This is a genomic window from Serratia sp. SSNIH1, assembly GCF_002935055.1.
In the GTDB taxonomy this organism is placed as follows: domain Bacteria; phylum Pseudomonadota; class Gammaproteobacteria; order Enterobacterales; family Enterobacteriaceae; genus Serratia; species Serratia nevei.
Window position 1 is genome coordinate 1,876,499 of record NZ_CP026383.1, and the last position, 53,879, is coordinate 1,930,377.

Below are 53,879 nucleotides of genomic sequence, written 5' to 3' on the forward strand. Positions count from 1 at the left end.
GCGACGCCTGGCGGCTTTCCCACCACTCGAACAGGTAGTTGTAAATGAAGTTCCAGCTGACCGCGAGGGTGGTGATCACCACCGCCAGCGGCCCGGTGCTGCTCGGCGCGTGGCCCGACAGCAGCGCCAGCCCCAGCGCCGAGATCGTCATGCCGATAAGTTCATAAGCGGTGACATACACCAGTTTGCGTTTGACGCCTTGCATTGTTTTCTCCCGATCTGTTTTTAGTTGCCTCTGTGGCGGCGGCGGCTAAGATAGCGTCAATCACATTGATAGAAAAAGTCAGGAGCTGTCAGTTTTACTGACAGGTTAAACGATGAACTTTTCCAGCGACAATATCGAACTGTTTCTGGCGGTGCTCGATCGCGGTTCGTTTTCCGCCGCCGCCCGCGCGCTGCGGCGCGTACCGTCCGCCGTCAGCATGGGTATCGCCAACATGGAGGCGGAACTCGGTTTCGCATTGTTCGATCGCTCGCACCGCGAACCGACGCCGACCGCGCTGGCGTTGGCCCTGGCGCCGCACGCCCGCCTGATCGCCGGGCAGCTCAAGCAGCTGCAGGTGCACGCCATCGAACTTTCACAGGGGCTGGAAAGCACGCTTTCGATCGGCGTGGCGTCTGACATCAACGGCGCCGGCCTGCTGGTGGCGGTGAAAACGCTGTCGCAACGTTATCCGCTGCTGAACATCGAAGTGCTCAGCGCGCCGCAGGACGACGTGCTGCATATGCTGCATCAGGGGCGCATTGGCGTCTGCCTCGCGTTCGGCGGGCTGAACATCAACAGTGCGGAGCAGTTCCACTCCGTCGGCGCGGAGTCGCTGGTGGCGATGGTGTCGCCGCAGCATCCGGCGCTGGAGGGCGCGGCGGGCGAGCTGTTTCTCGAGGATCTGATCAACGTGCGGCAGATCATGGTGGCCAGCCGCGATCTGCCGATCGGCGATCTGCGCCCGCAGGTGGCGGAGGCCTACTGGCGCACCGACAGCCTGCCGATGGCGCTGAACATGGTGGAAGCGGGCCTGGGGTGGGGCAATTTCCCGCTGTCGCTGGCCGAGCCGCTGCTGGCGCAGGGGCGGCTGATGCGGCTGAAATTCAAAAACACCAAGAACGAGCTGCGCTTGCCGATGCATCTGATCTGGCTGAAGAGCCGCCCGCTGGACAAGGCGGCGCGCGAGCTGGTCGAGCTGATGCGCGCGGCGCCGCAGGAAAGCTGACGCCAGGCGCGCTGGCTTATTCCGCGTGGCGTTTGCGCCACCAGAAGCGCACCAGCAGGATGGCGGCGATCGCCAGCGCAACAAACAGCAGGCTGGAGAGTTTTTTATTGAAGCCGGTAAAGAAGCTTTCGATCGCCTGGCCGCCAAAATAGCCGAGCATGACGAAGATCGTCGCCCAGAGAATGGCGCCGAGGATGTTGAGCGGCACAAAGCGCGACGGCGGCAGCCGGCTGGCGCCGATCAGCACCGGGCCGATGATGCGGAAGCCGTACATAAAGCGCACCCCGATAACGAACAGCATCGGGTGGCGGGCGATCAGCCTTCTGGCGCGCGCGATGCGCTTTTCCTGCCCTTTGAGCCGCGAGATGACCCGGCCTTCGAACCGGCGGCCGATGAAGTACAGCAGCTGATCCCCCAGCGTGCCGCCGAGCGCCACCACGGCTATCACCCACGGCCAGTGCAGCAGCCCTTCGTGGGCGGCGATGCCGCCCAGCAGCGTGATGGTTTCTCCCTCAGCCAGGCAGCCGATAAACAACGCCCAGTAGCCGTAGTCCGTAATGTAGTGGGCCAAATCGGTCATTCCTTACTCCTTATGTGACTGACGCATAAGGGCAAGTATACGCGCGATCGCTAGCTTTGGGCGATCTGGGCCACCAAGGCTCTGCGCCGCGCCAGACTTTCCGCCATTTGTGCCTGCACCTTGGCGTAAATGTGCGGCGGGGCCAGTTCCGGTGTGCCGCCCGTGAACGGCGGAGCCGGGGCGTACTCCAGATAGAGTTGGATCGTTTGGGCGGTGTCTTCGCCGTGCAGTTCGGCGATCAGCGCCAGCGCAAAGTCGATGCCGGCGGTGACGCCGCCGCCGCTGATCACGTTGCCGTCGCGCTCTACGCGTGCAGCGCTGGGTATGGCGCCGAACAGCTTCAGGCTGTCGCGCATCGACCAGTGGCAGGCGGCGCGTTTGCCCGGCAGCAAGCCGGCGGCGGCCAGGATCAGCGAACCGGTGCACACCGAGGTCAGGTAGCGGGCATCGGCGCCCAGCCGCCGGATTTGCCGCATGAACGCTTCATCCTGCAGCGCCTGGGTGCAGCCGCTGCCGCCCGGCACGCACAGCACGTCGCAGCGCGCGATCTCCGGCAGCGGGCGCAGCTGGGTGAAGTGCAGGCCTTCCGATTCGACATCCGCGCCGTCTACCGAAGCGACGATGATTTCCGCGCCCGGCATGTGGCGCAGAAACTGCAGTGGGCCGGTGAAGTCGAGCTGGGTGACGCCTTGATAGATGGGAAATACAATCACGAGTGGTTCAGACATGACATTCGCCTCATTTTTATCGTTGGACCTGGGCCATAATAGCCGCCCTGTTTTTGGCTGATATGACAGATAACCCTCAAAAAGCGCCATCATGAAAACGATCGGTTTTGTGGTTTTTCCCGGTTTCAACCTGCTGGACTTTGCCGGCCCGCTGGCGGCGTTCGATAACGTCAGCCAATTTACCGACCCGCCGGCCTACCGCTGCGTGGCGATCTCGCCGCAGGGCGGGATGGTCGCCAGCTCGGCCGGGGTGGAGATCGCCACGCAGCCGTGCGGCGACGAGCGTTTCGATACGCTGGTGGTGGCCGGCGGCAGCGGCAACGTGATGGCGGCGCAGTCGCCGGCGCTGGTGGCGTTTCTGACGAGCCACAGCCGGCGAGCGCGGCGCATCGCCAGCGTGTGCACCGGCGCGTTTATTCTGGCGGCCTGCGGTTTGCTGGACGGCAAGCGCGCCACCACCCACTGGTATCATGCGGCGCGGCTGCAGCAGAGTTATCCGCGCATCCGCGTCGACAGCAACCGTATCTTCATTCGCGACGGCGATATCTGGACCTCGGCCGGCATCAGCGCCGGTATCGATCTGGCGCTGGCGTTGATAGAAGACGACCTTGGCGCCACGATGGCGGCGGGCGTGGCGCGGCAGCTGGTGGTCTACCACCGGCGCCCCGGCGGGCAGTCGCAGTACTCGCTGCTGCTGGCGTTGAACCCGTCGTCGGATCGCATGCGCGCCGCGCTGTCGTTCGCGCGCGAGCACTTGCACCTGCCGCTGTCGGTGGCGGATCTGGCCGACGCCGCCTGCCTGAGCGAGCGCCAGTTCGGTCGGCTGTTCCGCGCCGAAACCGGGCAGACGCCGGCCAAGGTGATCGAACAGCTGCGGGTGGAGGCGGCCAGGGGGCGCATCGAAGAGAGCACCGAGCCGCTGGAGGCGATCGCCCGTTCGGTGGGATTCAGCGATCCGGAGCGCATGAGGCGGGCGTTTATCCGGGTATTTGGCCTGTCGCCGCAGGCGATCCGCCGGCTCGGCCGCGCGGGGTAACTTTTTTGCCACGCCTGGCGGCGGGGCACACCAGAGGAGCAACGGATGTATCAGGATTTCGAGAGCGAATTGAACTGGGCGATGCGCCATATGCCGCGCACCCGGGCGGCGGTGGCGGCGTTGCCGGACCTGCACGGGGTGCGGCTGGCGTGCAATATGCACCTGGATCTGAAAATGGCGCCGCTGGTAGCCGGTTTGCTGGACAAGGGCGCGGCGATCTTTCTGACCACCTGCAATCCCACCACGGTGCAGAACGACGTGGTGGCCTGGCTGGAACGACGGGGCGCGCAGGCTTACGCCTGGCGTGACATGAGCGCCGGCGAGTGGTCGGAATCTTTCGACCGCGCGTTGGCCTGGCAGCCGACTCACCTGTGCGAAATGGGGGCGGATTTGACCACCCGCTTGCACCAATCGCCGAACGGCCCGCAGATCGTCGCCGGGCTGGAAGCCACCGGATCGGGCATCAGCCGTTTGAACGGCGTGGCGCCGCGCTACCCGATCTTCAACTGGGACGATCTGCCGGTGAAAGAGGGGCTGCACAATCGGCATATGGTTGGGCTGACCGCCTGGCACACCTTCTTCCAGACCACCCATCTGACGCTGCACGAAAAGCGCGTGCTGGTGATCGGCTACGGCCTGGTCGGGCAGGGGACGGCGGCGGCGGCCAGGGCTTACGGCGGCCAGGTGATGGTGGCGGAAATCGATCCGGCGCGTGCGCTGCAGGCGCGTTATGACGGCTGGCAGGTGGTGGATCTGGCGAGCGCCGTCGCGCAGGCGGACGTGATCGCTACCGCGACCGGCGCGAAAAACGTGCTCTCGGCGCAGCATCTGCAACAGGCGCAGGACGGCGTGTTTATCCTCAACGTCGGCCACGTGGCGGAAGAGATCGACGTCGGCTTCCTCAAGGGCCTGTCGCACCACGAGCCGATGCCTTATGTGAACGCTTACCAACTCAATGAGAAGACGGTCTATTTGCTGGCCAACGGTTCGATGTTCAACCTGACCGCCGGCTACGGTGACAGCCTCAATGCCTTCGACGTGACGCTGGCGGTGATGGCGGCCGGCATCGGCCATATCGTCGGCGCGGGGGCGCGGCAAACGCCGGGGTTGTACCTGCTGCCGCAGTCGGCCTGGCAGCCGGCGCTGTAACTTTTTCTACGCGGGCGTTCATCCCAGAGCGCCCGCGGGCTGCGTCGTTTTTCGGCCGACAGAATTTGTCACAAATCCGCCCTATAATCCCAGTGCCAAGCGCCGAACCCTCACATATAATTCGCTGAGTTCAAGCCCCCATTTCAGAGTAATGCCTGTGAAAATACGTGTTTTGGTTCTGACCCTGCTCGCTTTGCAGGCGGGCGCAGGCTTTGCGCCGCGTGCGCTGGCCAGCGACAACGCCGCCGCCCTGCACGCCACCCAGCCGGAGCTGGCCTCCGGCAGTGCGATGGTCGTCGATATGCAAACCCATAAGGTGATGTACGCGCGCAACCCGGATGAGGTGGTGCCGATCGCCTCGATCACCAAGTTGATGACCGCCATGGTCACGCTGGACGCGCACCTGCCGCTCGACGAGATGCTGGCGGTGGATATCCACCAGACGCCGGAGATGAAAGGGGTGTATTCGCGGGTGCGGCTGAACAGCGAAATCAGCCGCAAGGATATGTTGCTGCTGGCGCTGATGTCGTCGGAAAACCGCGCCGCCGCCAGCCTGGCGCACCACTATCCGGGGGGCTACAACGCCTTCATCAAAGCGATGAACGCCAAGGCCAAGGCGCTGGGCATGACCAATACCCATTATGTGGAACCGACCGGGCTCTCTATCCATAACGTGTCGACGGCGCGCGATCTGACCAAGCTGTTGATCGCCACCAAGCAATACCCGTTGATTGGCCAGCTCAGCACCACCACCGAGCGCATGGCCAGCTTCAAAGATCCGAACTATACGCTGCCGTTCCGCAATACCAACCATCTGGTGTATAACCCGAAATGGAACATCCAGCTGACCAAGACCGGCTTCACCAACCAGGCGGGCCACTGCCTGGCGATGCGTACGGTGATCGGTAACCGCTCGGTGTCGCTGGTGGTGCTGGACGCCTTCGGCAAATATACCCACTTCGCCGATGCCAACCGGCTGCGCAGCTGGATTGAAACCGGCAAGGTGACGCCGATCCCGGCCGCCGCCCGTGACTATCGTCGGCAAAAAGACGCCAGCCTGGCGAAAAACGCCACCGAATGACCCGCCTGGCGGCCTGCTCGTTTGCAGCAGGCCGCTATCGGCCCTCGGGCCGCCTGATGACAAATCCCCGCTCGCGATCGCCGTCGAAACCCGCTTTGAGGTAAAGCTGGTGCGCGCCGGTGCGTTGCTGCCCCGACAGCAGCATCACCTTGTAACAGCCCTTGCGCCAGGCCAGCTGCAGCGCGTATTCGATCATCGCGAGCGCCACGCCGTGGCCGCGATAGGGCTCTGCCGTCACCACGTGTTCGATGACGCCGAACGGCTGTGCCTGGTGCGCCAGCCCCGGGATCAGCGCCAGCATGCAGGTGGCGATCGGCTGTTCCTCGTCCGCCGCCACCACCAGACGGATCGCCGGATCGTCCAGCAGGCGCTGCAGGGTGCGGCGTGCGTCGTCGGTGCGCAGCGGCGCATCCTGTGGGCGCAGCTCGCGATACAGAGCCAACAGGCCGTTGAGATCGTCCGGCTGCGCCAGGCGATGAATGATGCTCATGGTTGCTCCTTTCCGCCGCTTCAACGGTAATCCGCTATCCTCCATTAATACTACAACGATTGCCGGAGAGGATGTTATGAGTCAGGTTTCGACCTTTGTCATGTTCCAGGGGGAGGCGCAGCAGGCGATCGACCTCTACAGCCAGGTGTTTGCGCGCTTTCGTCTCATGCAGGTGCAGCATTACGACCCGACGCCGGACGGCCGGCGATTGATCAAGCATGCCGCCATCGATTTCGACCGGCAGAACCTGGTGTTTATCGACAGCCCGATCAGCCATGATTTCAGCTTCACCCCGGCGGTGTCGCTGTTCATCAACCTGCCTAACGAAGAGGCGCTGGAGCAGGCTTTCCACCGCCTGGCGGAAGGCGGCAAGGTGCTGATGCCGCTCGACGACTACGGCTTCAGCGCCCGCTTCGGCTGGCTCAACGATCGCTTTGGGCTCTCCTGGCAGCTCAATGTGCCGGCGGGGGATCTGCCCTGAGGCTAAGGGGGAGCGCGCAAAAGGCATGGCAGTTCCTGCTGTTGTTTCATATGCTTATCGCCGGGGCAGCGGCTCTGCCGTGGGGAATTCCGACAACATCATGGAAAGGTGCGAATTGATTGATTTTGACCGCTATGTTGAGCAAGCGAAGTCTTACGGTGAGTGGCCGGGGGCACAGGTGGGCACGTCGTCCGGCCGCATTGAGGGATTGAGCTACCGTCTGTATCGGCAAACTGTCGAGAGTGAAGACGTGATCGTGGTTTATCACGGCGGCGGGGTTAACAGCGCCGCCGGGTATGACATTCTTGCGCGCCAGCTGGCCGCCGAGCCAACGCTCGCGGTGTGCCTGGTCGATATTCGCGGGCATGGCGATTCCACGGGAGAGCGGGGGACGGTTGAGCGGCCTGAGCGTATTTGGCGCGATGTCGATGTCATCCTGGCGGAAATGCGCCTGCGTTTTCCGTTGGCGCGCAGGCACCTGCTTGGCCATTCCAGCGGTGCCGGGATGTTGCTCAACTACCTGACCCGTTATCCTTGCGAACAGCAGGTGGACAGCCTGACCCTGCTGGCGCCCGAGCTGGGGCCATTTTCCGGGATGGCCCGCGATCTGCCGGCGGCGGCCCGTTTTGCCCAGGTGCGGCAATGGCCTTTTGTGGCCAATGCGCTCAGCGGCGGGCGGTGGTTTGGGCAATCTCGGGCGGTCAGCCTGAATTTTCCCCCGGCCGTGCTGGCCGCCGCCCCCGATGTTGTCTGCCAATACAGCGTTAATATGGCTAACGCCTTGACACCACGTACCCCGGCAAAGCAACTGGCGGCGCTGCGATTGCCGACCTTGCTGCTGGCGGCGGCGCAGGATGAGTTGTTCAGCGCGCAATCCTTGCAGCGTTTCGTCGAACAGCATGGCAGCGTGCATGTTGCCTTTGGCTTGCTTGAGGGCAGTACGCATTTATCGTGCGTCTTTGAGGCCCACGATCATGTTCTGCGCTACCTCTCGCGCGTATTCGCTGGTGCGTCTGATAGAGACGTAACTGCGTAGCTGTTTGTTTTTTAATCACTTCTTCTCCGCCATTAACTGGACGGAGGAGTGGTGATTAAGATCACGAAATTAGTTAATAAATCTTTATGAATTTGATTGCAAAGTGTTAACATCCTGCCGCTTTCATTAGGCTTGCTAATGATATTCTTATTGTCAAGGAATGCTCAGGATGGATTACCAAAACGTCTTTCAATTGACGGATCAGGAACGAAACGAGTTATTTTCGGCATTAGATAAAATTGCTTACGATCCCGCCGGCGGTGATGCGTATATTCACGCTATACGATCGGCCATGATTACCCATTTGCCCCACAGATTAAGCGCCGCATTAAGCCAGCAAAAGGCGTCAATCAAACCACGGCCTTATCTTATTTAAAAAAATGTGCCGGTGGATAAAGAAGTTTTCTTTTCCCCTTGTCCGAACCAATACACGCCTTCGGCCAAATCCGGGAATATCAGTGAAAACCTGTTGGTGGGTATTTCTTCGTTAATCGGCGAGCCCTATTCGATGTATTTCGAGGGGAAGGAGCTGATTAATAATCTGATCCCCAAACGCGAAGCCAAAAAAGAGTATACCGGTCTGGGGTTCGATGTTGAACTGGACTTCCATATTGAAAATGCGGCGCTGAAACACCTGGAGCAGTTCAACGTCTCGCCGATGGGCCTGCTGCTGGCCGGCGTGCGCCGCGATCCGCACAGCCCGATGACGCGCATCTCCGATTCGCGTCTGGCGATCGCTCAGCTGAGCCGCGAGGACGTCGAAACGCTCGCCAGCCCGCTGTACAGCATCAAACTGCCTTACCGTTGGCGCCAATCCACGCAGGCCGGGCGGGAAGAAACCGCGCTGGTGCCGCTGATTTCGCAAAATCACGTATTGCCGGATGTGAGCGCCGTCTTCTATCCCGGCATGATTGCGGCCAGCACGCCGCGAGCGGAAGCCGCGCTGGAGCGTTTCTACGGGCTGGTGAAAGAAAACGCCATCGGTATCGATATTTGCCCAGGCGATTTGGTGTATATCGATAACCGCTTTGCGCTGCATTCGCGCGATAAATTCACGCCTTCTTTCGATGAAAGAGATACGCCGTTGCGCTGGGTGCAACGCGTCTTCATTTCGGCAAGCTTATGGAATCACCGCAACCTCAATCAGGTTGAAGAGCGCATTTTCTCGATTTAAGGTTATTATTCATGCTGAACGTTTTTCTTTCTATATTGCCGATTTTTTTGTTAATCGTGCTGGGCTATTTGTCAAAACTCTATGTTAAAGATGTCGCCGTATTTTGGGGCTTCTCAGACAAATTCGTTTATTACCTTTTTTTTCCGGCACTGTTGATATTGGATATCAGTGAGGCGGATTTTAGCGGCGCTGACAGCTTTTATCCCGTAGTGGCGACGATTGTTTCCACGCTGGCCATCGCGTTGATTATTTTCGTTGGCAAACTGTTCTTCAATACGTCGGCCGATCTGTTTACCTCCATTTTTCAGGGCGGAGTCAGATACAACTCTTATGTATTCATCGCGCTGTCGCAATCGCTGTTTGGCAGCGAGGGGGTGGCGCTGTCCGGTTTCTTCGTGGCGTACATGATCATTCTGACCAACATCATGAGCGTGTTGGTGATGAACCACTACGGCACCGGCAGCAAGAAAAGCCTGAGCGGCGCGCTGCTGGCGCTGACGAAAAACCCGCTGATCATCGGCGCGTTGTTCGGGGTGCTGATGAACCTGTGCAACCTGCACATCACCGGCGCGCTTAAACAGCTGTTCGTTTATCTCTCCAACGCCGCCACGCCGCTGAGCCTGATGTCGGTCGGCGCAGGGTTGATCGTCAGCATGCATATCCGCAAGCTGGTTTCCATCTCTTATGCGACCGTGCTGAAGCTGGTGGCCATGCCGCTGATTACCATTGCGCTGGTGCACTATTTCGGCGCCACCGGCGTGCCGGCCAGCATCGCCATTCTCTACTCCGCCGTGCCTTGTGCCGGCAACGCCTATATTCTGGCGCGGCAAATGGGGGGCGATCATGAAGCGATGGCCTCCATTATCACCTGGACGACGCTGCTGTCGGTGATTACCGTGACGTTCATCCTGGGCAGCGTAGCGCTCTAACGCCGGCGCCGGGCGGCATTCGCCCGCCCGGCGTTTTCCGCGATCCTCCCATATCCTTTCATGACGCTTTACCGCTATGCTAAACATAGAATGGCCCGTGAATATGAAAAGGATGAATCATTTTGGCAGGAAGTAGCTTACTTACCCTCATCGACGACATCGCCTCGTTGTTGGACGACGTCTCGTTAATGAGCAAAATGGCGGCAAAAAAAACCGCCGGGGTGCTGGGGGACGATCTGGCGCTCAACGCGCAGCAGGTCACCGGCGTTAAAGCCGATCGCGAACTGCCGGTGGTGTGGAGCGTCGCCAAAGGTTCGTTGATCAACAAGGCGATCCTGGTGCCGCTGGCGCTGCTGATCAGCGCTTTTGCACCCTGGGCGATTACGCCGCTGCTGATGGTGGGCGGCGCCTACCTGTGTTACGAAGGGTTCGAAAAGGTGTTTCACAGTCTGAGCCACGGCAAGGCGGCGCAGGTGGAAAGATCGGACGGGCCCGGCACCAATGAGGACGCTGCGGCCTATGAGAAGCGCAAGGTGAAAGGCGCAATACGCACCGATTTCGTGCTCTCCGCCGAGATTATCGCCATCACGCTGGGCACCGTTGCCGGCGCCACCTTCAGCCAGCAGGTGATCGTCTTGTGCGGCATCGCCGTCGTGATGACGCTCGGTGTGTATGGCATCGTCGCCGGCATCGTCCGGCTGGACGATCTGGGGCTGTATCTGAGCCGCAAAAGCAGCGCGTTAGCGCGCTCCCTCGGCGGCGGCATCGTGCGTGCCGCGCCTTATTTGATGAAAACGCTGTCGATCGTCGGCACGGTCGCCATGTTTATGGTCGGCGGTGGCATCCTGACCCACGGTCTGCCGCCGGTGCATCACCTTTTCGAAGACTGGGCCTCGTACACCACGGTGGTGCCGACGTTTGGCCATATCTTGCAGGGGGTGGTTCCGGCTCTGCTGAACGTGGCGTTCGGGCTGGTGGCCGGCGGCGTGGTGCTGGCGGTGGTGTCGGCGCTGGGCGCGGTACGCGCGCGTTTCAAGGCATGATGAAAAATCTCGCCCCGAGAGGGGCGGGACGGTGCAGACGCTTTAAAATATCAGTTTGAGAACGCCGGTAATCGTCAACAAACCCACGATAAAGATGATGGCGACAATCCACAGAATAATTTTCATTTGATTCTCCCTTACCCGTTAAATGTGGTGCACAACTGGCGCTAACTCAATGAAATCACTCTTCACTATAGACGCTAACTTCCTATCGTGCGTCGCCATGCATTCAGGGATGCCGATTGTCGCCCGCGCCCAGCGCGCGCTGCATGATGTGGGTGTCGCGCCATTCCCCCAGTTTGAACCCCACTGCCTTTAACGTCCCGACGCTGGTAAAACCGAGCGACTGGTGCAGCGCCAGCGAACCGCGGTTGGCGGCGGAATCGCCGACGATCGCCAGCATCTGGCGCCAGGGGCCTTGCTCACAGCGGGCGATCAGCGCGCTCAGCAGAGCCTTGCCGACGCCTTTGCCCTGTTGCCCCTCGGCGATATACACCGAGTCCTCCACGGTAAAACGATAGGCCGGCCGGGGGCGATACGGCGTGGCATAGCAGTAGCCCACAATACGGCCTTCGCTTTTCGCCACCAGCCAGGGCAGCCCGGCTTCCCGCACCTTACCCAGCCGCAGCTGCATTTCCGCCAAGGTCGGCGGCTGTTCTTCAAAAGAGGCGGCACCGTACAGCACGTGGTGGGTGTAAATGCGCAGCACGGCGGCCATATCGTCCGGCGTGGCATCGAGGAGGCTGAGTACGGGAGCGGAGAGCGTCATGGTAATGCCTGTTTACCTTGGAAATCAGCGGATAAACGCCATTATGCGCGCCGCTCGCCGCCGGGGTAAATCGGGTTTTCTTATGGTGAGATAAGAAAACCCTATGGGGTTGTCAGCCGCACAATGCGGCGCTCTGTGCCAACTGCGGGTCCAACATGGCGAGCTGCTGCTCAATCACCGCCGGAAGCGCCGGCCCTGAACGCGCCAGAATTGCCCCGGCTTCCGCCAGTGAAATGCCCATCCGGCGCGCCAGTTCGCCGACTTTCAATAACCGATCTAGCGCCTCCCTTGTGCGTGACGGGATACTACAGCCTGACGCCACGTAAGGGACAAGAGCGGGAAGAAAAGATGACGTTTTAAAAATCGGTGGGCGCCAGAGAGGCAAAAGCCCAGCTGGATGGCTGGGCTTCGCAGGTCCCTGAAAGGGAGGGTATAGCATAAGGGCCTGTATCGGCTACGGCGACAATTTCACCTGATTTGTCTGTTTTGTCAACAACAGCGTACTGGTCAGAACAGCATATTTTTGGCATTGATCGACTTAATGACGGCGCGTTGTATGTCAGCAACAAGCTCGCGCGACAGACACTGGGTAAGAAAGCCTCTCTCTTTACGGGCTCTGTTCAGCCGTTGGCGGCTGACTTGCTGCACCAGATCGCCCTTTGCCCAGCGCGTTTGCGGATGAAAGAATCTCATATCTTCGATGAGTTCACGCGTAATTTCGATGTGCAATCCCCGTTCGATCTTGTTCGAATCTCTGGTGGTCGACAGCGGTACGATAATGCAGGCGTTGCCGTTAATTTTGCCGTTTAACACAACAACTAAACGGTTCTTCACCATTTCTGGTGGAATGTGGCCATCATAAAAGCCGGTTTCATGCGGTTGGCAGACTGATAGGGGATAGTTGCCATAGTTGCACTCGAGAATTTCCCCGACCTTGGGGGCAAATTTGATCGGCATCGAGACACTCCTTTGTTGTGAACAATCCGTGTTATGGAGGAATGAGCATGCGGGCGTTTTGCTTATAGAGAAAGGTGTGGCGTAAGGAAACGGGGAATGAAAGTGAAATATTGCGGATTCGTACGCAGAATCCGCCTTGATGGTGGCCGAATTTACCAGCCTTTCACCGCGCCGCCGTTGAAGATTTTCTCGGCGGCCTTGGCCACTTCGTCAGACTCATAGGCCTTGATGAAGTTCTGCACGTTCGGCGCGTCCTTGTTGTCTTCGCGGGTGACGATGATGTTGGTGTACGGCGAGTCCTTATCCTCGATGAAGATGCCGTCTTTGGTCGGCGTCAGACCGGTCTGGTTGATGTAGGTGGTGCTGATGACGGCAACGGTGACCTTTGGATCGTCCAGCACGTGCGGCAGCTGCGCGCCTTCCAGCTCCATGATTTGGTAATGGTGCGGGTTGGCGCTGATGTCCAGGGCGGTGGGCAACAACCCCTTGCCTTGTTTCAGCGTAATCAATCCGGTTTTTTCCAGCAGCAGCAGGGCGCGCCCCAGGTTGGTCGGATCGAGCGGGATGGCGATCACCGCGCCGTCCGGCAGCTCTTTGAGCGATTTTATCTTTTTGGAGTAGCCGGCCATCGGGAAGACAAAGGTATTGCCGACCGCCACCAGCTTATAGCCGTGATCTTTGTTTTGCTGTTCGAGGAACGGGCGGTGCTGGAATACGTTGGCGTCCAGTTCGCCCTTGTCGGTAGCGTCGTTCGGCAGCAGTGAACCGCTAAAGCCGACCAGCTCGACGTCCAGCCCGTATTTCTCTTTCGCCACCTGTCTGGCGACTTCTGCCACGTCCTGTTCCGCGCCGTTGATGACGCCGACCTTGATATGATTCTGATCGGTTTTTTGATCGCAGCCCTGAAGCGCCAATACGGCGGCGAAGGCCGCCGCCAGAGGGGTGATACGCCAGCGTAAGGTCATCGAAGTCTCCCTGAAAAGAACAATAAAATCAGTTGTTTTTTGTCCTTACAGCTAAGCCTGAACCGCCGATGAAGTCAAACGCTCGTTCAGCATAAACGGCTATAGCTTATAGCCGTTATGCGGCGGGGGGTTATCGGCTGAGCGAACGCAGCACCACGATGCCCGGCGTAGCCATCACGTAATCCATAAAGGGCGAATCGACCACCCGCATGTTGGCCTTGCGTGAAGAGGCGTTGCGCAGCACCGGGCCGCTGTCGGTCATCACGAAGATGCCGGTGTGGGTCACGTCCAGCCCGTCCAGGTTGGTGTAAATACCGATGTAATCGCCCGTGCGCAGCTGGGCCAGCACCTTGTTGTCGACGTTGTCGCTGGGGATATAGGTCACGCTGCGCTGCACGACGGGCAAGCCGGGCAGGTAGCTGCTGCCGTCCGCCTTGCGGTTGAGGGTTTTCACGAGGGTAACGGCGTGCGGGCTGAGCTGCGCGGTGATGTCTTCGGCCACCTGGTGCGGCCGCTGCGCCCAGTCGGTGAAGAAGTGTTTGCGCTGCGGGAAGGCGATTTTGCCGTCGACGTAGCGAATGTCTACCAGATGTTGTACAAACTCGCCTTCGCTGTGGGCAGTGCTGAGCGCTTCCACATAATCGATGTAGGTGAAGCAATCCAGCCCGCGGAAGTCGATCACCAACTGCTCGGGCGTGCTCTGCGAGCCGATCAGGCGGTTGGCGAGATAGGGCGTGCCGAGAAACTCGCGCGAAATCAAATCGACGGTGCGGCCATGCGGCTGTGCGGCGGGCCAACCGGCGCGCAGCGCGAGGATCTCACGCAGCTTGCTGCGGGTGCTGGCGTCCATCTCCGGCTGCACGCCCGGCGGAGAAACGGCGGCGTCGGTCGGCGGCGTTGCGGGGGTGACGGCGGTGGGGCGATCGGCGCATCCGCTCATGGCGATAGCTAACATCAGTAAAACAGCCTTGTTCTTGTTCATACGGCCCTCCATGGGTGTCGCTGGTTTATCAGAGTAAGTGATAACAGTTCTCATCCGATGGTAGGGGTTAAAAAGTAAACATAACCTCAATGGCAATCGATAAATCAGTAACCGATTTCGCTATTGAACGGCAAATACCAGAACAGCGCGATTTCATGATCGGCGATCTCCGGTTCGGCGCGATACAGCAAGCGATCGATGCCGCCGAGGATAAACCCATAGTGCTGGTAGCAGCGGCAGGCCGCCAGGTTGTTGTTCTGCGTTTCGAGCATCATACCTGAGGTTTCCTGCTGCCGCGCCCACTGTTTGGCGCAGTCCAGCAGCGCCCCGGCGATGCCTTGGCGGCGCGCGTCAGCGCTGACGGCGATCTCGTCGATCAGGGTGTAGCCGTTCCAGTTTTTGCTCAGCGTGATGTGGCCAACGGCGTCGTTCTGGCGATAAGCCAGGAAGGTCACGCTGTCTTCGTTGGCGAACGGCGCCAGGGGATAGCGTTTGCGAAACGGCGCCACCGGGCGAGTTGGCCAGCTGTCCACCGGGCTGTCGAACTGCGGCAGGGCGTAACAGGCGATGGTGAAGCTGAAATCGCCGCGGGCCAGATAATCGTCGGGCAACGTCTCAATGGCCGCGATGCGGATGGCCGGGTTCATTACGGCAGCTCCCGCAGCAGACGCGCCGGGTTGCCGGCGTAGATCCCCTTGCGGGTGATGTCGCGGGTCACGACCGCCCCGGCGCCGATCACCGCGTCGCTGCAGATCTCCACCGCCAGGATCGTGGCGCCGGAACCGATGGACACCCGATCGCCGATGCAGGTGCGCCCCCAGCTGGCCGGATCGGCATTGGGCGCGCCGTCTTTGAACAGATCGTTGGCGAAGGTGACGCCGTGGCCGACAAAACACGCTTCCCCGAGGGTGACGTATTCGCAGATAAAGCTGTGCGACTGAATTTTACTGCGCGCGCCGATGCTGACGTGGCGCTGGATCTCCACGAACGGGCCGACGAAGACATCGTCGCCGAGCCGGCAGCCGTAAAGATTGCAGGGTTCTACCACGGTGACGTTGCGCCCGGCGTCGACGTCGACGATCCCCGCCTGGCGGGTGATGATAGCGGATGACATAACCTTCCTCACAGCCTGGGTTTAATGGGGGAGTATAAGACAAAGCGCCGCGCCTTTCGCTTTCCGCACGTTTTTTCGCCGAAAGACTATAATTAGTACAGGGGAGAGAGCCCCGTGGCCGCAATCCTCGCACGGGTAGCTGTCCGTCAGAGGTGTGAAATTCGTTCGCCGATCGCGGCCTACGGCGAGATAGGAGGTGTCTCATGGTCAGTCATGTTTGGGGACTTCTGGCGCATCCCAGCGCCGAGTTCGAACAGATCAAAAGCGAGAATGAAAGCGTCTCGCACCTATACACCCATCACGTGTTGCTCTTGGCAGCAATCCCGGTGGTCTGCGCCTTTATCGGCACCACCCAGTTGGGCTGGCTCTCCGGCGAGGGACATGCCATCAGGCTCGACATGTTTACCGCGCTTTATACCGCCGTGGCGTTTTACCTGCTCATGCTGGCGGGCGTAGCGGCCATGGGGAAAGTCATTCACTGGATGGCGCGGCGCTATGAATCGCGCCCCAGCCTGCACCGCTGCATGGTGTTCGCCGGCTACGTGGCGACCCCGATGTTCCTCAGCGGGATTGTGGCGCTCTATCCGGTCGTCTGGCTGTGTCTGTTTGTCGGCATTATCGGCCTGTGCTATTCGGGCTATCTGCTGAATCTGGGGATCCCGCACTTCCTGAATATCGACAGTAAGGAAGGGTTCATCTTCTCCAGCTCGACCTTCGCTATCGGTATCCTGTTGCTCGAGCTGCTGCTTGGGGTGACGGTGCTGCTGTGGGGGTACGGTTCCTGGTTGTTCTGAGTTAACGGCTGTTGTTATCGCCCCCGCGCCGGTGGAACGGCGCGGGGGCTTTTGCTTTATACGCGGCGGAAAACCAGCATCACGCCGAGCACGATGCCCGCCATGCCCAGCAGGCTCAGCGCCGCCAGCGCGTGGCCGAGCAACAGGTAGTCCAGCAGGGTGGTCACCGCCGGGATCAGATAGAACAGGCTGGTGACCTGCACCAGGTTACCGCGCTGGATCAGGCGATACAGCAAGAAGGTCGCCAGCACCGAGATCACCACCGCCATCCACAGCAGCGGCAGCACGAACGCCGGCCCCCATTCGACCCGCAGCGGCTCAAACGGCAGCGCCAGCGTACACATCAGCAACCCGACGGCATACTGCAGCGGCAAGACCGCCAGCGGCGGCTGCGTCATGCCTTTTTGCAGCAGGGTGCCGGCGGTCATGCAGCCCAGCGCGATAAAGGCGAACAGCATGCCGCTCAGCGAGAAGTGGGCCACCATCAGGCTTTGGTACACTACCAGCGTCAGCCCGACCATTGCCAGCGCCAGGCCGAGCGCCCGCAGCCCGGTGCAGCGCCGTTCGGTGATGAACTGGGTGAGGATCGGCTGTACGCCGAGCAGCGTCGCCAGCACGCCGGGCGTAATACCCTGTTCCAGCGCCAGCAGATAGCAGATTTGATAGCTGCCGATCATCAACACGCCAATCAGCGCGACGCGCCGGCGGGTGCCGGGAGCGGGCAGGCACTGGCGCTGCCACAGGCCGATGGCCAACAGCACCGCCAGTGCGATGGCGCAGCGGAAGAACAGGAAAGCGAAGGCGGAAGCGTGCTCCAACCCCCAACGGGAGAAGATCGCGCCGCTGCTCCAAAGCAGGACGAACAGCGTAGCCAGGCCGGCATTGGCCCAGAGAGAAGGTAATCGCATATCAATTTCACCTGTCGTGAAAATTACAGGCTCCGGCGCGCGCGGCGGTCTACGCCTGAACGCAACAGATCAATAAGCCGGAGGTAAAAAGTCGGTTTGGCTTAGCGCACAACCACAATGCGTGGTGGGTAAGCGGCAACCGCTGAAACGACAGAGGAAACGGCGGGTGGGGCGGAGGAAGCACACAGCAAAACGACGGCCGGAACGGTCGCGTCTGTCGGATCTGTACTGTGCGCCAGGTAGGTCATGTGAGTTCCTGAAAACAGGGAATGAAACCAATCGCTTCAAACATAACCAAGTTCAGCGGGGCGTGCAATCGGAAATCATCATGATTTTAATGATAATGAAAATCATTATCATTAATTGAAGGGTGTGCTATGTTGTTTTGGCCGCGCAGTGTTGATGCAGGGGCGCGGCTTGGTCCCTCCTCGGTTCACGCAACGCGTGCGGCAAAAGACGTTGCGATTCGCTTTTGCAGAAGGCGCGTAATCGTGGTAAAAATATTGATATGTTATAATATAACAATTGATGCGTGATGAATTCAGTTCGCAACATCCTCCACGTTGATGGAGTTAGCCTGACCGGCCACGGCGGGGCATTGATACTCGACAACATCCATTTCGCGCTGCGCGCCGGTGAGAAGCTGGCGGTGATCGGTCCTAACGGCAGCGGCAAGTCCAGCCTGCTGCGTGCCCTGATCGGCGAAACGCGGCCGGACAGCGGCGGCATTCACTGGCGAGGGCGGGCCTTGTCCGAGTGGCCGGCGGCGGAACGCGCCAAAAGCATCGCCTTTCTGGCGCAAAACGATTCGCCGGATTTGCGGCTGTCGGTTGAGGACTACGTGGCGTTGGGCCGTTTACCGCATGGCGCACGCTCTGCGGCGGGAAAACGCATCGTTGACGAAGCCATCGGGGAAACCGAGCTGGCGCCGCTCAGGCACCATCCGCTAGGGCGGCTCTCGGGCGGCCAGCGTCAGCGCGCCGCGCTGGCCCGGGCGTTGGCGCAGTCTCCCGATCTGTTGTTGCTGGATGAACCGACCAATCACCTCGATCCGCCTGGGCGCGCGGCGCTGCTGTCGTTAGTGAAAAATAAAGACATTGCCGTGATTGCGGTGCTGCACGATTTGCCCGTGGCAGAGGCGTTTGCCGATCGGATCCTGGTGCTGAACGAAAGCCGCCAGGTAGCCTGTGGTACGCCCGAGGCGGTGTTACAGACTTCGGTGATTTTGCCGGTGTTCGGCATGAACAGTTTCAAGGTGGCGCATCCCGTCAGCGGGAAAACGCTGCGCATTTTTGACGTTCCCCATTGCGCTTGATCAACCAGAGAGAAACATGAACGCACGCGTATTCATCCTGCTTCTGTTGCTGGCCGCCAGGTCGGCGGCGGCCGAACATTTTCCCGTCACCGTAGAAAGCTGCGGTGTGCCGGTCACCTTCAACCAGGCGCCGCAGCGCGCCGTCATCAACGACATCAACATGGCCGAGATGGCCTTTGCACTGCATTTGCAGGATCGCATTGTCGGGCTGACCGGCATCACCGGCTGGTACAAACCGACGCCCGACTTCAAGGCCGCGATGGGCGCCATTCCCGAACTGGCGCCGAAATATCCCGCTTTGGAAACGCTGCTGGCGGTCCAGCCGGATTTCTTTTTCGCCGGCTGGAATTACGGCATGAAGATCGGCGGCGACGTCACGCCGGAGAAGCTCGCCCCGTTCGGCATCAAAACGCTGGTGCTGAGCGAGAGCTGCGTACAGGCCGGCGGGCGGCCGCAGAAGGCCGATATGAATCTGCTGTATGACGATGAGCTGAAGCTCGGCAAGATTTTCGGCAAGCGGCAAGAGGCCACCGCGCTGGTTGAGGGCTGGAAGCGCCGGTTGGCTGCGCTGCCCGCCAGGCCGGCGGGCCAGGCGCCGCTCAAGGTGTTCGTCTATGACTCGGGGGAGGAGAAGCCCTTCACCAGCGGCAAATACGCTATGCCGACGGCGATCGTCGAAGCGGCGGGCGGCCGCAACGTGATGGACGGCTTGCCGGCGAGCTGGACGACGGCGTCCTGGGAGGCGGTAGCGGCGGCCGAGCCCGACTTCATTATTCTGCTGGATTACCAGACCGGATCGGGTGCCGATGCGCTGCGGCGCTTCCTCGAGTCCCACCCGTTGATGAAATTAACGCCTGCCGTACGGCACCACCGCTATCTGAAACTGCAGTATGCGGAGCTGACGCCGGGGCCGGCCAACATCGGCGCGGTGGAAAAGCTGGCGCGGGCGCTGTACGCGCCGGAGGCTGAATGAACTCGCCGACCCGGCGGTTTATGCTGCTCGCGCCGTTGGCGCTGTCGGTATTGTGCGGGTTAATGGTCTGGAGCCTGCAGTTGGGCAGCGTCGTGCTGTCATGGCGGCAGACGATGGCGGCATTGGGGCTTTCATCGGCGCCCCTCTCCGGCATGCTGGACACTATTGTCGTGCAACTGCGTGTGCCCAGAGCCTTGCTGGCGGCCTTGACCGGCGCCGGGCTGGCGATGACCGGCGCGCTGCTGCAGACCACCACGCGCAATGAGCTGGCCGATCCTTTTTTGTTTGGTCTCTCCTCCGGCGCCTCCGCCGGCGCGGTGCTGGTCATCACGCGCTTCGGCGACGCGTTGGGCGCGCTGACGTTGCCGCTGTCCGCCTTCGCCGGCGGCGTTTTGTCTGCCTTGGCGGTGATGATCCTGTTTCGCGTCGGCCGGGTCAGGCGCGCCGAGCAGCTGATCGTCTGCGGCCTGGCGGTCTCGTTTTTGTTCAGCGCGCTCACCAGCTACCTGGTGTTTTCCGGCGATCAGCGGGCGGCCGGTTCGGTGTTGTTCTGGTCGCTCGGCGGGCTGGGGCTGGCGCGTTGGGATAATCTGTCCATTCCGCTGGCGAGTTTCGTGCTGCTGGCCGGGTTTACGGCGCTGCGTTGGCGGGCGCTGGACGCGCTGCTGGCGGGCGAGCAAACCGCCCATTCGATGGGGGTCAACGTGGCGCGCCTGCGCACCGAGACCTTTCTGTGCTGCGCACTGTCCACGGCGTTTCTCGTTTCGCTGACGGGCGTGATCGGCTTTGTCGGGCTGATGGTGCCCTATCTGGCCCGGCGCCTGGTGGGCGTGCGCCACCGTTTGGCCGTGCCGATGTGCGGCCTGCTGGGGGCGACGCTGCTGACCGGCGGCGACATGCTCAGCCGCAGTCTGATCCCCAATCAGGAGCTGCCCATCGGCATCATTACGGCGGGGCTGGGGGGCGCGTTCATCGTCTCCTTGCTGCTGCGCGCGGAACGATGAACGCGCACCCTGCGAAGATAAAGTCGTCTATCAAAAGCCCGCGCCGGGTGCGGCGGCGGGCCTATCGGGCGGTCTTAGCGGGGGCCTTCGGCCCAGCCTTTACGTTTGCTGGTTTTGCCGATGCCGGGGTTGAAGCTGTTGGTCGGATCGGCGGTGCGGTAGAACGCCTGCAGATCCGCCTTGGCGTGGTACAGGTGGCCGACGTTATGCTCCGCGGGGTACTCGGCGCCGCGCCGGTTAAGGATCTCGAGCATCTTTTCCTTTAGCGCGTGGCTGTCGACGCCCTTTTTCACCACGTAGTCCTGATGGAAGACGTGGCACATAAAGTGGCCGTAATACAGCTTATGCACCAGCTGGCTGTCAATCTCCGGCGGCAGGGTTTCGAACCAGTCGGTGTCGTTGCGGCGCAGGGCGATATCCAGCGCCAGAATATCCTCCACCTTGTCGGCGTGCACCGCATGGTAGCGCACGGCGGCGCCGGCGGCGGCGAAGCGGTGCAGGAAGGCCTTTTTGCCTTCGTCAGGCGTGCAGGCGAAGAAAGCGCCTTCGGCCTGGGCGAAGTACTCGGTCAGGTAGCGCTGCGCTTCGTCTACGCCGGGGCCGGCCATCTTCAGCAGCAGGTGATGTTCGAAACGTTCGCGGTATTCCTTCATGCGCTTCGGCAGGTGGCTCGGCGCCAGATGGCTCAGGCCCTGCATCAGCCGATCGGTCAGGTTGTGTGGCAGCAGCGGCAGCTTGTTGAGGCTGGCGTCCATACGGCCTTTCAGGGTGAAGAAGCGCGGCATCTGATCGGTGCCGAGCTTGTCGATCATCATGAAGGTGTCTTTGCCGTACACCTCGGCGATGTCGAAGATATCGCGGTGCATGTACTCACCGGCCACCGGCAGGTTTTCGAACTGGCTCAGCATGTGGCGGCGCAGTTCGGTCAGCACCGCGGTGTCGTTGGTGCCGATATAGAACACCTGCTCTTTGCCTTCTTTCTCGAAGGTGTCGAGCCGCACCGCGAACACCGCCAGCTTGCCGGCGCAGCCGGAGGCCTCGTACAGGCGGCGTTTGTCGGCGTTGAAGCGGGAAGGGGTGTCGGCATCGACGTCGCGCACCCGGCTGGCGTACTCGTTATCCGAGGCGCGCAGCTCGCCGTATTCGACGTCTGTCGGGCGATAGTCGCCTTTTTCCAGCCGGGTGAGGATCTCTTCCGGCGTGTCGCCGAGGCGGATGCCCAAATGGTTCACCAGGCGCAGCTGGCCGTCTTCCCCTAGCTGGGCGTACAGCGCCATTTCGGTGTAGGCCGGGCCGCGTTTCACCAGCGAGCCGCCGGAGTTGTTGCACACGCCGCCGATCACCGAGGCGCCGATGCAGGAGGAACCGATCACCGAATGCGGTTCGCGGCCGTAGGGCTTGAGCAATTTCTCGAGGTGGTGCAGGGTGCTGCCGGGGAAGCCGACCACCTGCTTGCCGTTGTCCAGCACCTGAATATGGTCGAGGCGCAGGGTGCTGACGATGACGATGTCGCGGTCATAGTCGTTGCCGCTGGGGGTCGATCCTTCGGTCAGGCCGGTATTGGCGGCCTGCATGATGACGATTTTGTCGGCGGCCACGCAGGCCTGCAAAATGCGCCACAGCTGCAGCAGGCTGGTGGGAAACGCCACCGCCAGCGCCTGGCCTTCGCCGGAGCGGAACCCCTTGCGATACCGCTCGGTGTTGCGATCGCCGGTCAACAGCTGCGGGCCGCCGACGATGTCTTTAAGCTGGTTGATAAATGCCTGATTGCTTGACTGCATGCTGCCTGTCTCCCTGTCATCCCCGTTGCTTTAACCGCGGCGCCGGAGTGCCACATATAAGCTAAGAGGCTATCAATTAAATAACTTATTAAGCTATCAGCTTGCCAGGCTAATGGCTTGCGGGTTTAGTAGCGTTCGGCGTAGCCGGCCCGGCGCTCTTCGTCGCGCAGCGTCAGGATCTCTACGCCGTCGGCGGTGACCGCCACGGTGTGTTCCCACTGTGCCGACAGTTTTTTGTCGCGCGTCACCACCGTCCAGCCGTCTTTCTTCTGCTTGATGCGGCGGTCGCCCTGGTTGATCATCGGCTCGATGGTGAACACCATGCCTTCCTGCAGCACCATACCGCTGCCGGGTTGACCGTAGTGCAATACCGCCGGCTCTTCATGCATATCGCGGCCGATGCCGTGGCCGCAATACTCCCGCACGATGCTGTAGCCGGCCTGCTCGGCGTGCCGCTGGACGGCATGGCCGATATCGCCCAGGGTGGCACCCGGTTTTACCGCGCGAATGCCCTGCCACATCGATTCATAGACGTTGTTCACCAGCCGTTTGGCCAGCGGCGTCACCTGGCCGACGCAGTACATCTTGCTGGAGTCGGCGATATAGCCGCCGTTTTCCAGCGTGATGTCTACGTTGATAATCATGCCGGAACGCAGGATTTTGCTGGCCGACGGCACCCCGTGGCACACCACATCGTCGATTGAGGTGTTGAGCACATAGGGGAAATCATACTGCCCTTTGCTGGCCGGGCGCGACTTCAGCTCTTCGACGATAAACGCCTCGGCGCGGTCGTTGATCTCCATGGTGGAGATGCCTTCGACGATGACCTCATCGAGCATAGCAAACACTTTCGCCAGCAGGGCGCCGGAATGGCGCATTTTGGCAATCTCTTCCGGCGTTTTAATCACAATCTGTTTCACCCGACAATCTCCTTCAGCGTCAGCGCGTTATCTTTCATCATCTTTTTTACCAGCTGCGGGTAGGTCAGTTCCGGATGGAACTCCGCCAGCATACCGATCTTGATCCAGTATTCGGCCTGCGCGTTGATCGAACGCGTCATGGTCAGGCTGGCGAGGCGCAGATCGTCATGCAGCGCGTCTGAAATTTTTACGATGCCCATCGGCGTCTCCCTAAGTGAACGATATACGAAGTGTATACGTTTAGGATGGTGGCGATGTGGCATTCTGTGGCGTAAGAAGATTCTGGCAACAACGATTGCCGCCGCCAGACAATGCGTTTATTGTGATGAACGACTTTTTTGCCATGATTTTTCAGAAGGATTTAAGGCGTGACTAAACTACGTGTTGGGGTGATTTTTGGCGGTAAATCGGCGGAGCATGAGGTGTCGCTGCAGTCGGCCAAAAACATTGTGGATGCAATCGACAAAGAGAAGTTTGACGTCACGCTGCTGGGGATCGACAAACAGGGGCAGTGGCACATCAACGACGCCTCCAACTACCTGCTCAACGCCGAGAACCCGGCGCTGATCGCGCTGAACCGCTCGAACAAGAACGTGGCGCTGATCCCGGGCCAGGAAAAACAGCAGCTGATCGAAGCGGGCAGCGCCGGCGCGCTGGGCCAACTGGACGTTATTTTCCCGATCGTGCACGGCACGCTGGGGGAGGACGGCTCGCTGCAGGGGCTGCTGCGCATGGCCAATATGCCGTTCGTCGGCGCAGGCGTGCTCGGCTCGGCGGTCAGCATGGATAAAGACGTGACCAAGCGCCTGCTGCGCGATGCCGGGCTTGCGGTGGCGCCGTTCGTCACCCTGACGCGCGCCAACCGCGCCGGATTTACGTTTGAGCAATTGAGCGAGCGCCTCGGCCTGCCGCTGTTCGTCAAGCCGGCCAACCAGGGCTCCTCGGTCGGGGTCAGCAAGGTGGAAAACCGCGCCGAGTTCGACGCGGCGGTATCGCTGGCCTTCAGCTTCGATCACAAGGTGCTGGTGGAGTCAGCGATCGTTGGCCGCGAGATCGAGTGCGCGGTGCTGGGCAACGACGATCCGCAGGCCAGCGTGTGCGGCGAGATCGTGCTGAGCGACGCCTTCTATTCTTACGACACCAAATACATCAATGAGCAGGGCGCTCAGGTGGTGGTGCCGGCGGCAATCGCGCCGGAAGTGAGTGACCACATCCGTGAGGTGGCGCTGAAGGCGTTCCGCGCGCTGGAGTGCTTCGGGCTGGCGCGGGTGGATGTGTTCCTGACGCCGGACAACCAGGTGGTGATCAACGAAATTAACACGCTGCCGGGCTTCACCAATATCAGCATGTATCCCAAGCTGTGGGCCGCCAGCGGCGTCAGCTATCAGGCGCTGATCACGCGCCTGATCGAATTGGCGCTGGAACGCCACCAGCAGGATCGTGCGCTGAACAGTTCGGTATTCGATCGCTAAACGCGGGAGGGGGCGGCGGTGCCGCCCCCGTCCATCACTTCACCGTCACGTCGATATCGCCGAAATACTTCTTCGACAGCGCCGTCACTGTGCCTTGCTGTTTCACTTTGGCGATGGCGGCATCCAGTTTCTTCTTCAGCGCCTCATCCCCTTTGCGCAGGCCGAAGGCGATGCCTTCACCGAGGATCTTGTCGTCGCGCACCGCCTCGCCGACGAAGGCGAAGCCTTTGCCGTCCGGCTGCGACAGGAAGCCGCTTTGCCCCGACGGCGCCATCACCAGCGTGGCGTCGAGCCGACCGGCCGCCAGATCCAGATAAACCTGATTCTGATCCTGGTAAGACACCACGTCCACGCCCGCCGGCGCCCAATGGGTTTTGGCGTAAATCTCCTGAATCGATCCTTGCAGCACGCCCACGTGTTTGCCCGCCAGCGATTTGGCGTCCGGCAGCAGGCCGCTGTCGGCCTTGGCGATCAGGCGGTTCGGCACCTGATAGATGGCGTCGGTAAAGGCGATCGCCTGACGCCGCTGTTCGGTCACGTTCATCGCCGAGTTGATGGCGTCGAACTTGCGCGCCTGCAGCGCCGGGATCAGGCTGTCAAACGAGGTTTCCACCCAGCTGCATTTCAACTGCGCGGCGGCGCACACCGCGTCGCCCAGTTCGATGTCGAACCCTTCCAGTTTGCCGCTGGCGGATTTGGATTCGAACGGCGGATACAGCGCTTCCAGGCCGAAGCGCAGGCTGTTTTCCGCCGCCAGCGAAGTGCCGGCGGCCAGCAGGCATCCGGCGGCGAACAGCGTTTTCAGTGCTTTCATAGGCAGTGCCCCTTTCCCATGGTCGGACAAAAAATTACGCCTGGCTCAGGCGGCGCGCGCCTTCCAGCAGGGTCTCGTTATCTTTGGAAAAACTCAGCCGGATTAGGCCGGTATTGGTGCCGTCGCTGTAGAACGCCGACAGCGGGATCGTCGCCACCTTCGCTTCGCGGATCAAGCGGACGGCGAAATCATTGTCGCTTTCGTGACTGAAGCCGCTAAAGCGGGCCAGCATGAAGAAGCTGCCGCGGCTGGGCAGCAGCTCAAAGCGCGAATCCTGCAAGGCGCTGGCCAGCAGATCGCGCTTTTGTTGGTAAAACGCCGCCAGCCCCAGGTAGCTCTGCGGGTTGGCGAGCGCGGCGGCGAAGGCGTGTTGCATCGGCGTATCGGCGGAGAACACCATAAATTGGTGCACCTTGCGGATCTCGTCCATCAGCGCCGCCGGCGCCAGACAGTAGCCGACGCGCCAGCCGGTGACGTGGTAGGTTTTACCGAACGACGACACGATCACGCTGCGTTCCGCCAGCTGCGGATAGCGCGCCATGCTGTGGTGAATTTCGCCGTCGAACACCACGTGTTCGTAGACCTCGTCGGACAGGATCACGATGTCGGTGTCGCGGGTCAGGGCGGTCAGGCGTTCGATGTCGTGCTCGTCAAACACCGCGCCGGTCGGGTTGTGCGGCGTGTTGACGATGATCATGCGCGTTTTGCCGTTGATGGCGGCGGCCACTTCGTCCCAGTCGACGCGAAAATCCTGCAGCGACAGTTTGATCGCCACCGGCGTGGCGCCCTGCAGGCGCACGATCGGCGCATAGCTGTCGAACGCCGGTTCGAAATAGATCACCTCGTCGCCGGGATGCACCAGCGCGCTGATCGCCGAGTACAGCCCTTCGCTGGCGCTGGCGATCACCGTGATTTCTTCGTCGGCGTCATAGCGTGCGCCATACAATCGTTCAGCTTTTTCCGCCAGAGCAGCACGTAACGCCGCCACGCCGCTCATCGGCGCGTATTGGTTATGACCTGCGCGCATGGCTTGCGCCGTTGCCTCGATCAGCTGCGGGTCGCCGGCGAAGTTGGGCGCACCCTGCGACAGATTGAGGGCCTGATGTTCGGCGCTGAGTTGGCCAATGACGGTGAAAATGGTGGTGCCGACGTCCGGCAGCTTCGAGCGGGATAAACAGGCGCTCTGCATGGTGGGCTCCAGGCAAACAGGGAAGTGTTGAGCGATTAAGCATCAGCCGGCGTAGGCGGACAAGGGAAAGTTTGTCATACTTGCCATGCACTGTGATCATATCTAATCGAGGCCTGCTATGCCGATATCCCTGCCGTCGCTCGACGTGTTGAAAACCTTCGTGGTGGTGGCGCAACGCCTCAACTTTACCCATGCCGCCCGGGAGCTGCACCTGACGCAGGGGGCGGTCAGCCGGCAAATTCTCGGGCTGGAGCAGCGCCTGGGTTATCCGCTGTTCAGCCGCCAGCCGCGCGGTTTGGCGCTGACGCCGCAGGGCGCGCAGCTGCTGGCGCCGGTGCAGCAGGCGCTGGGGCAGCTGGACGAGGCGCTGACGCGGGCCGCCGCCCCACCGGGGGCGCTGCGCGTCAAATGCCCGACCTGCGCGATGCGCTGGGTGCTGCCGCGTGTGATTCGCCTGCAGAATGAACGGCCGGACATGCATATCGAGCTGACCGCCTCGGTGTCGCACGGTCTGGATTTCAGCACCGAGCAGTTTGACGCCGCGGTGGTATTCGGCCGGCCATCGGGTAAAAAGCTGACCGCGCACCTGCTGTTCGACGAAATCCTCACGCCGGTCTGCACGCCGACGTTTCTGCCGCCGGCACCCCGGCTGGCGGATTTGACGGACAAAACCCTGCTGCATCCGACGCGCGATCGCCGCGACTGGCTGCGCTGGCTGAAGGCGGCGGGGGCCGATGCGCTGCCGTCCGGCAAGGCTCAGCATTTCGATACTCTCGATCTGGCGATGAGCGCCGCGCTGCAGGGGTTCGGCATCGCCATCGGCGATCTGTGCCTGCTGGAGGAGGATATTCAGGCGCGGCGCGTCGTCACGCCGTTCCCGCTCTGCGTCAGCAGCGGCGCGGCCTATTATCTGGTCTATCCTGAACGCGGGGCGCCGCCGCCGGCGTTGGCGCCGCTGATCGATTTTCTGACGGCGGAGGCCGCCGACAGCCGCGCCCGGCTGCAGAATTACCTGCCGATAACCTGTAATGCTTTGTAAACATTGCCGATGCGAATTCCCTTGGCGATGAAACAGAGTGTGGCAAACTGTTTCTTCACTCCGATTAAACCCCGCGGCGTTGGCAGCGGAAACACGCCTGAGATAAAACAAGATGAAATGGCTTTGTGTGGTGAGTATGTTGTCCGGTCTGGCCCTCAGCCCGGCTTTTGCGCAGGAAACGCCGATAATGCAGGGCATTCACGCACAGCAGCGCGACGCCTTCGTGTCCCATTTGATGAAGCAGATGACGCTGGAAGAGAAGATCGGCCAGCTGCGGCTGATCAGCGTCGGGCCGGATAACCCGAAAGAAGCGATCCGCGAGGGCATCCGCAAAGGGCAGATCGGCGCCATTTTCAATACCGTCACCCGCCCGGACATTCGGGTGATGCAGGATCAGGCGATGCAGCTCAGCCGCCTCAAAATTCCGTTGTTCTTCGCCTATGACGTGGTGCACGGCCAGCGCACCGTGTTCCCGATCAGCCTGGGGCTGGCGGCCAGCTTCGATCTGGAGGCCATTGCGCTCAGCGCCCGCGTGGCGGCGCAGGAGGCCAGCGATGACGGCCTCAACATGACCTTCGCGCCGATGGTCGATATCACCCGCGATCCGCGCTGGGGCCGAGTCTCCGAAGGCTTCGGCGAAGACACCTGGCTGGTGTCGAAAATCGCCAAAGTGATGGTCGACGGTTATCAAAACGGCGACCCGGCCAAGCCCGGTTCGGTGATGGCCAGCGTTAAGCACTTTGCGTTGTACGGCGCCGTCGAAGGCGGCCGCGATTACAACACCGTCGACATGAGCCCGCTGCGCATGTATCAGGACTACCTGCCGCCTTACAAAGCGGCGGTGGATGCCGGCAGCGGCGGGGTGATGGTGTCGCTCAACTCGGTGAACGGCGTGCCGGCCACCGCCAATCCGTGGCTGCTGAAAGACCTGTTGCGCGACCAGTGGGGCTTTAAAGGCATCACTATCAGCGACCACGGCGCAATTAAAGAACTGATTAAACACGGCGTGGCCGCCGACGCGCGCGACGCTGTACGCCTGGCAATCACCTCCGGCGTCGACATGAGCATGAGCGACGAGTTTTACGACAAATACCTGCCGGGTCTGGTGAAAGACGGGCTGGTGCCTGAAAGCGATATCGATCGCGCCTGCCGCGACGTGCTGAACACCAAGTACGACATGGGGCTGTTCACCGATCCGTATGTGCATCTGGGCCCGGCGGGTTCCGACCCGCAGGACACCAACGCCGAAAGCCGCCTGCACCGCGCCGAGGCGCGGGTGGTGGCACGCAAAACGATGGTGTTGCTGAAGAACGATAAGCAGACGCTGCCGCTGAGCAAGCAGGCGACCATCGCGCTGGTCGGGCCGATGGCCGACAGCCAGCGCGACGTGATGGGCAGCTGGTCGGCCGCCGGAGTGGTCAAGCAGTCGGTGACCCTGCGCGAAGGGTTGGAGCGGGCGGTGGGCGACAAGGCGCGCATTCTTTACGCCAAGGGCGCCAACGTCACGCAGGATAAAGGCATTATCGACTACCTGAACGAGTACGAGCCGGCGGTGGCGTTCGACACCCGTTCGCCGCAGCAGATGATCGACGAAGCGGTACAGGCGGCGAACAAGGCCGACGTGGTCGTGGCGGTGGTGGGGGAATCGCAGGGCATGGCGCATGAGGCCTCCAGCCGCGCTGACATCACGATCCCGCAGAGCCAGCGCGATCTGATCGCCGCGCTGAAAGCCACCGGCAAGCCGCTGGTGCTGGTGCTGATGAACGGCCGGCCGTTGGCGCTGAGCTGGGAGAGCGAGCAGGCGGACGCGATGCTGGAAACCTGGTACAGCGGCACCGAGGGCGGCAACGCAGTGGCGGACGTACTGTTCGGCGACTACAACCCGTCGGGCAAGCTGCCGATGACCTTCCCGCGCTCGGTCGGCCAGATCCCGATGTACTACAACCACCTGAACACCGGCCGCCCGTTCGGCAAGGAGAATCCGGGCAAGTACACCTCGCGCTACTTCGATTCGCCGAACGGCCCGCTGTATCCGTTCGGTTACGGCCTGAGCTATACCACCTTCAGCCTGTCGGATCTGAAACTGTCCAGCCCGACGATGGCGCGCAACGGCAAGCTAACCGCCAGCGTCACGCTGAAAAATACCGGCAAGTACGACGGCGCCACGGTGGTGCAGCTGTATCTGCAGGACGTGACCGCCTCGGTCAGCCGGCCGGTAAAAGAGCTGCGCAACTTCAAGAAAGTGACGCTGAAGGCCGGCCAGTCGCAGCAGGTTGAGCTGCCGATTAGCGAAGACGATCTGAAGTTCTACAACGCCAGCCTGAAATGGGGGGCGGAGCCGGGCAAATTCAACGTGTTCGTCGGCCTGGACTCCGACAACGTGCAGGCGCACAGTTTTACGCTGAAGTAACCCTGTCCCCCTCGTTCGCCGCGCTGAGCGAGGGGGTATCCATTCCCGCTAACGTCATCGGAGCTTGCCTCATGAAACGCTATCTGGACTGCAGCGCCAGCGATCTGGCCGATATCGGCAAAGCCGACCTGCTCTATGCCATCCGCGCCAGCGAAGGGCGCATCTTGGTCAGCGAAACCATCGCGGTCACTCAGCCGCTGCTCAATAACGTCACCAACGCCGAACTGGCGGCCAGCCAGGGCGCCGACCTGCTGCTGCTGAACCTGTTCGACGTTGACCATCCGCACATCGCGGGCCTGCCCGCCGACGTGCCGCCTCAGGAGGCGCTGCGCACGCTGCAGCGCCTGACCGGGCGGGTGATCGGGGTGAATCTGGAGGCCGTCGATCCGGCCTTCGCCACCGAACATAACGATTTCTGGCAGATGACGGCGGGGCGCGCCGCCACCGCCGAGAATGCCCGCAAGCTGTATCAGCTCGGCGCGCGCATGCTGGTGCTGACCGGCAACCCGAACAACGGCGTCAGCAATCAGGCGATCGCCGTCGCGCTGAAAGCGATTCGCGATGAAGTGGGCGACGAGATGGTGCTGGTGACCGGCAAGATGCACGGGGCCGGTATTGTGCGCGAAAGCGGCAGCCAGCTGATCGGTGAGCAGGACATCGCGCTGTTCGTGGAGAACGGTGCGGACATCGTGCTGTTGCCGGCGCCGGGCACCATTCCCGGCATGTCGCAGGAGAAAGTGGCGGCACTGATCAATTTTGCCCAGCGGCAAGGTGCGCTGGCGATGACGGCGATCGGCACCTCGCAAGAGGGGGCCGACGTGCAGACCGTGCGGCAGATTGCGCTGATGAGCAAAATGGCCGGGGCGGATCTGCACCATATCGGCGATACCGGCTATCTGGGGCTGGCGCTGCCGGAAAACATCTTCGCTTACAGCGTGGCGATTCGCGGCGTGCGCCACACCTACAGCCGCATGGCGCGCTCGGTGAACCGCTAAGCCTGGGGTTTTTGCGCCGTCACGATGCTGAAATAGCCGAGCGACGGCAGCACCTGAGCAGGCCCGAAGCCGACGTCGTGCAGCAGGTCGCGGATTTCCCTGCCGGAGTATTGGCGGCCCTGCGTCCATCCCATCATCATCAGGCTGTACCCCGCGGCGGCAGGCGGCCCGTCGCCGTCATCGTTGTACAGCACTTCGTGGATCACGATCCTGCCCCCGGGCGGGAGGGCCGCATAGCTCTTTTGCGCCAGGAAGCGGTTCTTGTCCATCGGCCAGTCGTGGAAAATATTGGAGTACAGGTGCAGATCCGCAGCCGGGTAGGGATCGCGCCACATATCGCCGCTGTGGGTGCCGATGCGCTGGCTGAGACCGTAATGGCGCGCGTAGTCGGCGGCGAGCGGGCACACCTCCGGCAGATCGAACACGGTGCAGGTCAACGTCGGCCAGTGGGCCGCCAGGCTGATGGCATGGGCGCCGGAGGCGCCGCCGATATCCAGCGCCGCGCGGCAGGCGCCGAGGGGTAACAGCGCCGGCCAAACGCTGGCCGAGCCCATGCTCAGGCTGTGCATGGCGTGGGTAAACCGCCGCATTCTATCGGCGTCGAGCGTATGGGTTTCAAACAGCTCCTGCTCGCCGTACGCCTGCGAGGTATTTTTTCTGATGGCGTTTTCCAGGTTTTTCAGCGAGAAAATTTCGCTGTTTTCAATCATCAAATCCCAGAAGTAGCCGAAATAATGCGGGTTGTTTTTTAACAAAAAGGTTTCCGCTTCCGGCGTGAGAGAGAATGTTTCACCGTCTCTGTCTATCAATTTCAATGCCAATAACGCCATGACCAACGTTTCCGCCGGGCGTCTTTCCACATTGGCCTGAGTGCATATATCGGTCAGGTTACGGGGGTGCAAAGCAATAAATTCAAAGATGCCCAGGCGATGCGCGATAAGCACCGCCGGATAGAGATATAAATTCATCGTGATATCGAGAATGGTTTTGTCGTCGCATTGCGGCGGCCGGACGGAATGGTTCATGTGAATCCCCTCCCACTAAGGCATGGCGCGTCTTAACAGGCTATGTCACGCCTGTGATTTTAGCAAAGGGTGGGAGCGCGATTGACCGCAGGCCAACGCTTCCGTTGCAAATAATTCCTGGGTGAGATTATTTTTAATATGAATTGAACGCGGCCAATATCGAGCGTGAAAAAATGATACCGGGCGGAGGTCATTACCCTATCGTGCGTTTTTATTTTATTGGGGGTTAACTTAATCACAGTTATTAACGCGTTAGGGTTGTGCTAATCTAGGCCGCCGTTATACCGTAGCGGTGTTCACATTCTTTTTGTGAATAATTAAAACTTAACTATTTCATTATTAAAACGAGTTAACAATGAAAAAAAGCATTCTGACCGGCATGATTGCCGCGACTCTGGGCCTGTTCAACACCGCTAACGCTGAAGGGATGGATCCTGCCGCATTAAAAAACGTTTATGACATCACGCGCAATACCGCCGGGCTGATGTCTTACTGCGTCGATAAAGGCTTCCTGAAAGCCGACAGCATCGACAACGCCAAGAAAATGGTGGCCTACGTGGCGGCTATTCCCGGCGGCGTCGACACCCGCGACGGCGACAAGCGCGAAGCGATGGGCCGTGAAGGCAATGTGCTGAACGACGACGGCAAAGTGGTTGCGTTGGAAAAAGAAGCGCCGCAGGGGCTGCAGGCATGGTGCCAGCAGGCTGACGAAGGGATCCGCCAGGGGCTGACGTCTATCGGTCAATAAGCGCCGGTGAAGAGAATCTCCGGGCCAGGCGGCCCGGGGAATCTTACCAGAACAGCGGGGTGGTGTTTTCAGCCAGAAACGCCAGCAGGGTTTCGTTGACCGCCGCCGGATTTTCCTTGTTGCTGATATGCCCGGCGTTGGGGATCAGCACATGTTGACAGCCGAGAAGATCGGCCATGCGCTGGCCTTCCGCCGGCGGGCGCGGTTTATCCTGCGCGCCGGTGATGACGATGCTGGCGGCGGTGATGTTTTCCAGCAGCGGCAGCTTGTCGGGGCGACCGAAGATCATCCGGCCCAGTGGCACGATGCTCTCGCGCAGGCGATCGGCGGGCAGGCTTTGCAGATGGGCCAGCAGTGGCTGCGACAACGCATCGGGCACCTCGTCGGAATAAAACTGCGCGGCGATATATTCCAGCAGCGGCGAAGTGATGGTGCCGGCCTGTTCAACGGCGGCCAGCATGCCCATATAGCGCTGCCGCGCCTCCGGCGTTTCGTCGCCCAGGTAGCTGTCCATCAGCGCCAGCACCTTGACCCGTTCCGGCGCCAGCGCCGCCAGTTCGGCGCCCCACATGCCGCCGACGGACAGGCCGACGATGCCGAACTCTTCAATATCCAAATGATCCATCAGCGCCAGATGGTCGGCGGCGATATCCGACAGGCTGTTACGCCCGGCCGGCAGCGCCGGTGAGTCGCCGTGGCCCCAGAGATCCGGCACGATCAGGCGATAGCGTTTCGCCAGCGCTTCGAACTGCGGCGCCCACATGTTCAGATCGAACAGATAGCTGTGGCCCAACAGCAACGGAAAGCCTGAGCCCACGTCGAGATAATGCAGGGATTTGCCCATCGTTGGCATCTTATCGGTTCCTTATATAAAGAGAGTCCGGCTGCTTATATCACACTCATATTCAACCTGCGGTATTAATTTACCTTAAATTACTTAGGTAAACCCTTATTTTTAATTTCTCTTGATAACAAGACGTCAATGAAAGGTGATGCTAAGGATAATATTCTGGTGACGATAAGAGCCTTGGTTTATGCTGGCGCTCCTTTCAAGATGGAATAAGTAAACAGGGAGTCACGATGAAAAGACTTTTCAGACTATTAATTATTTTGCTTGTCATTTTGCTGCTGGCGGCGGTGCTGTGGTGGTTCTTCGGGCGTGGTAATCCGAATGCGCTGTGGCAAATCGTCAGCCAACAGTGCGTGCCCAATCAGCAGCAGAACAACGATCCGGCGCCCTGCTTAAAGGTTGATTTAACCGAGGGTTATGTGCTGTTCAAGGACAGTAAAGGCCCCTATCACGATCTGGTGATGCCAACCGAAAAGGTCAGCGGCATCGAGAGCCCGGCATTGCAGACGGAGCACGCGCCGCCTTATTTCGCCCAGGCCTGGAATAACCGTGAACATATATCCGGCGAGCTGGGTAAACCGCTAAAAGATGCATGGCTTTCTCTGGCGGTCAATTCGAAATATGGTCGCTCTCAGAATCAGCTGCATATTCACGTTGCCTGCCTGCGTCAGGATGTCTATAACGCGCTGGGGCAGCAGGCGGAGCAATTAGATCAACAGTGGCGCCCGCTGGCGGTGAAATTGGTCGGCCATCAATATCTGGCCAGAAAATTGGCGGGCACCGATTTAACCCAGGAAGATCCTTTCCGTTTACTGCACAACTATGTGGTCAAGCAGGGCGACAGCATCGGCAATTATGGCCTGGCGCTGGCGGTCAGCCCACAGGGCGAGATGTTGCTGTTGGCGAACCGTCTGAAGCTGACCGATCTGAATCTGGGGTCGGCCGGTGAAATCCAGGACTATCAGTGCGCGGTGGCGGGCAACTGAAGATGATGACAACCCGCCGGCTGCATTAGCCGCCGGCTGCCGTGTGGTCAGAGCTTCTTCAGCAGTTCCAGCAGCTGCGCTTCGCTTTTCTCCGCCAGCCCGTCGATCGCCAGCTTGATGATGTCGGAGCGGGTGATGCGCACGATGCCGCTGCGCGCCGCCTGGACGATCACCTCATCGATGGCTTCAATGTGGTTGTCCGTCAGGCTGACGGAGATCGCCTTGTAGGTGCGCTTGCGGCCGGCCGGTTTGGCTTCCGGCGCGGGCACCGCGACCGGCAGCGTGTGCGAGGTGGCGCTGTTGATGAATTCGTCTTCCGACATGCGGTGGGTGGGGGTGCGCTTCTTCACAGGATCACCTCTTTCACCAGGCATTCAATTTCGCTCTGCGCCTTTTCGTTGTTTGCCTCATGCACGGTGATGGCTTCGCCCCAGGCATCGCGATAAATCTTGCGGTCGCACAGGCGGTGGCTCACCAGCGTGAACTCCGGGTATTCGCTCAGCACCTGCGCCGCTTCGTTGGCTTCGTTGATGAAGATATTGGTCGGGCACATGTTCAGCACGATGTAGCCTTTGACCTTTTCGTTGTACTCCTGCGCGGTGGAGAACATCTCCGACAGATAGCCGACGGTGTCGAGATCCATCTGCGAAGGGCGCAGCGGCGAGAGGAACAGATCGGCGGCCAGCAGCCCGGAGCGCAGTTCGGCGCTGTCGCGGCCGGCGGTGTCGACGATCACGTAGTCGTAATGGCGATCCAGTTCCAGCAGCGTTTCCTTGATTTTGCCCGACGCTGCCACCACCGGAATGTGCGGCAGCCCTTCGACGTTCTGGCGGTCGTTGTACCAGGTCATGATCGATTTCTGGTCGTCGGCATCGACGATGATCGCCGTCTTGCCTTGCTTAAGAATCAGATACCCGGCGATATTCACCGCTTTCGTCGATTTGCCGACGCCGCCTTTTTGCGAGCCAATCAGGACAATCATGCTGCCATCTCTCAAGTTATTAAGCTGATAACTTATTAAGTTAATGTGCTTATTAGGTTGATAATCAAACAGGTTAACAAGAACAACTCGCGAACAATATGCACCAACTGCGGCGGCTTGCCAAGCCAGTATGTCGTTAACTGCGCAGCTTATTTTGCGCTGGATGGCCCGGATGGGTAAGTAGGAATTCTCTGGGAAGTGGCGATGCGGAGGCGGGTTTTGTTAATTTAACAGCTTAATAAGTTAGTGACCCATTAAGCTGTTGTCGACATTATTTCTTCATCATCGCCTTCAGGTTGGCGAACGGGTTGTGGGTGGCGACGCCGACATCTTTCTGTGCGTCTTCACCGGCCACCACCGTCGAACCGTATTGATCGGCTTCGGTGTATTTCGAGTGCTCGTGGTCGTGGCAATACAGGCACAGCATTTCCCAATTGCTGCCGTCTTCGGGGTTGTTGCTGTGATCGTGATCGATGTGGTGCACCGTCAGTTCGCGCAGGTTGGAATAAACGAACTCGCGCGAGCAGCGCCCGCACACCCAGGGGAACAGTTTCAGCGCTTTTTCGCGGTAGCCGGTTTCCAGCTTCGCATAGTTTTTGGGGATATAGGCCATGGTGGTCGTCCGTCGTGAATCACTATGCGGCAAATAATACCACATTGCGTGCGGCTACAACGTGCGGCTCATCCTGCCGCTAGCGAAACGTCTCCACCGCCCAGTCGATAAACGCCCGCAGTTTGCCGCTGAGGTGGCGGTTGGACGGGTAGACCACGTACATCTGCTCCGGCGGCGGCTGCCAGTCGTGCAGCAGGCTGACCAGCTCACCGCTGTCGAGGTGCGGCTGCGCCATAAAGCGATAGGTCTGGATGATGCCCAATCCGGCCAGGCTCGCCGCCAGCAGCGCGTTGCCTTCGTTGATGCTGACCGGATAGCGTTGCTGGATGGCGATCTCTTTGCCGCGCTCGACATAGCGTTGCGGATGGATGCGGTCGTTGACCGGATGGCGATAGTGCACCATCGGGAAACCCTGCTCCAGATCGCACGGGTGGCGCGGCGTGCCGTGGCGCGCCAGGTAGGCCGGGGTGGCGCAGCTCACCCAGTCCAGATCGAACAGGCGGCGGGCGATCAGGCTGGAATCGGCCAGCGGGCCGCTGCGGATCACGCAGTCGGTGCTGTCGCTAATGAGATCGATAACGCGGTCGCCGACGCTCAGATCGATCTGTATCTGCGGGTAGCGCGCCAGAAAATCGGGCAGCGCGGGCAGCAGCAGCCGGCGCGCGGTGCCGCCGCCGGTGTCGATGCGCAATACGCCTTGCGGTGAGCTTTGCGATTCGGTCAGGCAGCCTTCCATCTGCTCCAAATCCGCCAGCCATTTCACCGTATTCTGGTAATAGCATTCGCCTTCGCGGGTGACCGACACGCTGCGGGTGGTGCGCTGAAACAGCTTGGTCTGCAGGTGATCTTCCAGGCTCTGGATCAGCTTGGTCACCGTGGCTTTCGGCATGCCCAGCGAATCGGCGGCGCGGGTAAAGCCGCCGGTTTCCACCACGCGGTTAAACACCCGGATGGCGAGTAGATGATGGTCCATAGGCTCTCAGCGCAACGCCCCGGCGGCGGCCGGGGCGCGTTTCTGCGGATAAATAAGGATTAACACTGTTTAGCGCCAATCGCGCCGGAGCGCAAGCTGAGGCCGAACACCAACGCGGCGGAGAGGATCAGTGCGCCGCCGAACAGCATGGCGCTGCTGACGCCCTGCCAGTCCACCACCTCGCCGCCCAGCAGTGCGCCGGAGGCCAGTGCGATCTGCACCACGCATACCAGCAGCGCCTGGCCGGCTTCCGGCGCCTGCGGCACCGCGGCGAACATCCAGTTGGTGGCGCATACCGGCACCGCGCCGAAGGCCAGCCCCCAGACCATCACCATCAGTGTGGCGCCGCCAAGGCCGCTGAGCAGCGGCGAGACGATGAGGATGGCTGCCAGCATGGCGGCGATCAGGATGAAGGTGGCGCGCAGGCTGTATTCCCCCAGACGCTCGCCGAGGAAGGTGCCCAGCAGGCCGATGGCGCCATAGGCCAACAGCTGCAGCGAGATTGCCGACGGGCTAAGGACGAACACCTGTTGCAGCAGGGGCCGCAGATAGGTGTAGGCGGCGAAGTGGCCGATGAACAGCAGCACGATAGCGATCAGGCCGATGCGCGCCATCGGCAGGCGCAGCGGCAGCACCAGATCGCGCGGCGTGACCGGCCGGGAAGGCGGCACCGAGGTCAGCAAACGCAGCTGCGCCAGCAGTACGCCGACCGCCAATGCCGCACCGCCGAAGAAGGCGGCGCGCCAGCCGAACAGATCGCCGATCAGCGCCCCCGCCGGCACGCCGCACACCGCGCCGACCGAGATGCCGCTGAGGATCAGCGCGGTGGCGCGGCCCTGGTTGGCTTCCGGCACCAGATGGCGGCCGTAGTTGGCGGCGAACGACCAGAAGCCGCCGACGCAGATGCCCAGCAGTACGCGGCCCAGCAGCATCATCGGGAAGTTGACGGCCAGCGCCGCCACCAGGTTGGAGACGATCAGCAGCAGCGACAGTCCCAGCATCAGTAAACGCCGGTCCAGGCGGCCGGAAATCAGGCTTAATGCGGGGGCGGCCACCGCCGCTACGATGCCGGGCATGGTGACCATCAGCCCGGCGGTGCCGGTGCTGACGCCGAGCGAAGGGGCGATGTTGGTCAGCAGGCCGATCGGCAGAAACTCGGTGGTGACCATGACAAAACAGGCGACCGTCAGCGAGAAGATCGCCGGCCACGGGGATGATGCAGGTTTATCTTTATTATTCAGCATAATGCCGCTCGTCTTGGGTGAATGCGCAGGCCGCGCTCGGGGCGCGATGTGACCGAAGTCACAATCTACGGCAGGCCGAAGCCGCGGATAAATCCGTTTGCGGTGGTTACACTGTTTCTGAGGGGAAACAATCGCCGGCGGCGGGTGAAAACGCGGCTTGCGCCGCGCTGAGGGGAAAGGAATAAAACGGCATAAGGTTATGACCGAATGCCGCGTGGCGTTCACAGCCCCGGCGCTTTCCACAGCGAAGTGGTCAGGCCGTTATCCACCAGCGTCAGCTGATCGGCGTAAACCTGCCGCCAGGTTTCTTTCTGTTCCTGATACAGCGCGTGGTGGGCCATGTCCGGCTGGTGTTCGCGTTCCCAGCGCACCAGGCGCTCGCCGGTTTCGGCCAGCGACTCGTACAGCCCGGCGCCGACGCCGGCGGCGATCGCACAGCCCAGCGCGGTGGCCTCTTTCACCACCGGCACCCGCACCGTCAAACCGGTGACGTCGCTGAGGATCTGGCTCCACAGCTTACCCTTGGCCCCGCCGCCGGCGAACACCAGCGAGCGCGCCTGTACGCCGGAGAAGGCGGCGATCTGCTCCAGGTTGCAGGCGGAGACGATGGCGGCGTTCTCTTCCAGCGCGCGGAACAGCGTCTGTTTGTTGCAGCGCTCCGGGTCGATCGACATATTGATGAATGACGGCGCCGCGTGGTACCAGGTTTTGAAATGCATGGCGTCGGAAAAGATCGGCATCACGCCGTAGGCGCCCGGCGGCACTCTGGCCGCCATCTCTTCCAGCAGGCTGTAGGCATCGACCCCCAGCCGCTCCGCCAGCAATTTTTCCTCCGCGCAGAAGGCATCGCGGAACCAGCGCATGGTCAGGCCGGTAAAGAAGCTGATGGATTCCGCCTGCGCCATGCCGGGAATGACGTGGGGGTTGATGCGAATGTTCATCTCCGGATCGATGGCCGGCTCCGGCAGGTTGACGATCTGCTGCCAGAAGGTGCCGCCGAGCACCGCCGTCTGCCCGGCGCGCACGATGCCGAGCCCCAGGCTGCCGAGCTGCACGTCGCCGCCGCCCATCACCACCGGGGTGCCGCGTAGCAGCCCGCTCTCCTGCGCCGCCTGTTCGGTGACGCGCCCCAGCACGCTGCCGGTCTCTTTCACCGGCGACAGAATATCGGCGCGCAGCCCGGCCATGTCGAGCAGCGCCGGGCACCAGTCGCGGCTGGTCAGATCCAGCATGCCGGTGGTGCCGGCGTTGGAAGGATCGACCGCCAGCTCGCCGCTGAGCATGTTGGCCAGCCAGTCGCTGATCATGGTCAGCGTCGCCGCCTGGCGGTAGATGTCCGGCCGATGGTGCGCCAGCCACAGCAGGCGCGGCATGGCGCTCAGCGCCAGCGTCTGGCCGGAGTATTGATACACCTCGCGTTCGAAGCCGTGGTTGTGCAGCTCTTTCAGCTCGCTGACTTCGTGGCTGGCGCGCGCATCGACGTTGGCGCAGGCCCAGATCGGCACGCCGTTGCGGTCGTACAGCACGATGCCTTCACGCATCGAACAGCAGGCCACCGCGCGGATCGCCTGAGCGCTCAAGCCTGCACGTTGCATCGCCTGGCGAATGCACTGGCAGGCCAGCTGCCAGTTGTGGCTGAGGTCAAACTCCATCGAGCCGGGCACGCCCGGCACCGCCAGGTGTTGCCACTCCGCCTGGCCGTGCGCTATCTGGTTGCCCGCCACATCGAAGATCACCGCGCGAATGCTGCCCGTTCCTGCGTCCAGCGCCATCAAGTAGTTATCCATAGCCTATGCTCTCAGGGGGAGGAGTGTTAACTATAGATGCCGCCGCCTTACCCCGCCGGGGGAGGAGTGGGCGTCGCCGATGCGATTTGTGAGCCAGGCGGCAAAATTGCCGTTGCGGCGGGCAATCGACGGGAATAAACCTATGGTTGGAAAGAGTCATTTTGCGGTACGCCGTTTAAACAAGGAGTTGCCATGCACGTCACATTGGTTGAGATCAACGTTAAACAAGACAAAATCGACGAATTTATCGATGTTTTCCGCGCCAATCACCTGGGGGCAATCGAAGAGCCGGGCAACCTGCGCTTCGACGTGCTGCAGGACGAACAGATTCCGACGCGGTTTTACATCTACGAAGCCTATCGCGACGAGCAGGCGGTGGCGGCGCACAAGCAGACCCCGCACTACCTGCAGTGCGTGGAGAAGCTGGAAGCGCTGATGACCGGCCCGCGCAAGAAGACCACCTTTATCGGCCTGATGCCTGAATAATCGCCGGCGTTTGCCGGTGTCCATGCGCCCGGTTTGGTTGTAACCTGCAAGCTAAAGCGAATTTTCAATGGGATAAGCGGGGCGAGGATGACATTGCGCGATCGGCTGTTGGCGCTGTTGGTGGTGGTGATCTGGGGCGTGAATTTCGTCGTGATCAAGTTCGGTTTACAGGGCATGCCACCGTTTCTGCTGGCCGGGATGCGTTTCTTGCTGGTGGCGTTGCCGGCGATCTTCTTTATCCCGCGCCCGACGATCCCGTGGAAATGGCTGCTGCTGTACGGCATGACCATGAGCTTCGCGCAGTTTGCGTTTCTGTTCGTCGCCATCAAGGTGGGCATGCCGGCGGGGCTGGCTTCGCTGGTGCTGCAGGCGCAGGTGTTCTTCACCCTGCTGTTGGGTGTCGTGCTGATGGGCGAAAAGCTGCGCGTCAACCATTTTGTCGGCATCGCTATCGCCAGCGGCGGCATGCTGGTGCTTATGCAGGCCAGCCTGCATAAGCCGGGCAGCGGCGCGGTCCCCCTGGCGGGCCTGCTGCTGACGCTGGCGGCGGCGTTTTCCTGGGCGCTGGGCAACCTGACCAACAAGAAGATCCTGGCCGGTTTCCCGCAGCGTAATATTTTATCGCTGGTGGTGTGGAGCGCGCCGATCCCGGTCGTGCCGTTCCTGGCCTGCAGCTGGCTGTTCGACGGCCCGCAGGCGGTGCTGAGCAGCCTGAGCCATGTGCAGGTCGGCACCTGGCTGGCGGTTGCCTACCTGGCGTTCGCCGCCACGCTGTTCGGTTATTCAGTGTGGGGCAGCCTGCTGGGGCGTTATGAAACCTGGCGGGTTGCGCCGCTGACGCTGCTGGTACCGCTGGTCGGGCTGTTCGCCGCCTGGCTGCTGCTGGACGAAGCGCTGTCGCCGGCGCAGTTCGGCGGCGCATTGCTGGTGCTGGCCGGCATGGCGGTCAACACCTTCGGCCTGCCGCGCCGCCGGGCGGCGATCGCGCGTTAAACCGAACAGGGCAATTCTGTTCAATACGGTGTCGGCGGCGGCCGGCATTCTGGGGCCTGTGAATACTTTCTCAGGTACCCATCATGAATATCTACCTTTCCATGGCCGCGTTTGCGCTGGCGGCCTCCATTACCCCCGGTCCGGTCAACATCGTCGCATTGAGCGCCGGGGCGCAATTCGGCTTTAGCGCGACCCAGCGCCACGTGTTCGGCGCTACGCTGGGGTTTACCCTGTTGCTGGTGCTGCTGGGATTGGGCATGCACCAGCTGCTGACCCTGTGGCCGGCGCTGACCCGCTTGATTCAGTGGGCCGGCGTGGCCTTCCTGCTGTTTATGGCCTATCGGCTGGCGTTTGACGACGGCAGATTGGGCAACGGCGCGGCGCGGGCGCCTTCCTGTTGGTACGGCGCACTGATGCAATGGCTGAACCCCAAGGCGTGGCTGGCGTCGGTGGCCAGCCTCGGCGCCTTTGTCGGCGACGGCGACATCCGGCTGCTGTGGCAGTTCGCCGGGCTCTACTTCGTGATTTGCTATACCTCGGTGGCCTGCTGGGCCTATGTCGGCGCGATGCTGCGCGGCCTCCTCAGGCAGGCGCGCAACGTTCGGCGTTTCAACCGGACGATGGCGCTGCTGTTGGCGGCCAGCGCCTGCTATCTGCTGGCGGAGGGTTTTTGATACTGCCCCGGCGTGGCGGCCAGCAGCTGCTTGAAGGTGCGCTGGAAGTGCGCCTGATCGGCAAAGCCGCTTTCGCTGGCGGCCGCGGCGATCGGCAGGCCGCTCTTCAACAGCCGATGGCCGTGCTGCACGCGGCGATTGACCAGATAGGCGTGCGGCGTCATGCCGTAGCGCTGGCGGAAGGCGCGGATCAGGTAAGAAGGGGACAGCGCGGCGGCGCGGCAAATGTCGTCCAGCGTCAGCGGCCGGGTACAGTGCGCGTCGATAAACGCCGCCGCCGCTTCCAGTCGGGTATGCGCCGGTGTCTCCGGCTGGCGGGCATCGCCCAGCCCGCGCTGCAGGGCGCTGAAATACTCCACCATGGCGATCTGTTTTTCCAGCGCGCAGCACAGCGGATCCGTCAGCAGCGCATAAAGCCGGTTCAGGCCGTGGAACAGCGCCGGATCGCGGCTGAGCGGCTGGCTGAACGGAACAAAACGGTCACCGTCGCCGCCGAGCAGCTCCTGCTGCAGCGCGCCGAGCCAGGCGAGATCGAGATAGAACATGATGTACGACCAACGGCGATCGGCGATGGGGTTGCAGGCATGCGCCTGCTGCGGGTTGATGACAACCAGATCGCCGGCGCTGACCTGCATGCGCCGCTCGCCGTTCACATAGGTGCTGACGCCGCCGGTGATGGCGCCGATGGAAAAGAATTCGTGGCTGTGCAGGCTGTAGCACACCTGGCGGCCATCCGCGATGGCGCGGGCTTCGACGAACGGCAACTGCGGATCGCGCCAGAACTGCGGCGTTTTTTCACTCATACGCTTTCCTTTTCACTGCGGCGGCATCACAGTGTTATAGCCTGAAAGTGACGAGAGGGGGAATGGCGGATGATGATTTTTAACGTATTCGGCCGTCTGCTGGGCGTGAAGCGCATCGGGGACGAATGGCGGCTGTTCCGCGTGACGCTGCCGGAGCGCAAATATGCCCCCAGCTACGATATCGTGCTGCCGGCCGATCTGCGTGAAGAGGAGATCGCCGGCTATCTGGGGGATATCTATCACGAGGCGGCGACGCCGCAGCGGCCGGACGTGTTTCGCGTCGAATAGCGCGGCGCGTTACTCTTCCGCGTTGCGCGCCATCATGCGGCGTTGATGTTCCTCGCCGGCGGCCTGGATCTCTTCCAGCACCGAGCCGACGTCGGCGCGTTTCAGGGTTTCGCTGAACCGGCCGCTGAGGACGCTGTCCGGCGTCAGGTTGCCTTCCTGATACAGCGCCCAAATCTCTTTGGCGTATTGGCTGTCGCGCAGCTCCGGCGCGAACTGGCCGTAATACTCGGCCAGATTGCCGATATCGCGCTCGAACATGCTTTTGGCGTGGTTGTTGGCGGCGGCGTCCACCACCTGCGGCAGATCGATGATCACCGGCCCGTCTTTATCCATCAGCACGTTGAATTCCGACAGATCGCCGTGCACCAGCCCGGCGCACAGCATGCGCACCGCGTAGTTCATCATCAGGGCGTGATCGGCGCGCGCCTGTTCCGGCGTCAGGATGACATCGCTCAGGCGCGGCGCCACCAGGCCTTCTTCGTCGGTGATCAGCTCCATCAGCAGCACGCCGTCCAGGCAGATATCCGGCTGCGGCACCCGCACCCCGGCCTTGGCCAGCAGATACAGCGCGTCCACTTCGGTGTTTTGCCAGGCTTCTTCCTGCTGCTGACGGCCGAATTTGGAGCCTTTGCTCATGGCGCGCGCGTCGCGGCTGTTGCGCACCTTACGCCCTTCCTGATAGTGAACGGCCTGTTTGAAGTTGCGCTTCTCGGCCTCTTTGTACACTTTGGCGCAGCGGATCTCATCGCCGCAACGCACGATAAACACATCGGCTTCTTTGCCGCTTTTCAACCGGCGGATGACGTCGTCGATTAACCCGTCATCAACCAGCGGCTGGAGTCGTTTTGGAATTTTCATGCAGCCTTGTACCCTATTTAGGCTCCGGTGTGAATGGCTTGCGCAGTTGATAGCGTAAGTTAGACCCGAAAGGCAAACATTAGTTTTGCCGCCGCGTCATCATTACGCGGCGGCGGGCGCTCACAGGCTGGCGGCCGGCACCCAGACGCTGACGCTGCCGGCGTTGACCGGGAAATGGGCGCTGCCCTGGTCGTCGGTGGTGATTTCCTCCTGACGGTTGCCGAGGAAATCGCGCCAGGCGGTGTGCGCCAAATCGGTGCCCAGTGCGACGGTCTTGCCGCCCTCGCCGCCGTTGGTCAGCACCACCACGCAGCCGGGGGCCTCGGCGGTGCCGGCGCGGCTGAAGGCCACGCAGTGGCTGTCGTCGAAGTAGTCGGTTTGCGGGCCGTTGGCGAAACGCTGGCGGGCGGCGATCAGCTTCTCCAGCTCCGGGATCGCCGGCATGTCAATCTGGTACTCGCCGCCGTCGCGCCCCTTGTCGCGGTAGCTGGCGCCATACAGGTCGGGGTAAAACACGCAGGGCACGCCCTGTTCGCGCAGCAGGATCAGCGCGTAGGCCAGCGGCTTGAACCAGGGTTCTACCGGCGCTTCCAGCGATTGCAGCGGTTGGGTGTCGTGGTTGGCGACCAGCGTCACCGCGTGGGCCGGATCGGCGGCGGTCAGGGTATCGGTGAAGATTTGCGCCATGTCGAAGCCGTCGCCCTGTTTCGACGCCTGATGAAACTTCAGGTGCAGCGCCACGTCGAACAGCATCACCTTGCCGTCCACCAGCTCGATGTATTGTTGCAGCGCGCTCAGATCGTGCGACCAGTATTCGGCGACGATAAACAGGTCGCGCTGCGCGCTGCCGCGCACGTGATCCGCCCACTCTTTGAAGAACCAGGCGGGAATGTGTTTGGCGGCGTCCAGGCGGAAGCCGTCGCACGGCAGGCTTTCCAACAGCCAGCGCGCCCAGTATTTGAGCTCCTCCGTCACGGCGGCATTGCGGAACTCCACGTCGGCCCCCATCAGATAGTCGTAGTTGCCTTTTTCGTCGTCGACCTGATCGTTCCAGCCGTCGTCGCCATAGTCGTTGGCGATTTTGAACACCCCCTTGTCGTCCGGCTGCTCAACGTAATCGACGCCGCTGAAGCATGTGTAATCCCAGATGAACTCGGAATGCACGCCCTGGCGGCCGGGAAAGGTGAAGCGGGTGTAGGCCAGCGCGTCGAAGCCTTGGTCGTCGATGTCGTTGCGGTTGTTGGCGTCCACCTTGAACACGTGTACCTGTTCTTTCTCGTCTGCGCCGAGCTTGTGGTTGAACACCACGTCGTAGAGCACCCCCACGCCGTGTTCGCGCAGCGTAGTGGCGGCATGTTCGAGCGCCGCCTTGTCGCCGTATTTGGTGGCCACGCTGCCTTTCTGGTCAAATTCGCCGAGATCGAACAGATCGTATGTATCGTAGCCGACGGAGTAGCCGCCGGAAGCGCCCTTGTAGGCAGGCGGCAGCCACAGGTCGGTAATGCCCAGTTCGGCCAGGTGCGGGGCGCGCTCGGCGGCCTCCTGCCACAGTTTGCCGCCGTCGGGGTAGTACCAGTGGAAGAATTGCAGCAGGGTGGTTTTTTTCGTCATGAGCCAGCGTCCCGGTTAGCAAGAAGGAGAGGAGCCGTTAAAGCATGGGCTACTTTTGCCAAAAGGGACAATGGCGCAGGGAGGCGCGGGAAGGCAGGCGTAAATATGTAACCGACGTTGACCAGATAGCGGTTAAGTTGTTGATATCAAGTTTTCACATTTTAATTTTTATATCTTATTTTTCAAATAGATATTTGTTTTATTTTTTTATTTATCAAATTTTGATGTTTTTACTCTCATTATTATTGGTTTTTTATTTTAATTTTAAATTTAAGTTTGGATTTTAGTTTTTTAAATAACTAATTAATTGGTTTTAAATTCTAGTTAATGAAATATTTTGACATATTCAGATATCCCGTTGGTTATTCATTCGCGATTGTTTATGCGTTATCGTTATGCTCGAAATTAGGTAACACTATCAACCAATAATCCATCCAACCTAGCGTGAAGGTGGAAGAACAGGGGAGCATAACGTCGTGAACATCAGGGATTTCAGAGCATTGGCGCGCAGTTTGGTCAGAGAATTCGGCATGTTGAACAAGCAGAGCAACGGCTCGCGCTTTTCGCCGCTGCAGATCCATCTGATGATTGAAGTCAGCGAGCAGCCGCTGGGCGTCACCGAGCTGGCGGCCCGGCTTTGCATCGACAAAGCCAGCGCCAGCCGGGCGCTGCGCAGCCTGGTTGCCGCCGGTGTGATAGAAACGGTGGATCATCCGGATGACAAGCGGCACAACCTGCATCGGCTGAGTAAAAAGGGCGGCAAGGCGCTGGCCGGCATCGAGAGCGACGCCGACGGTTTTATGCAGGCGGCGCTGGCGCAGTTGGACGACGATGAGCTGGCGAGCACCACCGCGGCGATGAAAAAGATGACTGCGGCGCTGCGCAGCGCGCGCAAACAGCGCGACGCTAACCTGCGGGTGCGGCCGATTGCCGCGCGCGACGATGCGGCGATGGCGGCGATCGTTCGCGACGTGTTTCGTGAGTACGGCATGGACAAGATGGAAGGCGTCAGCCTGCACGATCCGGATCTCGATCGTCTGACCGGTCTGTATCGCGACAACGGCGGCCACTACTGGGTGCTGGAGCGTGACGGGCAGGTGGTGGGGGGGCGTCGGCATGGCGCCGCTGGCGGGCGAAGAGCCCGGCTATTGCGAGCTGCAAAAGCTGTTCTTCAAACCCGGCGCGCGTGGGCTGGGCATGGCGCGCTATATGGTGGTGCAGGCGCTGAAGGCGGCGCGGGCGGCGGGGTATCGCTACTGCTACCTGGAAACCACCGAACAGTTGAAAGAGGCGATCGGGTTGTACTACGCGCTGGGATTCACGCTGCTGACGGAACGGCGCGGCAACACCGGCCATCACGGCTGTAACGTGTGCATGCTGAAAAATCTGAAGAACGACGATATGTGAGCGGTTTCAAGGTTAGCGCCCGCGCCTTGTGCCACCCTGTTAACCGTTTGATAACAATCACAACGTTTTATCAGGGAGGAAACTATGTTGGGGGATCCGATGGCGCTGCCCGCGCTGGTCACGCTGGTGGTCATCACGCTATGGGCCAGCGCCCGCTTGCCGGAGTATTTGGTTGCGCTGCTGTTCTTCGCGGCGGTGATGGTGTTGCAGCTGGCGCCCGCCGCGGTGACCTTTTCCGGTTTCGCGTCTTCCGCATTCTGGCTGGTGCTCAGCGGTTTCGTGCTGGGCACCGCCATCCGCAGCACCGGCTTGGCGGATCGCCTGGCCAACCGGCTCTTGCCGCACCTGGCCGGCTCCTGGCTCCGCCTGGTGGGCGGGGTGGTGGCGATAAGCTACGCGCTGGCGTTTGTCATGCCTTCCAACATGGGGCGCATTACGCTGCTGATGCCGATCGTCATGGCGTTGGCCGATCGCGCCGGTCTGGCTGAGGGCACGCGCGGCCGCATCGGTTTGGCACTGGCGGTGGGGTTCGGCACCTTCCAGCTCTCCGCCAGCATCCTGCCGGCCAACGTGCCCAACCTGGTGATGAGCGGCGCGGCGGAAAGCGCCTACGGCAGCCACTTCGCCTATCTTTCTTACCTGCTGTTGCACGCCCCGGTGCTCGGGTTCGCCAAAGGCGCGCTGCTGACGCTGTGCATCTGCGGCCTGTTCCGTGCGCGGCCGCAGCCGGTGGCGGCCGAGGCGGCGCAAACTCCGCTCAGCGCCGCTGAATGGCGGCTGATCGCGCTGTTGGGCGCCACGGTGTTGCTGTGGATGACCGACAGCTGGCACGGCATCGCTCCCGCCTGGATAGGGTTGGCGGCGGCCTGCTTCTGCCTGTTGCCGCGTATCGGGTTTCTCAACGGCGAGCAGTTCGCCGCCGGGGTTAACGTGCGCACCTGCATCTACGTGGCGGGGATCCTGGGGTTGACCGCGCTGGTCAGCCACTCAGGGCTTGGCGATCGGCTGGGCGGTGCGCTGCTGGCGATGATGCCGGATCTGCACGGCAAACCATTCACCGCATTCGGGTCGCTGGTGGGGATCACCGCATTGCTGAATTTCGTGGTGACCGCCAACGGCGTGCCGGCGCTGTTTACCCCGCTGGCGCAGGCGTTGTCTGCGGGCAGCGGCCTGCCGCTGCTGACGGTGCTGATGACCCAGGTGATTGGTTACGCCACGCCGCTGCTGCCGTATCAGGCTTCGCCGATCGTGGTGGCGATGGGGATGGGCAAAGTGCCGGCGCGAGAAGGGTTGAAGCTGTGCCTGCTGTTGGCCGCGCTCAGCTTTGCGCTGCTGGTGCCGTTGGATTATCTGTGGTTCAGACTGCTGGGGTGGATCCCGTAAACCGACCGGCGCGTTGGCGGGCAGATAAAACAAAAGGCGGCCTGAGCCGCCCTTTTGCGCGATTGCCGGTGTGGCAATTAATTGTAGATGATCGCGGTACCGTGCAGTTTGTTGTCGCCGGTGGTTGCGATGATCTGGAAGGATTTGGCGCCGGCTGCGTCGGCTTTGGCCGCCAGTTTGTTTTCCAGGCTGCTCAGGTCGGACGCACCGCTGACGGTGACGACGCCGGCTTTTTGCAGATCGGCCGGTTGAGCGTTGACCAGTTCGGCGGCGAAGCTGCCGAAGGAGACGGAAGCCAGTGCGATGGCGGCGATGGTCATTTTCAGGTTTTTCATAGTCTTATTTCCTATCTGTGTTCTTTACAATGTTTGTTTGGTAAGGTCGTTAAATTAATTAACGATCGATAATTTAATGTTAGATGCCGGTTTGACAGATTGCAAGTATTTTTTTAATGCTCGTTAATTAATTTTTTTTACGCCCTGGCGTTGTGAGCAAATGAACAGGCAATCTGTTGGCTTAATGCGTTGTTATTGATAGATTTCTGCAGTGCCGTGCAGCTGGTTGTTACCGCCAGCGCCGATGATGCGGAAGGATTTTGCACCGGCCTGATCGGCTTTGGCTGCCAGACTGCTTTCCAGCGAGGTCAGATCGGATGCGCCGCTGACGGTGATGACGCCCACTTTCTGCTGGTCACCCGGTTGGCTCTGGACTAAATCGGCGGCGAAGCTGCCGAAGGAAAGGCTGGCCAGAGTGAGAGCTGCTAAGGTTAATTTTAAGTTTTTCATAATGTTATTTCCTTTCCGATAACGGTGAATAGAGGGTTTTAATCCGCTTCGTTAACTTATCTTAACGATCGATAACTAAATGCTAATAGGTTCTCGACGAGGGCGCAATATTTTTTTATAATGATCGTTAAGTTATTTGTGCTAACCCTGCTGTGGAGCGGGAGAGGAGAGGACGATGAGCATCAATGAAACGGTCTGCGGCAAAAAAAGCCGTGGCAGACCGAAACAATTTGATCGCGAGCGGGCGCTGGAAAGCGCGCTCGATCTGTTCTGGCGGCACGGTTATGAAGCTACCTCGCTGGCCGATCTGGTGGAAGTGACCGGCGCCAAGGCGCCAACGCTGTATGCGGAATTCGGCAACAAAGAAGGGATGTTCCGCGCGGCGGTGGAGCGCTATCTGCAGAAATATACGGTTTGCGCCAACCAAATGCTGGAGCAGGATCTGCCGGTGGCCGAGATCGTCGAAGCCTACGTGCGTTCTTCCGCCGAGATATTTACCGACCCCGACACGCCGTCAGGCTGCTTTATGGTGTGCGCCTCCGCCGCGCTGTCGTCGGCATCCGATGACGTCGCCCAGATGCTGCGCAGGAAGCATCATGCGCAGGAAGCGGCGCTGAAGGGCTGCTTCGATCGCAAGGTGCAGCAGGGCGAACTGCTGGCGAAAACCGACACCGCGCTGCTGGCGAAGTACGTGATTTGCACCATTGAAGGCATGTCGGTGCAGGCGCGCGAAGGGGCAAGCCGGAGCGATCTGCTGCGGTTGCTGGAGGCGTTGATGCTGGTGTGGCCGCGGCTCAGCCAGATTGGCAATAAGGTGTAACAACCGGCCCGGCTTTTACCGTAATGCCGCTCAGTTAATCCTGAGTGGCATTTTTTATCCAGCCTCTGGGCGTTCTGTGCAGGGGAATTGCCGTAAATGTCCTGCATTTCTCTGTGGCCAACATGAACGGCAATTGGAGGGGCCGAAGGCGCGGCCCCTGGCTCGGTCGAGGTGCGTGAGCCACATAGAGCATCTCACTTTTATCGACCGAAAATTTCACGAACGCCTGCATAAAACGCTAACTGACCAGCATTACGGCTTTTACCGGGCCGTGTAACCCATTACTGATTGACCGGGATCACCGCGCCCTGGTATTTCTCGCGGATAAAGTCCTGAATCGGTTTGGAGTGCAGTACCTTGACCAGCGCCACAATCTCCGGTTTGTTCACGTCGGCCTTGTGCACGGTGATGATGTTGGCGTACGGGTTGTTTTCGCCGCTTTCGACCGCGATCGGATCTTTGGTCGGATTCAGCCCGGCGTCGATGGCGTAGTTGGCGTTGATCACCACCGCGTCGCCTTCGTCATTGTTGTACATTTGCGGCAGCAGCGCGCCCTCAACGTTGGCCTGGAACTTCAGGTGTTTCGGGTTTTCCACCACGTCGCTGATGCGCGCGTCCACCTTGCTCACCCCCGGCTTCAGCGTGATCACGCCTTCCCGCTCAAAAATAGACAGGATGCGGCCTTCTTCTGCCACCGCGTCGCGCATGATGATTTTGCCGTTTTCCGGCAAATCCTTCAGGCTCTTGTACTTCTTCGAGTAGATGCCGATAGGCTCAATATGGATCGCGCCGGCGCTGACGAAGTCGTAGCTCTTGTCGTCGGCGTGGTCTTTCAGCACCGAGTTCAGGTAAGGCACGTGCTGGAAGTAGTTGGCGTCGATGTCGTGGCTGGCCAGCGCGGTGTTCGGCAGGATGTAGTCCTGAAAGCGCTTGATCTGCAGATCGATGCCTTCCTTCGCCAGTATCGGCTTGGCCTGTTCGAGGATCTCGGCGTGCGGCACGTTGGAGGCGCCGACCACCAGCTTGGTCGCTGCCGTGGCGCCAAAAGAGGCGAGGGTGGCGACGGAGGCGAAAGCCAACATCAGTAGGTGCTTTTTCATCATCGTTTTCCTTGGTTAATTAACGTTTATCGAGCGTTCTTGTCAGGGTGTCGCCGATGAACTGAATGACGAAAACGATCAGCAGAATCGTCAGCGTCGCCACCAGCGTCACGTCACTGTGGTTGCGTTGGAACCCTTCCAGATAGGCCAGGTTGCCCAGGCCGCCGGCGCCGATCACCCCGGCCATCGCGGTGTAGCTCACCAGCGCGATCAGGGTGACGGTGATGCCGGAAACCAGCGCCGGCGAGCTCTCCGGCAGCAATACGCGGAAAATCAGGGTGCGGTTTTTGGCGCCCATCGAGCGCGCCGCTTCGATCACCCCTTTGTCGACCTCGCGCAGCGCGATCTCTACCAGCCGGGCGTAGAACGGCGCCGCGCCGACGATCAGCGCCGGCAGGGCCGCGTCCGCGCCGAGAATGGTGCCGATCAGCGATTTGGTGAACGGGATCAGCAGCACGATCAGAATGATGAACGGAATGGAGCGGAAGACGTTGACCAGTACGGAGATCAGCGAGTAGACCGCCCGGTTCTGCCACAGCTGGCCCTTCGAGGTTAAAAACAGCAGCACGCCGAGCACGATGCCCAGCACCAGCGTGGCCAAGCCGGCGAAGCCGGTCATGTACAGCGTTTCCCAGGTGGCGTCCCACAGTTGATCCAGACGCAGGTGGGGGAACAGGGATTCAATCATGTTGGATAACCTCGACGGCGATGTCTCTTTCGTGTAGCAAGCTGAGCATGTCGGCGACTTGTTGTTCGTTGCCTTCGGCGTGGATGTACAGTTCGCCGAACGAACCGTTGAGGGTGTGGCTGATCTTGCCGTGCAGAATGTTGATGGTCAGGGCGTAGCGCCGGATCACTTCGGCGATCACCGCCTGGTGAGTTTGCACGCCCACGAAGGTCAGCTTGAAAATCGCCCCCGGCAGATGGGCGGTGAGCAGCGGGTTGAAGCTCTCTTCGGTATCCGCATACTGCGACACTTGTTTGACGAACTGCCGGGTGATCGGTTGCTGTGGCCGGGTGAACACGTCGAGCACCGGGCCTTCTTCGACGATGCGGCCGTTTTCCATCACCGCTACGCGGTGGCAGATTTTGCGCACCACGTGCATCTCGTGGGTGATCAGCACGATGGTCAATTTCAGCTGGCGGTTGATGTCCAGCAGCAGGTCGAGAATGGCGTCGGTGGTCTGCGGATCGAGCGCCGAGGTGGCCTCGTCGCACAGCAGCACGCTCGGGTTATTGGCCAGCGCGCGGGCGATGCCGACGCGCTGTTTCTGGCCGCCGCTGAGCTGCGACGGGTAGGCGTCTTCGCGCCCCTGCAGGCCGACCAGCGCGATCAGTTCCGCCACGCGCGGCGCAATCTGCGCCTTGGGCACGCCGGCGATCTGCATGGAAAAAGCGATGTTTTGGCTGACGGTGCGCGACCACAGCAGGTTGAAGTGCTGAAACACCATGCTGATTTTCAGGCGCGCCTGGCGCAGGTGGCTGCCTTTGGCGCGGGCGATATCGAAGCCGCCTACGTCAATGCGGCCGCTGGTGGGCGTCTCCAGGCCGTTAAGCAGGCGGATGAGCGTGCTTTTGCCGGCGCCGCTGTAGCCGATGATGCCGTAAATTTGCCCGGCCTCTACCGCCAGACTGACGTTGTCTACCGCCACGACGCGGCCCTGTGTGCTGTCAAAAGTTTTGCAAACGTTCGAAAGAACGATCATAGCGAAGCGGATCCTTATCGATACATCACAGCATTCCGTCCAGAGCGCGGTACGCCGGACAGGGATCGTTCGGCTTTTCTGCGGGGCACAACCCGGCGGGGAGTGGCGGACGGAATCTCTGTTGCGGGTGAATACCGGGCAATCCTACCGAGGGTTTATAGTGACAGGAAGAATGTAAATTCTATTACTTATTCTGATTTGATATATAAAACGGTGGGTGAAACAGGGGGGAGAAAACCGGCCGCCGGGCGGCCGGCGGTAGGGCTAGCGTTTGTCCAGCTTCATGTGCAGCAGCGGGAACGGGTTGCCCTGGCCGTCGAGCGGTGAGCGGCCGGTGATGACAAACCCGTAGTGGCGGTAGAAGCCGCTGGCCTGCGGGTTTTGCTCGTTCACGTCCAGCTGCAGTTCATCGTGCAGC

At 60.9% G+C, this 53,879-nt stretch carries 61 protein-coding genes and 1 pseudogene (2 of these 62 running past the window's edge); 28 read left to right on the forward strand and 34 right to left on the reverse strand.

The window, feature by feature from the left end; all coding sequences use genetic code 11:
* On the reverse strand, nt 1–205 hold the 5' portion of the coding sequence (locus C3F38_RS09025) for a PACE efflux transporter (protein ID WP_047728368.1). The gene continues 233 nt to the left of window position 1, outside the view; 205 of the gene's 438 nt are visible here — the first part of the coding sequence; the start codon lies at nt 203–205; the stop codon falls past the left edge of the window.
* Between the two features lie 112 nt (nt 206–317).
* On the opposite strand from C3F38_RS09025, the gene C3F38_RS09030 reads away from it, so the two are divergent.
* Nucleotides 318–1,211, forward strand: coding sequence for a LysR family transcriptional regulator (locus C3F38_RS09030; RefSeq protein ID WP_038879882.1), 894 nt, complete (start codon nt 318–320; stop codon nt 1,209–1,211).
* 16 nt (nt 1,212–1,227) lie between these two features.
* On the opposite strand, the gene C3F38_RS09035 is transcribed toward C3F38_RS09030, so the two are convergent.
* Nucleotides 1,228–1,791, reverse strand: coding sequence for a DedA family protein (locus tag C3F38_RS09035; protein ID WP_047728364.1), 564 nt, complete (start codon nt 1,789–1,791; stop codon nt 1,228–1,230).
* Nucleotides 1,792–1,841: 50 nt separating this feature from the next.
* Nucleotides 1,842–2,519, reverse strand: coding sequence for a DJ-1/PfpI family protein (locus C3F38_RS09040; protein ID WP_038879888.1), 678 nt, complete (start codon nt 2,517–2,519; stop codon nt 1,842–1,844).
* Nucleotides 2,520–2,610: 91 nt separating this feature from the next.
* Here C3F38_RS09040 and C3F38_RS09045 point away from each other — a divergent pair, with 91 nt between their 5' ends.
* The 3 genes from C3F38_RS09045 (at nt 2,611) to pbpG (ending at nt 5,785) form a co-directional block, all read left to right on the forward strand.
* Complete coding sequence (locus C3F38_RS09045) at nt 2,611–3,555, forward strand: GlxA family transcriptional regulator (protein ID WP_038879891.1); 945 nt, start codon at nt 2,611–2,613, stop codon at nt 3,553–3,555.
* 45 nt (nt 3,556–3,600) lie between these two features.
* Entirely contained in the window at nt 3,601–4,704 is a 1,104-nt protein-coding gene (locus C3F38_RS09050) for an adenosylhomocysteinase (protein ID WP_055312097.1), read from the forward strand.
* Between the two features lie 151 nt (nt 4,705–4,855).
* The gene (pbpG, locus tag C3F38_RS09055) at nt 4,856–5,785 is read left to right on the forward strand and encodes a D-alanyl-D-alanine endopeptidase (protein WP_038879897.1); all 930 of its coding nucleotides are present in this window, start codon (nt 4,856–4,858) and stop codon (nt 5,783–5,785) included.
* A gap of 34 nt (nt 5,786–5,819) precedes the next feature.
* On the opposite strand, the gene C3F38_RS09060 is transcribed toward pbpG, so the two are convergent.
* Nucleotides 5,820–6,275: a GNAT family N-acetyltransferase gene (locus C3F38_RS09060; protein WP_033637538.1), complete on the reverse strand. Its 456-nt coding sequence runs from the start codon at nt 6,273–6,275 to the stop codon at nt 5,820–5,822.
* Between the two features lie 76 nt (nt 6,276–6,351).
* On the opposite strand from C3F38_RS09060, the gene C3F38_RS09065 reads away from it, so the two are divergent.
* The 6 genes from C3F38_RS09065 (at nt 6,352) to C3F38_RS09085 (ending at nt 10,938) form a co-directional block, all read left to right on the forward strand.
* On the forward strand, nt 6,352–6,756 hold the full coding sequence (locus C3F38_RS09065; RefSeq protein WP_047728359.1) for a VOC family protein: 405 nt from the start codon (nt 6,352–6,354) through the stop codon (nt 6,754–6,756).
* A 25-nt stretch (nt 6,757–6,781) separates the two neighbouring features.
* On the forward strand, nt 6,782–7,792 hold the full coding sequence (locus C3F38_RS09070) for an alpha/beta fold hydrolase (RefSeq protein ID WP_233211689.1): 1,011 nt from the start codon (nt 6,782–6,784) through the stop codon (nt 7,790–7,792).
* A gap of 169 nt (nt 7,793–7,961) precedes the next feature.
* Nucleotides 7,962–8,168 carry a hypothetical protein gene (locus C3F38_RS26535; protein WP_233211688.1) on the forward strand — a complete coding sequence of 69 codons (207 nt, stop codon included), beginning with the start codon at nt 7,962–7,964 and terminating at the stop codon, nt 8,166–8,168.
* 12 nt (nt 8,169–8,180) lie between these two features.
* The gene (locus C3F38_RS09075; protein WP_204275824.1) at nt 8,181–8,966 is read left to right on the forward strand and encodes a TauD/TfdA family dioxygenase; all 786 of its coding nucleotides are present in this window, start codon (nt 8,181–8,183) and stop codon (nt 8,964–8,966) included.
* 11 nt (nt 8,967–8,977) lie between these two features.
* On the forward strand, nt 8,978–9,895 hold the full coding sequence (locus tag C3F38_RS09080) for an AEC family transporter (RefSeq protein ID WP_025301959.1): 918 nt from the start codon (nt 8,978–8,980) through the stop codon (nt 9,893–9,895).
* 122 nt (nt 9,896–10,017) lie between these two features.
* On the forward strand, nt 10,018–10,938 hold the full coding sequence (locus C3F38_RS09085; RefSeq protein ID WP_047728352.1) for a DUF808 domain-containing protein: 921 nt from the start codon (nt 10,018–10,020) through the stop codon (nt 10,936–10,938).
* 229 nt (nt 10,939–11,167) lie between these two features.
* Here C3F38_RS09085 and C3F38_RS09090 read toward each other — a convergent pair whose 3' ends face one another.
* From C3F38_RS09090 to C3F38_RS09120, 7 genes are all read right to left on the reverse strand, one after another.
* Complete coding sequence (locus C3F38_RS09090; RefSeq protein WP_047728350.1) at nt 11,168–11,707, reverse strand: GNAT family N-acetyltransferase; 540 nt, start codon at nt 11,705–11,707, stop codon at nt 11,168–11,170.
* A 112-nt stretch (nt 11,708–11,819) separates the two neighbouring features.
* Nucleotides 11,820–11,975 (reverse strand): hypothetical protein, encoded by a 156-nt coding sequence (locus tag C3F38_RS09095; RefSeq protein ID WP_233211687.1) that lies wholly within the window; start codon nt 11,973–11,975, stop codon nt 11,820–11,822.
* 239 nt (nt 11,976–12,214) lie between these two features.
* Entirely contained in the window at nt 12,215–12,664 is a 450-nt protein-coding gene (locus C3F38_RS09100; protein ID WP_047728349.1) for a type II toxin-antitoxin system PemK/MazF family toxin, read from the reverse strand.
* A gap of 152 nt (nt 12,665–12,816) precedes the next feature.
* Nucleotides 12,817–13,629, reverse strand: coding sequence for a MetQ/NlpA family lipoprotein (locus C3F38_RS09105; protein WP_038879912.1), 813 nt, complete (start codon nt 13,627–13,629; stop codon nt 12,817–12,819).
* Nucleotides 13,630–13,759: 130 nt separating this feature from the next.
* Nucleotides 13,760–14,611: a DUF1460 domain-containing protein gene (locus C3F38_RS09110; RefSeq protein WP_055316129.1), complete on the reverse strand. Its 852-nt coding sequence runs from the start codon at nt 14,609–14,611 to the stop codon at nt 13,760–13,762.
* Nucleotides 14,612–14,715: 104 nt separating this feature from the next.
* Nucleotides 14,716–15,258 carry a GNAT family N-acetyltransferase gene (locus C3F38_RS09115; RefSeq protein WP_033652386.1) on the reverse strand — a complete coding sequence of 181 codons (543 nt, stop codon included), beginning with the start codon at nt 15,256–15,258 and terminating at the stop codon, nt 14,716–14,718.
* Nucleotides 15,258–15,725, reverse strand: coding sequence for an acyltransferase (locus C3F38_RS09120; RefSeq protein ID WP_047728343.1), 468 nt, complete (start codon nt 15,723–15,725; stop codon nt 15,258–15,260). Before C3F38_RS09120 ends, C3F38_RS09115 begins: the two co-directional genes overlap by 1 nt.
* Nucleotides 15,726–15,928: 203 nt before the next feature.
* Between C3F38_RS09120 and C3F38_RS09125 the strand changes: the two genes are divergently transcribed.
* The gene (locus tag C3F38_RS09125) at nt 15,929–16,519 is read left to right on the forward strand and encodes a Yip1 family protein (RefSeq protein ID WP_004939641.1); all 591 of its coding nucleotides are present in this window, start codon (nt 15,929–15,931) and stop codon (nt 16,517–16,519) included.
* Between the two features lie 56 nt (nt 16,520–16,575).
* Here the strand turns inward: C3F38_RS09125 and C3F38_RS09130 are convergent, their stop codons facing one another.
* Nucleotides 16,576–17,427, reverse strand: coding sequence for a DMT family transporter (locus C3F38_RS09130; RefSeq protein WP_038879922.1), 852 nt, complete (start codon nt 17,425–17,427; stop codon nt 16,576–16,578).
* 598 nt (nt 17,428–18,025) lie between these two features.
* Between C3F38_RS09130 and C3F38_RS09135 the strand changes: the two genes are divergently transcribed.
* The 3 genes from C3F38_RS09135 to C3F38_RS09145 are packed head-to-tail and all read left to right on the forward strand — an operon-like array spanning nt 18,026 to nt 20,719.
* Nucleotides 18,026–18,742, forward strand: a complete 717-nt coding sequence (locus C3F38_RS09135) for an ABC transporter ATP-binding protein (protein ID WP_055316130.1) — start codon at nt 18,026–18,028, stop codon at nt 18,740–18,742.
* A gap of 16 nt (nt 18,743–18,758) precedes the next feature.
* Nucleotides 18,759–19,715 carry an ABC transporter substrate-binding protein gene (locus tag C3F38_RS09140; protein ID WP_055316131.1) on the forward strand — a complete coding sequence of 319 codons (957 nt, stop codon included), beginning with the start codon at nt 18,759–18,761 and terminating at the stop codon, nt 19,713–19,715.
* A complete protein-coding gene (locus C3F38_RS09145) occupies nt 19,712–20,719 on the forward strand; it encodes an iron ABC transporter permease (RefSeq protein ID WP_048233005.1) in 1,008 nt (335 codons plus the stop codon). The genes C3F38_RS09140 and C3F38_RS09145 overlap by 4 nt, the downstream gene beginning before the upstream one ends.
* A gap of 74 nt (nt 20,720–20,793) precedes the next feature.
* On the opposite strand, the gene dld is transcribed toward C3F38_RS09145, so the two are convergent.
* From dld to C3F38_RS09160, 3 genes are all read right to left on the reverse strand, one after another.
* On the reverse strand, nt 20,794–22,500 hold the full coding sequence (gene dld, locus C3F38_RS09150; protein ID WP_055316132.1) for a D-lactate dehydrogenase: 1,707 nt from the start codon (nt 22,498–22,500) through the stop codon (nt 20,794–20,796).
* 125 nt (nt 22,501–22,625) lie between these two features.
* Nucleotides 22,626–23,420, reverse strand: a complete 795-nt coding sequence (map, locus tag C3F38_RS09155) for a type I methionyl aminopeptidase (RefSeq protein ID WP_038879936.1) — start codon at nt 23,418–23,420, stop codon at nt 22,626–22,628.
* Nucleotides 23,417–23,620: a ParD-like family protein gene (locus tag C3F38_RS09160; RefSeq protein WP_006324220.1), complete on the reverse strand. Its 204-nt coding sequence runs from the start codon at nt 23,618–23,620 to the stop codon at nt 23,417–23,419. The genes map and C3F38_RS09160 overlap by 4 nt, the downstream gene beginning before the upstream one ends.
* 168 nt (nt 23,621–23,788) lie before the next feature.
* Between C3F38_RS09160 and ddlA the strand changes: the two genes are divergently transcribed.
* Complete coding sequence (gene ddlA / locus C3F38_RS09165; RefSeq protein ID WP_033637551.1) at nt 23,789–24,892, forward strand: D-alanine--D-alanine ligase; 1,104 nt, start codon at nt 23,789–23,791, stop codon at nt 24,890–24,892.
* 34 nt (nt 24,893–24,926) lie between these two features.
* Here the strand turns inward: ddlA and C3F38_RS09170 are convergent, their stop codons facing one another.
* Entirely contained in the window at nt 24,927–25,706 is a 780-nt protein-coding gene (locus C3F38_RS09170) for an ABC transporter substrate-binding protein (RefSeq protein ID WP_038879944.1), read from the reverse strand.
* 34 nt (nt 25,707–25,740) lie between these two features.
* Entirely contained in the window at nt 25,741–26,895 is a 1,155-nt protein-coding gene (locus C3F38_RS09175) for a methionine aminotransferase (RefSeq protein WP_055316133.1), read from the reverse strand.
* 118 nt (nt 26,896–27,013) lie between these two features.
* Here C3F38_RS09175 and C3F38_RS09180 point away from each other — a divergent pair, with 118 nt between their 5' ends.
* The 3 genes from C3F38_RS09180 to C3F38_RS09190 all read left to right on the forward strand — a co-directional run bounded on the left by C3F38_RS09180 (nt 27,014) and on the right by C3F38_RS09190 (nt 31,339).
* Nucleotides 27,014–27,934, forward strand: a complete 921-nt coding sequence (locus C3F38_RS09180) for a LysR substrate-binding domain-containing protein (protein WP_055316134.1) — start codon at nt 27,014–27,016, stop codon at nt 27,932–27,934.
* Between the two features lie 112 nt (nt 27,935–28,046).
* Nucleotides 28,047–30,344 (forward strand): beta-glucosidase BglX, encoded by a 2,298-nt coding sequence (bglX, locus tag C3F38_RS09185; protein ID WP_057523640.1) that lies wholly within the window; start codon nt 28,047–28,049, stop codon nt 30,342–30,344.
* Nucleotides 30,345–30,415: 71 nt separating this feature from the next.
* Nucleotides 30,416–31,339 (forward strand): PEP phosphonomutase, encoded by a 924-nt coding sequence (locus tag C3F38_RS09190; RefSeq protein WP_038879955.1) that lies wholly within the window; start codon nt 30,416–30,418, stop codon nt 31,337–31,339.
* Here the strand turns inward: C3F38_RS09190 and C3F38_RS09195 are convergent.
* Entirely contained in the window at nt 31,336–32,364 is a 1,029-nt protein-coding gene (locus tag C3F38_RS09195) for a methyltransferase (RefSeq protein WP_047728332.1), read from the reverse strand. The genes C3F38_RS09190 and C3F38_RS09195 overlap by 4 nt on opposite strands.
* Nucleotides 32,365–32,719: 355 nt before the next feature.
* Between C3F38_RS09195 and C3F38_RS09200 the strand changes: the two genes are divergently transcribed.
* Nucleotides 32,720–33,112, forward strand: a complete 393-nt coding sequence (locus C3F38_RS09200) for a hypothetical protein (protein ID WP_038879962.1) — start codon at nt 32,720–32,722, stop codon at nt 33,110–33,112.
* A gap of 43 nt (nt 33,113–33,155) precedes the next feature.
* Here C3F38_RS09200 and C3F38_RS09205 read toward each other — a convergent pair whose 3' ends face one another.
* A complete protein-coding gene (locus C3F38_RS09205; RefSeq protein ID WP_055316031.1) occupies nt 33,156–33,956 on the reverse strand; it encodes an alpha/beta fold hydrolase in 801 nt (266 codons plus the stop codon).
* A 236-nt stretch (nt 33,957–34,192) separates the two neighbouring features.
* Here C3F38_RS09205 and C3F38_RS09210 point away from each other — a divergent pair, with 236 nt between their 5' ends.
* Nucleotides 34,193–34,948: a CDP-diacylglycerol diphosphatase gene (locus tag C3F38_RS09210; protein WP_038879967.1), complete on the forward strand. Its 756-nt coding sequence runs from the start codon at nt 34,193–34,195 to the stop codon at nt 34,946–34,948.
* Between the two features lie 47 nt (nt 34,949–34,995).
* Here C3F38_RS09210 and C3F38_RS09215 read toward each other — a convergent pair whose 3' ends face one another.
* From C3F38_RS09215 to lsrK, 6 genes are all read right to left on the reverse strand, one after another.
* Nucleotides 34,996–35,298 (reverse strand): hypothetical protein, encoded by a 303-nt coding sequence (locus tag C3F38_RS09215; RefSeq protein WP_038879971.1) that lies wholly within the window; start codon nt 35,296–35,298, stop codon nt 34,996–34,998.
* Nucleotides 35,295–35,930 (reverse strand): AAA family ATPase, encoded by a 636-nt coding sequence (locus tag C3F38_RS09220; RefSeq protein ID WP_038879975.1) that lies wholly within the window; start codon nt 35,928–35,930, stop codon nt 35,295–35,297. Before C3F38_RS09220 ends, C3F38_RS09215 begins: the two co-directional genes overlap by 4 nt.
* Before the next feature lie 271 nt (nt 35,931–36,201).
* A complete protein-coding gene (gene yajD, locus C3F38_RS09225; RefSeq protein ID WP_016928619.1) occupies nt 36,202–36,543 on the reverse strand; it encodes an HNH nuclease YajD in 342 nt (113 codons plus the stop codon).
* A 79-nt stretch (nt 36,544–36,622) separates the two neighbouring features.
* The gene (locus C3F38_RS09230) at nt 36,623–37,516 is read right to left on the reverse strand and encodes a LysR family transcriptional regulator (protein ID WP_055316032.1); all 894 of its coding nucleotides are present in this window, start codon (nt 37,514–37,516) and stop codon (nt 36,623–36,625) included.
* 59 nt (nt 37,517–37,575) lie between these two features.
* Nucleotides 37,576–38,760: an MFS transporter gene (locus C3F38_RS09235; RefSeq protein WP_038879981.1), complete on the reverse strand. Its 1,185-nt coding sequence runs from the start codon at nt 38,758–38,760 to the stop codon at nt 37,576–37,578.
* Nucleotides 38,761–38,981: 221 nt separating this feature from the next.
* Nucleotides 38,982–40,547 (reverse strand): autoinducer-2 kinase, encoded by a 1,566-nt coding sequence (gene lsrK, locus C3F38_RS09240; RefSeq protein WP_055316033.1) that lies wholly within the window; start codon nt 40,545–40,547, stop codon nt 38,982–38,984.
* A gap of 192 nt (nt 40,548–40,739) precedes the next feature.
* Between lsrK and lsrG the strand changes: the two genes are divergently transcribed.
* From lsrG to C3F38_RS09255, 3 genes are all read left to right on the forward strand, one after another.
* Complete coding sequence (gene lsrG / locus C3F38_RS09245) at nt 40,740–41,033, forward strand: (4S)-4-hydroxy-5-phosphonooxypentane-2,3-dione isomerase (protein WP_004939559.1); 294 nt, start codon at nt 40,740–40,742, stop codon at nt 41,031–41,033.
* Nucleotides 41,034–41,120: 87 nt separating this feature from the next.
* Nucleotides 41,121–42,026: an EamA family transporter gene (locus C3F38_RS09250; RefSeq protein WP_038879986.1), complete on the forward strand. Its 906-nt coding sequence runs from the start codon at nt 41,121–41,123 to the stop codon at nt 42,024–42,026.
* Between the two features lie 83 nt (nt 42,027–42,109).
* Nucleotides 42,110–42,700 (forward strand): LysE family translocator, encoded by a 591-nt coding sequence (locus tag C3F38_RS09255; protein ID WP_038879989.1) that lies wholly within the window; start codon nt 42,110–42,112, stop codon nt 42,698–42,700.
* Here the strand turns inward: C3F38_RS09255 and C3F38_RS09260 are convergent.
* Complete coding sequence (locus tag C3F38_RS09260; RefSeq protein WP_038879991.1) at nt 42,676–43,503, reverse strand: AraC family transcriptional regulator; 828 nt, start codon at nt 43,501–43,503, stop codon at nt 42,676–42,678. The two genes, C3F38_RS09255 and C3F38_RS09260, sit on opposite strands and share 25 nt — an antisense overlap.
* A 69-nt stretch (nt 43,504–43,572) precedes the next feature.
* Here C3F38_RS09260 and C3F38_RS09265 point away from each other — a divergent pair, with 69 nt between their 5' ends.
* Nucleotides 43,573–43,791, forward strand: a complete 219-nt coding sequence (locus C3F38_RS09265) for a hypothetical protein (protein ID WP_038879994.1) — start codon at nt 43,573–43,575, stop codon at nt 43,789–43,791.
* A 9-nt stretch (nt 43,792–43,800) separates the two neighbouring features.
* Here the strand turns inward: C3F38_RS09265 and C3F38_RS09270 are convergent, their stop codons facing one another.
* Together C3F38_RS09270 and amyA are read right to left on the reverse strand one after the other, a co-directional pair.
* A complete protein-coding gene (locus tag C3F38_RS09270) occupies nt 43,801–44,649 on the reverse strand; it encodes a PA4780 family RIO1-like protein kinase (protein ID WP_033637570.1) in 849 nt (282 codons plus the stop codon).
* Nucleotides 44,650–44,769: 120 nt separating this feature from the next.
* Nucleotides 44,770–46,260, reverse strand: a complete 1,491-nt coding sequence (gene amyA / locus C3F38_RS09275) for an alpha-amylase (RefSeq protein WP_055316034.1) — start codon at nt 46,258–46,260, stop codon at nt 44,770–44,772.
* Between the two features lie 584 nt (nt 46,261–46,844).
* Between amyA and C3F38_RS26540 the strand changes: the two are divergent.
* The 3 genes and pseudogenes from C3F38_RS26540 to C3F38_RS09290 all read left to right on the forward strand — a co-directional run.
* Nucleotides 46,845–46,958 (forward strand): annotated as a pseudogene (locus C3F38_RS26540) (helix-turn-helix domain-containing protein); the annotation flags it as partial.
* Nucleotides 46,959–47,346: 388 nt separating this feature from the next.
* A complete protein-coding gene (locus tag C3F38_RS26545) occupies nt 47,347–47,667 on the forward strand; it encodes a GNAT family N-acetyltransferase (protein ID WP_233790568.1) in 321 nt (106 codons plus the stop codon).
* Nucleotides 47,668–47,751: 84 nt separating this feature from the next.
* Nucleotides 47,752–49,050: an SLC13 family permease gene (locus C3F38_RS09290; protein ID WP_038880007.1), complete on the forward strand. Its 1,299-nt coding sequence runs from the start codon at nt 47,752–47,754 to the stop codon at nt 49,048–49,050.
* Nucleotides 49,051–49,127: 77 nt separating this feature from the next.
* Here the strand turns inward: C3F38_RS09290 and C3F38_RS09295 are convergent, their stop codons facing one another.
* Entirely contained in the window at nt 49,128–49,385 is a 258-nt protein-coding gene (locus C3F38_RS09295; RefSeq protein ID WP_004939517.1) for a YdgH/BhsA/McbA-like domain containing protein, read from the reverse strand.
* 192 nt (nt 49,386–49,577) lie between these two features.
* A complete protein-coding gene (locus tag C3F38_RS09300) occupies nt 49,578–49,835 on the reverse strand; it encodes a DUF1471 domain-containing protein (RefSeq protein WP_038880010.1) in 258 nt (85 codons plus the stop codon).
* Nucleotides 49,836–50,010: 175 nt separating this feature from the next.
* On the opposite strand from C3F38_RS09300, the gene C3F38_RS09305 reads away from it, so the two are divergent.
* A complete protein-coding gene (locus tag C3F38_RS09305; RefSeq protein WP_055316035.1) occupies nt 50,011–50,655 on the forward strand; it encodes a TetR/AcrR family transcriptional regulator in 645 nt (214 codons plus the stop codon).
* Between the two features lie 281 nt (nt 50,656–50,936).
* Here C3F38_RS09305 and C3F38_RS09310 read toward each other — a convergent pair whose 3' ends face one another.
* The 4 genes from C3F38_RS09310 to C3F38_RS09325 all read right to left on the reverse strand — a co-directional run.
* On the reverse strand, nt 50,937–51,755 hold the full coding sequence (locus C3F38_RS09310; RefSeq protein WP_047728309.1) for a MetQ/NlpA family ABC transporter substrate-binding protein: 819 nt from the start codon (nt 51,753–51,755) through the stop codon (nt 50,937–50,939).
* 19 nt (nt 51,756–51,774) lie between these two features.
* A complete protein-coding gene (locus tag C3F38_RS09315; protein ID WP_038880060.1) occupies nt 51,775–52,443 on the reverse strand; it encodes a methionine ABC transporter permease in 669 nt (222 codons plus the stop codon).
* Nucleotides 52,436–53,461: a methionine ABC transporter ATP-binding protein gene (locus tag C3F38_RS09320; protein ID WP_041034030.1), complete on the reverse strand. Its 1,026-nt coding sequence runs from the start codon at nt 53,459–53,461 to the stop codon at nt 52,436–52,438. Before C3F38_RS09320 ends, C3F38_RS09315 begins: the two co-directional genes overlap by 8 nt.
* Before the next feature lie 264 nt (nt 53,462–53,725).
* Nucleotides 53,726–53,879, reverse strand: the 3' portion of a protein-coding gene (locus tag C3F38_RS09325) for an acetyltransferase (protein WP_047728304.1). Its footprint extends 290 nt past the window's final position; 154 of the gene's 444 nt are visible here — the last part of the coding sequence; its start codon lies off the right edge, out of view; the stop codon is at nt 53,726–53,728.

Excerpts from the sequence above, each read along its gene's own strand:
- C3F38_RS09030 (WP_038879882.1), top strand. The coding sequence starts at position 318 with ATGAACTTTTCCAGCGACAATATCGAACTGTTTCTGGCGGTGCTCGAT.
- C3F38_RS09035 (WP_047728364.1), bottom strand. The coding sequence starts at position 1,791 with ATGACCGATTTGGCCCACTACATTACGGACTACGGCTACTGGGCGTTG.
- C3F38_RS09040 (WP_038879888.1), bottom strand. The coding sequence starts at position 2,519 with ATGTCTGAACCACTCGTGATTGTATTTCCCATCTATCAAGGCGTCACC.
- C3F38_RS09045 (WP_038879891.1), top strand. The coding sequence starts at position 2,611 with ATGAAAACGATCGGTTTTGTGGTTTTTCCCGGTTTCAACCTGCTGGAC.
- C3F38_RS09050 (WP_055312097.1), top strand. The coding sequence starts at position 3,601 with ATGTATCAGGATTTCGAGAGCGAATTGAACTGGGCGATGCGCCATATG.
- pbpG (WP_038879897.1), top strand. The coding sequence starts at position 4,856 with ATGCCTGTGAAAATACGTGTTTTGGTTCTGACCCTGCTCGCTTTGCAG.
- C3F38_RS09060 (WP_033637538.1), bottom strand. The coding sequence starts at position 6,275 with ATGAGCATCATTCATCGCCTGGCGCAGCCGGACGATCTCAACGGCCTG.
- C3F38_RS09065 (WP_047728359.1), top strand. The coding sequence starts at position 6,352 with ATGAGTCAGGTTTCGACCTTTGTCATGTTCCAGGGGGAGGCGCAGCAG.
- C3F38_RS09070 (WP_233211689.1), top strand. The coding sequence starts at position 6,782 with ATGGCAGTTCCTGCTGTTGTTTCATATGCTTATCGCCGGGGCAGCGGC.
- C3F38_RS26535 (WP_233211688.1), top strand. The coding sequence starts at position 7,962 with ATGGATTACCAAAACGTCTTTCAATTGACGGATCAGGAACGAAACGAG.
- C3F38_RS09080 (WP_025301959.1), top strand. The coding sequence starts at position 8,978 with ATGCTGAACGTTTTTCTTTCTATATTGCCGATTTTTTTGTTAATCGTG.
- C3F38_RS09090 (WP_047728350.1), bottom strand. The coding sequence starts at position 11,707 with ATGACGCTCTCCGCTCCCGTACTCAGCCTCCTCGATGCCACGCCGGAC.
- C3F38_RS09100 (WP_047728349.1), bottom strand. The coding sequence starts at position 12,664 with ATGCCGATCAAATTTGCCCCCAAGGTCGGGGAAATTCTCGAGTGCAAC.
- C3F38_RS09105 (WP_038879912.1), bottom strand. The coding sequence starts at position 13,629 with ATGACCTTACGCTGGCGTATCACCCCTCTGGCGGCGGCCTTCGCCGCC.
- C3F38_RS09110 (WP_055316129.1), bottom strand. The coding sequence starts at position 14,611 with ATGAACAAGAACAAGGCTGTTTTACTGATGTTAGCTATCGCCATGAGC.
- C3F38_RS09115 (WP_033652386.1), bottom strand. The coding sequence starts at position 15,258 with ATGAACCCGGCCATCCGCATCGCGGCCATTGAGACGTTGCCCGACGAT.
- C3F38_RS09120 (WP_047728343.1), bottom strand. The coding sequence starts at position 15,725 with ATGTCATCCGCTATCATCACCCGCCAGGCGGGGATCGTCGACGTCGAC.
- C3F38_RS09125 (WP_004939641.1), top strand. The coding sequence starts at position 15,929 with ATGGTCAGTCATGTTTGGGGACTTCTGGCGCATCCCAGCGCCGAGTTC.
- C3F38_RS09130 (WP_038879922.1), bottom strand. The coding sequence starts at position 17,427 with ATGCGATTACCTTCTCTCTGGGCCAATGCCGGCCTGGCTACGCTGTTC.
- C3F38_RS09140 (WP_055316131.1), top strand. The coding sequence starts at position 18,759 with ATGAACGCACGCGTATTCATCCTGCTTCTGTTGCTGGCCGCCAGGTCG.
- C3F38_RS09145 (WP_048233005.1), top strand. The coding sequence starts at position 19,712 with ATGAACTCGCCGACCCGGCGGTTTATGCTGCTCGCGCCGTTGGCGCTG.
- dld (WP_055316132.1), bottom strand. The coding sequence starts at position 22,500 with ATGCAGTCAAGCAATCAGGCATTTATCAACCAGCTTAAAGACATCGTC.
- C3F38_RS09160 (WP_006324220.1), bottom strand. The coding sequence starts at position 23,620 with ATGGGCATCGTAAAAATTTCAGACGCGCTGCATGACGATCTGCGCCTC.
- C3F38_RS09170 (WP_038879944.1), bottom strand. The coding sequence starts at position 25,706 with ATGAAAGCACTGAAAACGCTGTTCGCCGCCGGATGCCTGCTGGCCGCC.
- C3F38_RS09175 (WP_055316133.1), bottom strand. The coding sequence starts at position 26,895 with ATGCAGAGCGCCTGTTTATCCCGCTCGAAGCTGCCGGACGTCGGCACC.
- C3F38_RS09180 (WP_055316134.1), top strand. The coding sequence starts at position 27,014 with ATGCCGATATCCCTGCCGTCGCTCGACGTGTTGAAAACCTTCGTGGTG.
- bglX (WP_057523640.1), top strand. The coding sequence starts at position 28,047 with ATGAAATGGCTTTGTGTGGTGAGTATGTTGTCCGGTCTGGCCCTCAGC.
- C3F38_RS09190 (WP_038879955.1), top strand. The coding sequence starts at position 30,416 with ATGAAACGCTATCTGGACTGCAGCGCCAGCGATCTGGCCGATATCGGC.
- C3F38_RS09195 (WP_047728332.1), bottom strand. The coding sequence starts at position 32,364 with ATGAACCATTCCGTCCGGCCGCCGCAATGCGACGACAAAACCATTCTC.
- C3F38_RS09200 (WP_038879962.1), top strand. The coding sequence starts at position 32,720 with ATGAAAAAAAGCATTCTGACCGGCATGATTGCCGCGACTCTGGGCCTG.
- C3F38_RS09205 (WP_055316031.1), bottom strand. The coding sequence starts at position 33,956 with ATGGGCAAATCCCTGCATTATCTCGACGTGGGCTCAGGCTTTCCGTTG.
- C3F38_RS09210 (WP_038879967.1), top strand. The coding sequence starts at position 34,193 with ATGAAAAGACTTTTCAGACTATTAATTATTTTGCTTGTCATTTTGCTG.
- C3F38_RS09220 (WP_038879975.1), bottom strand. The coding sequence starts at position 35,930 with ATGATTGTCCTGATTGGCTCGCAAAAAGGCGGCGTCGGCAAATCGACG.
- yajD (WP_016928619.1), bottom strand. The coding sequence starts at position 36,543 with ATGGCCTATATCCCCAAAAACTATGCGAAGCTGGAAACCGGCTACCGC.
- C3F38_RS09230 (WP_055316032.1), bottom strand. The coding sequence starts at position 37,516 with ATGGACCATCATCTACTCGCCATCCGGGTGTTTAACCGCGTGGTGGAA.
- C3F38_RS09235 (WP_038879981.1), bottom strand. The coding sequence starts at position 38,760 with ATGCTGAATAATAAAGATAAACCTGCATCATCCCCGTGGCCGGCGATC.
- lsrK (WP_055316033.1), bottom strand. The coding sequence starts at position 40,547 with ATGGATAACTACTTGATGGCGCTGGACGCAGGAACGGGCAGCATTCGC.
- lsrG (WP_004939559.1), top strand. The coding sequence starts at position 40,740 with ATGCACGTCACATTGGTTGAGATCAACGTTAAACAAGACAAAATCGAC.
- C3F38_RS09250 (WP_038879986.1), top strand. The coding sequence starts at position 41,121 with ATGACATTGCGCGATCGGCTGTTGGCGCTGTTGGTGGTGGTGATCTGG.
- C3F38_RS09255 (WP_038879989.1), top strand. The coding sequence starts at position 42,110 with ATGAATATCTACCTTTCCATGGCCGCGTTTGCGCTGGCGGCCTCCATT.
- C3F38_RS09260 (WP_038879991.1), bottom strand. The coding sequence starts at position 43,503 with ATGAGTGAAAAAACGCCGCAGTTCTGGCGCGATCCGCAGTTGCCGTTC.
- C3F38_RS09265 (WP_038879994.1), top strand. The coding sequence starts at position 43,573 with ATGATGATTTTTAACGTATTCGGCCGTCTGCTGGGCGTGAAGCGCATC.
- C3F38_RS09270 (WP_033637570.1), bottom strand. The coding sequence starts at position 44,649 with ATGAAAATTCCAAAACGACTCCAGCCGCTGGTTGATGACGGGTTAATC.
- amyA (WP_055316034.1), bottom strand. The coding sequence starts at position 46,260 with ATGACGAAAAAAACCACCCTGCTGCAATTCTTCCACTGGTACTACCCC.
- C3F38_RS09290 (WP_038880007.1), top strand. The coding sequence starts at position 47,752 with ATGTTGGGGGATCCGATGGCGCTGCCCGCGCTGGTCACGCTGGTGGTC.
- C3F38_RS09295 (WP_004939517.1), bottom strand. The coding sequence starts at position 49,385 with ATGAAAAACCTGAAAATGACCATCGCCGCCATCGCACTGGCTTCCGTC.
- C3F38_RS09300 (WP_038880010.1), bottom strand. The coding sequence starts at position 49,835 with ATGAAAAACTTAAAATTAACCTTAGCAGCTCTCACTCTGGCCAGCCTT.
- C3F38_RS09305 (WP_055316035.1), top strand. The coding sequence starts at position 50,011 with ATGAGCATCAATGAAACGGTCTGCGGCAAAAAAAGCCGTGGCAGACCG.
- C3F38_RS09310 (WP_047728309.1), bottom strand. The coding sequence starts at position 51,755 with ATGAAAAAGCACCTACTGATGTTGGCTTTCGCCTCCGTCGCCACCCTC.
- C3F38_RS09315 (WP_038880060.1), bottom strand. The coding sequence starts at position 52,443 with ATGATTGAATCCCTGTTCCCCCACCTGCGTCTGGATCAACTGTGGGAC.
- C3F38_RS09320 (WP_041034030.1), bottom strand. The coding sequence starts at position 53,461 with ATGATCGTTCTTTCGAACGTTTGCAAAACTTTTGACAGCACACAGGGC.